At 38.6% G+C, this 48407-nt stretch carries 46 protein-coding genes and 2 pseudogenes; 12 read left to right on the top strand and 36 right to left on the bottom strand.

Features of this window, described 5'->3' with window-relative positions; translation table 11 throughout:
* Positions 1-29 precede the first annotated feature (29 nt).
* Together K1F36_RS17570 and K1F36_RS17565 are read right to left on the bottom strand one after the other, a co-directional pair.
* Positions 30-314 (bottom strand): hypothetical protein, encoded by a 285-nt coding sequence (locus tag K1F36_RS17570; protein WP_128766694.1) that lies wholly within the window; start codon positions 312-314, stop codon positions 30-32.
* Positions 315-316: 2 nt separating this feature from the next.
* Positions 317-604, bottom strand: coding sequence for a hypothetical protein (locus K1F36_RS17565; protein WP_008610937.1), 288 nt, complete (start codon positions 602-604; stop codon positions 317-319).
* Positions 605-793: 189 nt separating this feature from the next.
* On the opposite strand from K1F36_RS17565, the gene K1F36_RS17560 reads away from it, so the two are divergent.
* Positions 794-1435 carry an N-acetylmuramoyl-L-alanine amidase family protein gene (locus K1F36_RS17560; RefSeq protein WP_128766693.1) on the top strand — a complete coding sequence of 214 codons (642 nt, stop codon included), beginning with the start codon at positions 794-796 and terminating at the stop codon, positions 1433-1435.
* Positions 1436-1531: 96 nt separating this feature from the next.
* On the opposite strand, the gene K1F36_RS17555 is transcribed toward K1F36_RS17560, so the two are convergent.
* From K1F36_RS17555 to K1F36_RS20420, 33 genes and pseudogenes are all read right to left on the bottom strand, one after another.
* The gene (locus K1F36_RS17555) at positions 1532-2194 is read right to left on the bottom strand and encodes an ATPase (protein WP_128766692.1); all 663 of its coding nucleotides are present in this window, start codon (positions 2192-2194) and stop codon (positions 1532-1534) included.
* Positions 2178-2930 carry a hypothetical protein gene (locus K1F36_RS17550; protein ID WP_128766691.1) on the bottom strand — a complete coding sequence of 251 codons (753 nt, stop codon included), beginning with the start codon at positions 2928-2930 and terminating at the stop codon, positions 2178-2180. Before K1F36_RS17550 ends, K1F36_RS17555 begins: the two co-directional genes overlap by 17 nt.
* A 3-nt stretch (positions 2931-2933) precedes the next feature.
* On the bottom strand, positions 2934-3218 hold the full coding sequence (locus tag K1F36_RS17545) for a helix-turn-helix domain-containing protein (RefSeq protein WP_128766690.1): 285 nt from the start codon (positions 3216-3218) through the stop codon (positions 2934-2936).
* Positions 3219-3515: 297 nt separating this feature from the next.
* Positions 3516-4355 (bottom strand): RteC domain-containing protein, encoded by an 840-nt coding sequence (locus K1F36_RS17540; protein WP_128766689.1) that lies wholly within the window; start codon positions 4353-4355, stop codon positions 3516-3518.
* Positions 4356-4531: 176 nt separating this feature from the next.
* Complete coding sequence (locus tag K1F36_RS20245) at positions 4532-4864, bottom strand: helix-turn-helix transcriptional regulator (protein ID WP_240674093.1); 333 nt, start codon at positions 4862-4864, stop codon at positions 4532-4534.
* A gap of 593 nt (positions 4865-5457) precedes the next feature.
* The gene (locus K1F36_RS17530; protein ID WP_128766687.1) at positions 5458-5952 is read right to left on the bottom strand and encodes an asparaginase domain-containing protein; all 495 of its coding nucleotides are present in this window, start codon (positions 5950-5952) and stop codon (positions 5458-5460) included.
* 444 nt (positions 5953-6396) lie between these two features.
* Positions 6397-7218, bottom strand: coding sequence for a universal stress protein (locus K1F36_RS17525; protein WP_220114941.1), 822 nt, complete (start codon positions 7216-7218; stop codon positions 6397-6399).
* Between the two features lie 57 nt (positions 7219-7275).
* Complete coding sequence (locus tag K1F36_RS17520) at positions 7276-7632, bottom strand: SpoIIAA family protein (RefSeq protein ID WP_220114940.1); 357 nt, start codon at positions 7630-7632, stop codon at positions 7276-7278.
* Positions 7633-7650: 18 nt separating this feature from the next.
* Complete coding sequence (locus K1F36_RS17515) at positions 7651-7827, bottom strand: hypothetical protein (RefSeq protein ID WP_008615607.1); 177 nt, start codon at positions 7825-7827, stop codon at positions 7651-7653.
* 9 nt (positions 7828-7836) lie between these two features.
* Positions 7837-9153 (bottom strand): APC family permease, encoded by a 1317-nt coding sequence (locus K1F36_RS17510; RefSeq protein WP_220114939.1) that lies wholly within the window; start codon positions 9151-9153, stop codon positions 7837-7839.
* Between the two features lie 18 nt (positions 9154-9171).
* The gene (locus K1F36_RS17505; RefSeq protein ID WP_008615609.1) at positions 9172-9357 is read right to left on the bottom strand and encodes a hypothetical protein; all 186 of its coding nucleotides are present in this window, start codon (positions 9355-9357) and stop codon (positions 9172-9174) included.
* A 3-nt stretch (positions 9358-9360) separates the two neighbouring features.
* Positions 9361-10359 carry a sodium:calcium antiporter gene (locus K1F36_RS17500; protein ID WP_128766685.1) on the bottom strand — a complete coding sequence of 333 codons (999 nt, stop codon included), beginning with the start codon at positions 10357-10359 and terminating at the stop codon, positions 9361-9363.
* Positions 10360-10402: 43 nt separating this feature from the next.
* A complete protein-coding gene (locus K1F36_RS17495; protein WP_417944514.1) occupies positions 10403-11077 on the bottom strand; it encodes a lipoprotein signal peptidase in 675 nt (224 codons plus the stop codon).
* Positions 11078-11086: 9 nt separating this feature from the next.
* The gene (locus tag K1F36_RS17490; RefSeq protein WP_449405355.1) at positions 11087-11878 is read right to left on the bottom strand and encodes a cation efflux transmembrane domain-containing protein; all 792 of its coding nucleotides are present in this window, start codon (positions 11876-11878) and stop codon (positions 11087-11089) included.
* Between the two features lie 10 nt (positions 11879-11888).
* A pseudogene (gene nhaA / locus K1F36_RS17485) lies at positions 11889-13242 on the bottom strand (Na+/H+ antiporter NhaA).
* A 97-nt stretch (positions 13243-13339) separates the two neighbouring features.
* Entirely contained in the window at positions 13340-14743 is a 1404-nt protein-coding gene (gene lpdA / locus K1F36_RS17480) for a dihydrolipoyl dehydrogenase (RefSeq protein ID WP_220114938.1), read from the bottom strand.
* Positions 14744-14833: 90 nt separating this feature from the next.
* Entirely contained in the window at positions 14834-15262 is a 429-nt protein-coding gene (locus tag K1F36_RS17475; protein ID WP_220114937.1) for a Fur family transcriptional regulator, read from the bottom strand.
* A 176-nt stretch (positions 15263-15438) separates the two neighbouring features.
* On the bottom strand, positions 15439-16002 hold the full coding sequence (locus K1F36_RS17470) for a DUF305 domain-containing protein (protein WP_220114936.1): 564 nt from the start codon (positions 16000-16002) through the stop codon (positions 15439-15441).
* 217 nt (positions 16003-16219) lie between these two features.
* On the bottom strand, positions 16220-18766 hold the full coding sequence (locus K1F36_RS17465) for a heavy metal translocating P-type ATPase (RefSeq protein ID WP_220114935.1): 2547 nt from the start codon (positions 18764-18766) through the stop codon (positions 16220-16222).
* Between the two features lie 12 nt (positions 18767-18778).
* A pseudogene (locus K1F36_RS20425) lies at positions 18779-18862 on the bottom strand (SpoIIAA family protein); the annotation flags it as partial.
* Positions 18863-18901: 39 nt separating this feature from the next.
* Entirely contained in the window at positions 18902-19033 is a 132-nt protein-coding gene (locus K1F36_RS20240; protein WP_258539130.1) for a hypothetical protein, read from the bottom strand.
* Between the two features lie 24 nt (positions 19034-19057).
* Positions 19058-19819, bottom strand: coding sequence for an AlbA family DNA-binding domain-containing protein (locus K1F36_RS17460; protein WP_150545108.1), 762 nt, complete (start codon positions 19817-19819; stop codon positions 19058-19060).
* A 58-nt stretch (positions 19820-19877) separates the two neighbouring features.
* Positions 19878-19970: an SHOCT domain-containing protein gene (locus K1F36_RS20235; RefSeq protein WP_011709086.1), complete on the bottom strand. Its 93-nt coding sequence runs from the start codon at positions 19968-19970 to the stop codon at positions 19878-19880.
* Between the two features lie 156 nt (positions 19971-20126).
* Entirely contained in the window at positions 20127-20348 is a 222-nt protein-coding gene (locus K1F36_RS17450) for a SpoIIAA family protein (RefSeq protein WP_013073459.1), read from the bottom strand.
* 210 nt (positions 20349-20558) lie between these two features.
* Positions 20559-21101, bottom strand: coding sequence for a hypothetical protein (locus K1F36_RS17445; RefSeq protein WP_013073460.1), 543 nt, complete (start codon positions 21099-21101; stop codon positions 20559-20561).
* Complete coding sequence (locus tag K1F36_RS17440; RefSeq protein WP_013073461.1) at positions 21101-21352, bottom strand: SHOCT domain-containing protein; 252 nt, start codon at positions 21350-21352, stop codon at positions 21101-21103. The genes K1F36_RS17445 and K1F36_RS17440 overlap by 1 nt, the downstream gene beginning before the upstream one ends.
* Positions 21353-21382: 30 nt before the next feature.
* Complete coding sequence (locus tag K1F36_RS17435; RefSeq protein ID WP_128766681.1) at positions 21383-21742, bottom strand: SpoIIAA family protein; 360 nt, start codon at positions 21740-21742, stop codon at positions 21383-21385.
* A gap of 26 nt (positions 21743-21768) precedes the next feature.
* Complete coding sequence (locus K1F36_RS17430; protein ID WP_128766680.1) at positions 21769-22191, bottom strand: Fur family transcriptional regulator; 423 nt, start codon at positions 22189-22191, stop codon at positions 21769-21771.
* A gap of 15 nt (positions 22192-22206) precedes the next feature.
* Positions 22207-22545 carry a P-II family nitrogen regulator gene (locus K1F36_RS17425; protein WP_009778856.1) on the bottom strand — a complete coding sequence of 113 codons (339 nt, stop codon included), beginning with the start codon at positions 22543-22545 and terminating at the stop codon, positions 22207-22209.
* Positions 22546-22641: 96 nt separating this feature from the next.
* Positions 22642-23892 (bottom strand): efflux RND transporter periplasmic adaptor subunit, encoded by a 1251-nt coding sequence (locus tag K1F36_RS17420; RefSeq protein ID WP_190324899.1) that lies wholly within the window; start codon positions 23890-23892, stop codon positions 22642-22644.
* 22 nt (positions 23893-23914) lie between these two features.
* Entirely contained in the window at positions 23915-28348 is a 4434-nt protein-coding gene (locus tag K1F36_RS17415) for a CusA/CzcA family heavy metal efflux RND transporter (RefSeq protein WP_220114934.1), read from the bottom strand.
* 137 nt (positions 28349-28485) lie between these two features.
* Positions 28486-28806, bottom strand: a complete 321-nt coding sequence (locus K1F36_RS17410; protein ID WP_220114942.1) for a DUF6660 family protein — start codon at positions 28804-28806, stop codon at positions 28486-28488.
* A gap of 178 nt (positions 28807-28984) precedes the next feature.
* Positions 28985-29143, bottom strand: a complete 159-nt coding sequence (locus K1F36_RS20420; RefSeq protein ID WP_220114933.1) for a YkvA family protein — start codon at positions 29141-29143, stop codon at positions 28985-28987.
* 540 nt (positions 29144-29683) lie between these two features.
* Here K1F36_RS20420 and K1F36_RS17400 point away from each other — a divergent pair.
* The gene (locus K1F36_RS17400; protein ID WP_220114932.1) at positions 29684-30934 is read left to right on the top strand and encodes a site-specific integrase; all 1251 of its coding nucleotides are present in this window, start codon (positions 29684-29686) and stop codon (positions 30932-30934) included.
* A 66-nt stretch (positions 30935-31000) separates the two neighbouring features.
* On the opposite strand, the gene K1F36_RS17395 is transcribed toward K1F36_RS17400, so the two are convergent.
* Positions 31001-31384 (bottom strand): helix-turn-helix domain-containing protein, encoded by a 384-nt coding sequence (locus K1F36_RS17395; protein WP_163627812.1) that lies wholly within the window; start codon positions 31382-31384, stop codon positions 31001-31003.
* A gap of 131 nt (positions 31385-31515) precedes the next feature.
* Here K1F36_RS17395 and K1F36_RS17390 point away from each other — a divergent pair, with 131 nt between their 5' ends.
* The 10 genes from K1F36_RS17390 to K1F36_RS17345 all read left to right on the top strand — a co-directional run bounded on the left by K1F36_RS17390 (position 31516) and on the right by K1F36_RS17345 (position 47633).
* Complete coding sequence (locus K1F36_RS17390) at positions 31516-31833, top strand: hypothetical protein (protein ID WP_220114931.1); 318 nt, start codon at positions 31516-31518, stop codon at positions 31831-31833.
* A 29-nt stretch (positions 31834-31862) separates the two neighbouring features.
* On the top strand, positions 31863-32909 hold the full coding sequence (locus tag K1F36_RS17385) for a HEPN domain-containing protein (protein ID WP_220114930.1): 1047 nt from the start codon (positions 31863-31865) through the stop codon (positions 32907-32909).
* Between the two features lie 204 nt (positions 32910-33113).
* Positions 33114-33863 carry a hypothetical protein gene (locus tag K1F36_RS17380; RefSeq protein ID WP_220114929.1) on the top strand — a complete coding sequence of 250 codons (750 nt, stop codon included), beginning with the start codon at positions 33114-33116 and terminating at the stop codon, positions 33861-33863.
* A 635-nt stretch (positions 33864-34498) separates the two neighbouring features.
* Positions 34499-35083 carry a BfmA/BtgA family mobilization protein gene (locus K1F36_RS17375; RefSeq protein ID WP_220114928.1) on the top strand — a complete coding sequence of 195 codons (585 nt, stop codon included), beginning with the start codon at positions 34499-34501 and terminating at the stop codon, positions 35081-35083.
* Positions 35084-35088: 5 nt separating this feature from the next.
* Entirely contained in the window at positions 35089-36111 is a 1023-nt protein-coding gene (gene mobB, locus K1F36_RS17370; RefSeq protein ID WP_220114927.1) for a MobB family relaxase, read from the top strand.
* 285 nt (positions 36112-36396) lie between these two features.
* Positions 36397-36810, top strand: a complete 414-nt coding sequence (locus K1F36_RS17365; protein ID WP_220114926.1) for a hypothetical protein — start codon at positions 36397-36399, stop codon at positions 36808-36810.
* Positions 36811-36816: 6 nt separating this feature from the next.
* A complete protein-coding gene (locus tag K1F36_RS17360) occupies positions 36817-37536 on the top strand; it encodes a nucleoside 2-deoxyribosyltransferase (RefSeq protein WP_220114925.1) in 720 nt (239 codons plus the stop codon).
* A complete protein-coding gene (locus tag K1F36_RS17355) occupies positions 37529-41257 on the top strand; it encodes an nSTAND3 domain-containing NTPase (protein WP_220114924.1) in 3729 nt (1242 codons plus the stop codon). The genes K1F36_RS17360 and K1F36_RS17355 overlap by 8 nt, the downstream gene beginning before the upstream one ends.
* A 454-nt stretch (positions 41258-41711) precedes the next feature.
* Entirely contained in the window at positions 41712-46913 is a 5202-nt protein-coding gene (locus tag K1F36_RS17350; protein ID WP_220114923.1) for an FG-GAP-like repeat-containing protein, read from the top strand.
* 6 nt (positions 46914-46919) lie between these two features.
* On the top strand, positions 46920-47633 hold the full coding sequence (locus K1F36_RS17345) for a hypothetical protein (RefSeq protein ID WP_220114922.1): 714 nt from the start codon (positions 46920-46922) through the stop codon (positions 47631-47633).
* The last annotated feature ends 774 nt before the right edge of the window (positions 47634-48407 follow it).

The following is a 48407-nucleotide window of genomic DNA, read 5'->3' as shown; positions in this document are numbered from 1 at the left end:
TATCTACAATGGGTTGATATGCCGAAAGGTTAATCTTGTTCATAATCGAAGCCAGAAATTCTTTTGTTACTAATGATTTGCGGAAAGGCTTTTGCCATTTGAAATAGCTGTGGATTGTGGGTTATTCTTGTCAAAGCCACATATAGGGAAGCGTTGAATACCAGTACACCAATGATTATCCCAAAGCTGAAAGAGAAGATGATGATTAATAGCGAAGCCAAAATGGAAACCATCATTAGGGCAAACAGGGAAATGGGCAGCCCAAAAATGACTGCCCGTTTTCTAATGTTTCTATAGACCTCGAACTTCTTCATTGTTATACAACAATTCCTATGAGATAAGTAAATATGCCTACGACGGCACCTGCTATGAGTACAAATACAAGTACGCGTGTGATACCTTTTTTCAGGTCTGCATTTTCACCAAAGAAGTGTCCTGCATTAAAAAGGAAGCCAACCAAGAAGATGACACCTAATAAAATTGGAAATATGGTTCTGATGGTATCGCCTACATCGTTAACGGAATCTTCGATGCCACCAATTTGAGCAAAAAGCGAAGTGGATAAGAGCGAAAGAATGGATGCTAAATAGTGTGATTTTTTCATAACGGAACGGATTAAATTTTTGGTTCATTTTCGTTATTGGAAATTTACATATATTTGAATATAAATAACTGAAAATCAAATATTTGTGAATAAAATATTATTTGATATTGTTTGAATTCCGTTGTTATTATTTGGCATCAAATCCTATGGATTTTTGAAGGGAACTTGTTGATAACCTGAAAATTGAAAATGAAAAATCTGCTCAAAAACGTCAGTTTTGTGATTTTACTCTTCAAAATGTGCTTCATTTTTGGACAAGAAACGAGTGCTCAAAAACGAATTGTGATTGACGTTGGACACGGTGGAAAAGATGCTGGTGCAATTGGCATAAATGGCATCCAAGAAAAGGATGTGGTTTTGTCTATTGCAAATGAGATTTTAAGGTTAAATAACGACTTGGAAAAACCACTCGATATTTATTTGACCAGGTATAGTGATACGCTCATTTCACTATCTGATAGAACCAAGCTGGCAAAAGCTTTAGATGCTGATTTATTTGTGTCTTTACATAGTAATCACTCAGACAATCCCAATGCAAGAGGGATAGAGGTCTATGCTTCAAGAAAACAAGAGAAATTCTCTAAAGCATCTGTTTTTATAGGCTATCAAATTGAACGAGTACTTTGCAAAACAATTGGGTATAAAAGTAGAGGCCTGAAGTTTGCTAACTTTCAGGTGCTACAGGAAACAGTTGGTCATTGCCCTTCTGTGCTGTTGGAATTGGGTTTTTTGAGCAATATAGATGAAGGCACCTATATTTCAGATAACAACAATATTGATCGCATAGCACTATCGATATTATTATTCATTCAAGAACCATTAAAATTATGAAAGATATTTTTTTAGAGTTAACAAAGAGCTTGAAGGACATTATAGCGCAATTTATTTCAGAAGTGATTTTGTTATATAAATCTTTCAGAAATTAACCTACTTCCTCTTATCCCCAGCCGCCTTATTAAATGCAATCAAATTAAACAATTCCCGCATCCGGCTACGAACGCGGTTGCCATAGCGTTCTTCCAGTTCTTCCGCATTCAGGTTCGTGGTGGCGTGGGTCTTGATTTTATGCTTGGTTTGGAGGTAAAGTTCATACCGCGATAAAAGGACTTCGCCCATCACATTGAGATCCTTGCCGTAAAACCTTCCGGCAGGTTCCACGCCCAGATCGTCAAAACAGTAAAATTTTGTATTGCCATATTCTTCAACAGTTTTAAAACCTAAATGGTTAAAACTGAAGGTTACATTCCGGCAGGGAATCATTTCGTAAGGACGTTGCAACGGAACCAAATGACGTAACAATTTCATTAGGCTTGTTTTTCCGCAACCCACTGGTCCAGAAAGTAAAATCCCCTTATCAATGTCGATTCCATAGGTTTTGCAATTGTCTTTATCCTTGATGAAATAAGAGCAGAGTTTTCTTAATATATCCCTATCCTCATCATAAATCCGAAACTTTTCGCCGAACAAGAGTTTGCCTTTGGCATTGAGGTAAATCAAGATTTTTGGAAAATCGTAGAGTACGCTTTTCCCATCAAATTTTCCCAGCGAATATTCCACGCCGCCTTCGGTTATTTTAGAGGGGTTGTCCATAATCCTTGGTTTTAGTGGTTCGCAGGTTGTCCCGATTTTGGGACGCTCCCTTTTTGTTTGGTTTGTTTTCTTTGGCAAATAATTCGGTTCTATCCATCCAATTCACGGCTAAAGCCTGCCAATCCCGTATGGCTTTCCCATCGCTAGTCTTCCAATCATTTGCTTCATAATGTGCAAAGAATTTTTTTCCTTCATCAGCAGAAAAACTTTTTTCAATAAAAAAATCTAAAACGACCTGCCTGCCCTTTGGTTGTTTATTAATGTTTACTTGTTTGGTATTGTTTATATTAGATACCAATGCTTGTCCACTCACGGGACGGTGCGGGTACACGGCTTGTCCATTAGTGGGATGGTGCTGGTACACTACCGGTTCACATATGGGATGGTACCGTTCCGCAAGCTGTTCCAATTCGGGATTGTACTGTCCCATATCCGGTTCATCACTTGTCCCGATAATGGCCATCTTGATCTTACTGCCTTTATATGGATTATTGGATGGAAAATAGGATAGATAATCCCACGAATCGAGATCGGTCACGCACCGATGGTATGTAGATTTAGAACCTATTTTGGCCACGCGCATCAGCTCGCGCCGGTTCACAAAAAACTCATCGGCAAAGCGGCTGCTGTTCCATTCCTGGAACAAGGCCATATAAAGACTTATGTGCGTTGGATTGAGGCGGTCGTCGAAGAAGAATCTTTCAAAAGCCGCGTTGAGGAGCTTTATATAATTCATCGCCTAAGAATTTAATCCGTGCTGCACACGATTTGCGGTCATTACATTCTGGATTTCCTCGGCATCGTAGTAAATGATACCGCCCACTTTCGTGTAGGGCAATGTGCCATTGACGCGAAGGTTTTGAAGTGTACCCGGACTGACCTGAAGTAATTCCATCACTTCGGAAGATTTAAGGTATTTTTTGAGCTTTCCTTTAGACTGATTGGAAAGCAATTTTTTAATGTCATCGAGCAATTCCATTTTGAATTCCCGAAGATCTTCTGTGGTAATGATACTTGTTGGCATAATAAAACGGTTTTAAATGAAAAGGGCTAACAAATTGCTTTAAGCTAATTTAATAGCCCCTCGCAGGATTTGACTTTCGTTCTACAAAATTGGGCCAGTTTATTGGATTTTATTCCCCATTAGAACCGTAGTATGGTCAAAATTTAACATTTTGAAATTTGATTGATTATGATAGGTTTTGAGCCTTGTCTTGTGGGAACTACAAGATTAAAATACATCAAATTAAATGGATAATCTTAAAAAGCAGGATTTCGGTAGGTCGACCGTAGTACGGTCTTTTTTTAACAGTTTTTAGAATTATTCTTCACTCTTGTTCATCTCAGAAATTAGGGAGGTACTTAGGGAGTCCAAAAATAATGTTCTGCTGTGTTTTCTATTTTTTATGTCTTGGTAGGTATTGTAGATTTTTCCGGTAGGTTTAAAATCAAAAATCTCTTGAAGCTTATTGGAGAGTTTGATGATACTTAAATCATTTTGATTTGCAATTCCGGCAAAACTTAAAGCATAAACTAGCTCCACCCAATCGGTATTGGTAAATGGCCAGGGGATTTTTTCAGTAGTATTCGATTTAACACTTTTCCCATTTAGCTTATTTTTAAGCTTAAATAATCGTTCATCCAAATAGACAACCAATAAATTGTATGCTTTGAATTTACCTAAGAGCATATCCCTTGGGGTGCAAAACTCGGGATCCTGAAAGTAGAATTTTGAAGTGGTTATATGATAGGTGTCCAAATAATCACGGGTATAATATTCCTTATCAAAATGGGTAGCTTTGGAATTGACATACTGCCCGAAATCAATATTATACAGAAAGAAACGGTTAAGCTTGCCAATTTTCTTTTTAATGAATTTAAATTGGGCTTTTTTATCGGCTTTTGGAAATTGAATTTCTAAAGAATGGATTTCTGAGAAATAAATAAGCTGTACCAACGGGATTTGTTTTATGTTCTTAAAAAAGTCTATTTCTTGTTTTAGGGAAACAAATTCATTTGCAATGATTTCCTTTTTGAACAAACTAAGGAGATTACGGCACACTTCAATTGAACGAAAAGCCCTATTTAAAATATCGTTGTTTTTAAGCTTAATTTCGTTCAGTTTTTCCAGTAGTATTTCTGCTTGTAACTGTAAATCCATCACCAACCATTTTACGGATCATTTTTGAAAAGTTTAATTGAATTCTTTAAAGATAAATTCAAAACAATAAAATACAAGTGAATTACAGCGTATTTGGCTACGCAAAAACCGTATTTTCCTACGGAAATCTATTAAACCCAAGCATTTCTAAGGAAATAATAGGATGCCATCCTAACTTATTTTTTGAATTTTTTACGAAAGCGGGATAAGAATTGTCGCCTATTTTTTACCCCTGTTTTCTTGAAGATGTTAGATGCGTGCTTAGATACAGTGTTTTTGGCGATAAATAAATCTTTGGCAATTTCTTTATAAGTTAAGTTACTTAAAATAGATAAACCGACTTCAATTTCCCGTCTAGTTAAATTTTCATAAATTATTTTGTCCTTAGCCGGGTATTTACTTTGTTTCTCGTTCCAAGCAAAAACTTTATACATTTTGGTTTTATTTTCTAAAAAGTAAAGATGACTATCTATTTTAATAGCGGTTACGGCATAAAAGGCAATGTTCATTGTAGTAAAAGTTAACCATTGATAATCACCAATAACGGTTAAAATTGGCAACAGTGCTATACAACTTATACTTAAGACTGAAAATTTGTTTCTTCTAAGGAAAAAGCGGTTTGGATTTTCGAGGTTTGAGATTCTTTTGTAAAAGAACCACAGAAATATAAAGGCCATTATAGATATGGGAATTGTAAAAAGGACTCTAGCCCAATAGAGGGAACTGGTAAGGAAGTAAGGAATTAGAAATAACATAATAAAGCTGCTACTTGCCAGAATTACCAGATTTTGGATTGAAAAATGCATCCTAACAACAAGAATATCATATTCTTTATACAGGTAGTATATTAAATAAATACAGAGGGTTATGGCCACACCGTAGGTAATAACATATTGAAGGATAAAGGGACCTGGGAAGTTTTCAAAGGGTAGAAATCCGCCAGTAGCGTTATAAGTTATGAAAAGTAATCCAAGCTTTAGAAACCTAGAATGATTGCTTAGGATTTTTTTAGTTGAATGATGGTAAAATATCAATAGAACTATAAACGTATCTACGAGAAGATAAAAAAATGTCGTCCAATGGATTGATGTGCCAAACATATTTATTGTTCATTCTTATACTCAAATTTGCTGACCTCTATATTTTTAGTTACATCATTCCAAGGAAAAATAGTCCCATTCATTGCTACATATACTCCTGGATTCAAAAATTGAGCAGAGCACATTGCAAAACCCAAATTGAAGTGTGCATCCGTATTTTTAGAGTTTCCCATTATAAATGAGCCTACAAGGACAATAGTCTTTTTAATTTCTTCCTTTCCAAGATAAATGGCGGTATCTTCCATCGTAAAAGTCCCGTGAGTTATTAAAATTTTTTCTGCATTGGAAGCTTTTATTTTTTTTAACAAAAAATTCCTGTCTTCATCGGTAATTGATCGGCTATCCTTAGAAAATGCCCTTTCGATAATATAGGGAAACGAGACATTGGCCAGGTCAAGAAATTCTCTAATCGCTATTTCGCTTTGCTCTGTTTTATTTTCTTGGTTTTCATAATCCAAGCCTTCAATGGTTCCTCCTGTTGTAATAATATGTATCATAATTTTATTTTTTATAGAAATTAATGTTTATGGATATTCCCTTTTAACACAAAATAATAAAGCAGAAATGAAGCAATAAACAGAAGAATAAGGACAATAATTGCCTTGACCTTTTCCTTTTTTGTGAATTGTTTTTTAGATGGGTTTTGATTTTTTTTCTTTCTTCTGTTTCTTCTACTTAGAGACATCCTGTTGTACTATTTTTAATTTATTTTCTATAAACGGATTGCTTTGAGAACGGCCAAGAAAGCTACGCCCACATTGGCAAATACGGTTTTAAAAAACCACCTAAGACTTAAAGCCGAATGGCAGAGTTATATTGTACCAAAAGCCACCTAGTTTTTCTGAAAAGATCCACTTTTAGAAATTTGCTAATTTTTCAGAAAATAACGTTCCAGGGTATTAATAAAATCTAGTATATTTCATTAAAAGTTATCTCTACCATTATTTTAAAATAAGTACAGGAACTTCTGATTTGAAAATCATTTTTCTTCTCAGCCCCAGTTCAGTTAGTTTTTCTATAAAGTCATGTTTTCTGTAAAGTAGCGCCAAAATATCTATGGTATTATCTTTCAAAAAACCGGTTATTTTATCTTCGGTTTTCCCTTCGGAAAAAAGGTGAACAGAAATATTCTGCAGATTAAAAAACTCCTCATAATAGTTTTTTATCTCCTGTTCTTTAATAACTTCATCTTTACTTTTAGCAAAATGAAATATAAAAAGGCGTGCGTTAAATGCCTTTAGTAGATCAGCCAGAACCTTTAGTTCCCTATCAGGTTTCAGATTATCTGAATCCAGCGCCAGACAAATTCTTTTTAAACCAAAAGTTTCTAAATCTTCAGGTACAACCAGCACAGGGCAGGGTACATCCTTGCTCACTTTTTCACTGGTAGTTCCTGCAAGGTAACCTTCTACCTCACCTGCACCTTCTGTCCCCATAATTATCAAACTTGCTTTTTCTTCTGTTGCTAATTGATAAATTATATCTGAAGGTCTTCCTGGGGCTACCATACTCTTATATTTTATTGTCGCCAGACGTGGAAAATTTTCGAGAAATTCCAGCATTTTTTCTTTGTACAATTTCTGATAAGAACTAAAGTTGTCGGGAACCGGATAAACTATAGCCCCATATCCGGCATACTGATAACCTTCAGAATAGGCATGAACAAAGATAATTTCTGAATTTAAAGATTCGGCCACCTTTGTGGCATACTCAACTCCAATTTTGGAACTTTGACTAAAATCAATTGGAACTATTATTTTCATGGTTTTTTAATTTTAATTATACATTCAGTTTTTCAATTAATTGTTTAAATAAAAGCTTTACTGTTTAATCCACTTTTTGGCAATTTCCTTTTCCTCTAAGTCAAAATATTTTACTTCAGCATTGGTAAAAGGTTTCATGAATTTTGTAATCCAGTCCTGCCACTCTTTATCACCTACCATGGCGATTTTTTCATAGTCTTTTGCATGGGCAGTATCCATTTTTAGATCTTCCCACAGGCCTGGAAAATCCCAGCCTTCAAAATTTTCCATCTCAAAATACCAGCGTACTTTTAGGTCTTTATCTAAAATAGAATGGATAAGTGGATGTATTTTTTCAATATCCTTTTCTGTCAAATTCCCCGATGCTCTGGTAGCAATAATATTATCTCCTGAAATCTCTATAATTTGTAACATATCTATTTTTATTAATTATTAACCGCCTAAATCGTAAAACCATTCTTCAGCTTTCATAATTCCTTCTTTTATGGCATTTCCCTTAGTATAATTCTTTTCTATAACCAGACTTTTAGCAATTTCTAGGGCTTTTTCCTTCACTGCAGGATGGAGGCCATCCAAACTGGTTTTAAATTCTTCAAAGGTCCATTCCATAGCTTCATTTTAATGGTTGAACAGTTCTTTTTCTTTTTCGGGATCCATCTCATTCTTTGACTTTTTATCCAAAAAATAATCCAGTACGATGCCCACTATAATTGCGCCCACAAAAGCAACATATACCTGCCAGTTAAACTGAACTACCAAAGACAAGCTAATGATTATGGCCAAAATGGGTAGGATAGGTACTTTTCCTATGGAAAGGGGAACTCTAAAGGGTCTTTCTTTGTCAGGTGCTTTAAAACGCAGCACAATCAAGGCAATATTCACGGCTACAAAAACGAGTAACGCCCCTAAAGAAGACATTCCTGCGACAATTTTAATATCCCCCAATAACAAAAATGCCGCTACCGCAGCCATAACCACAAGTGTAGTTACCCAGGGTACTTTTTGTGCATTGGTCTTGGTCATAAATTTTGGAAGCTCGCCCACGCTTGCCATACCGAAAAGCAACCTGCTAATGGAAATAATGCCACTAAAAGCCGCATTGGCCGTAGCAAAAAGTGCCGCAACTGCCAGGGCTACGGGCAACCAGGAATTTAAATTTGAAGCGGCCAGCGACAATGGGGAATCTACCTTTGCTATTTCTGCGGGGTCACTTATATTGAGTACCGTAAAAGATATTAGTAGGTATATAATTGTGGTAAACACCATTGTCAATAAAAATGCCCTCGGAATAGTCTTGCCCGGATTTTTTACCTCGGAACCTAATGCTGCCATATGCTCAAAACCCGTATAAACAAAGAATAAGGTAGCAGTCGCTGCCAGGGTGCCTGAAAAGGACTCCACTTTAAAAAATTCTGCTTTTGGTGCACCTGTTTCTGAAAGTCCAACGGCAATAAGAATAAACAAACCTAATAGTTGAATACTTACCATAACAATATTAGCAGTTGATGATTTTTTGATGCCCGTAATGCTTATCAATGCAAGAACCAGTAGCACGGCATAGCTAACCAGTAAGGAAGGGATGTTAAAAAAAGTGTTGAAATATCCTGAAAAAGCCAATAAAACTGCGGCAATAGTGGCCGAACTGTGAAATGCAATCGTCCAACCTGTTAGAAAGGATGGAATGTCGATTTTTGGAAACGCTTTCCGTACAAAAATGAATTCCGCACCGGCATTAGGATAGGTAGAGGACAACTCTGCATAGGACATTGCCGAGACACTGGCCGCAATGGCTGCAAAAATAAAGCTCAACCAAAGGTCTGTTCCCGCCTGTCCAGCGGCTGCACCAATTACAGTATATATTCCAGCACCAACAATGGTACCTACACCATAAAAAGTAAGGCGAAGAGTACCCAGAGATTTTTTTAATTCTGCCATAGTAATATTAGTGGTTTATTATCCATTTCTATCTAAATTCCTTTTTTCCATCTCTGCCTTTACGATTCCACGCTCAATCGCCTCTTCTTTTGAACAATTTTTGTTCAAATAGAAATCCGTCGCATATTTTAATGCTACTGCTCTAATATTTTCATCCAGCACATTTAGCCTCTCCTGGTAATCCTTAAATAAGTCCTCCTTCATTTTTTAAAATAGTTTTAGTACAAAAAACACCATAGTTAAGAGATATACAATATACGCTGCATCGAAAACGAATATCTGCCATCTGCTGAACCCGTGAAGTTCCTTGCTTTGATGGACAAATACCGAATATAAAAGTGGCATCAGTCCTACAAAAGCCAGGTTGACCCAGAACAACTGAAAATCTTCGATCGGAGTCGTCACCAGTGCCAAGGGGAAAAATGCCACCGTCATGGTAACAGCATTATCGGCAATCACGCTCGTGGTTCCCGCGGTCACTTCGCCACCCTTTACCACACTCCATGTTTTAAATATTTCGGGGGCGGTGGTCATTATTCCGGTAATAAACAGCCCTCCAACAATTTCGGAAATGTTCAACACCGAAACAATATTTTCCGTAGCCTTAACAATAAAAAAAGCACCCACGGCTATAGCCATAGCTCCGGCCACTGATAACCACACTTTCTTCTTATCCCACTCCACACTTTCCCCTTTTTTCCTGCCTTTTATAATGGCATGCGTTAAAAAAGCCGCATAGGCCGCCAGCATAATCCACCCATCAATGGGTTGTAACCCACGCCAGGCTTTTGGAAGGGTTAATATAGCTACCAAAGAAATGATTGCCAGATAGGGGATGGACAATACCGAGACAGAACGCTTGTTCAGGGCCAATAGGTTAGCATCTAAATGTTTTTGATGTTCCTTATTGTTTTTAAATTGCTTTCTGGAAGCGAAATAGGCGATGGTCACCATGAGTGGGATGGAAATTATATTGGAACCCAGCAAATTTCCTAATCCAATATCAGATACTCCCCGGGCGGCGCTGGTGATATTTATCGCCACTTCAGGACTCGCCGTTACAATAGCAAGGAAAGCCGCTCCTGCAGAAGCGGTAAGCCCCCATTGCTTACGCAGCATTTTTAAAGGTGTTAGGAGTTGATCAGCACCCCAATGAGCAGCCCAAGCTGCCAATCCCAATACTACTACCCAGAGCCAAACGTTCATAACTAATCGATTTTTATAATTGTCCTGTTACTTTCAGTATATTTCAACTTTTTCTTATCCGATATTTTCTGGTCTTTTTTTGTTGGCTTTGAAAGATCAGGAGTAAAATCACTCCCGTGCTAATCCAAACATCTGCGGTATTGAATACAGGGTCGAAAAAAGTAAATTCATTGCCTCCCCATAATGGCAGCCATTCCGGAAGCCTTGTATCAATAATAGGGAAGTACCACATATCCACCACATTGCCATTTAAAAATCCCGCATAACCACCGCCTGAGGGGAATATTTCTGCAATGTTGCGAAGTGCGGGATCACTTTTTTCAAAGATCAGTCCGTAAAATGCACCGTCCATCAAATTGCCCAATGCACCTGCGTATATAAATGCGGCACAGATTATAAAGACTTTTGCATATCCTTCACGTATCATTTTTTTGATATAAAAGGTCCCCCAAATAACGGCTACGAAGCGAAATAGTATTAAAACAAATTTGGCCAGATATCCCTCGCCAAATTTAAAGCCCCAGGCCATGCCGGGATTCTCCAAAAAATGTAAGCGAAACCAATCCAGACCAAACACAAAATATTCCTCGCCATAATAAAAATGGGTCTTCACATAAATCTTTATGGCCTGGTCTATTACCAACAACAGTAAAATCAATAATGCTACACTACTTTTATTCATAATTTCCTTATTGTTGCCCACCGTCTTGTGCAACATATATTTGCATTATTTAGATAATTTTAAAATTCTTATGGCACCCCGCATTACAAACGTGAAAACGATGCCGCCAATTACCAAATCGGGCCATTTGCTATCCAGAAAATAGACCAGCACCCCGGCCAGTATCACCCCGCCGTTTACGATGATATCATTCGACGTAAAAATAGCACTGGCCTGCATATGCGCCTCCTTACTTTTGGCCTTATTTATCAACCAAAGCGAAATAAGGTTACCCAGAAGGGCGAAAATGGAAACAATGATCATCAATTGGAAAATTGGTGTTTCACTACTGGTAAAAAACCTTCTTAATACCTCTGCAAAACCAAGTGTTGCCAAGGCCATCTGAAAATATCCGCTGAATTTTGCCACCTTCTTTTTTCTGGAAATGGCACCACCTACTGCAAATAAACTTAGCGCATATACTATCGAATCTGCCAGCATATCCAACGAATCTGCAATAAGGCCCATAGAAGAAGAGATCCACCCCGTGGTCATTTCGATAATGAAAAAGCCGAAATTTATCCCAAAGACCCACCAAAGGATTGTTTTCTGTTTGGATTGGTCTTCTATTACGGGAGGATCGGCTTCTTCGGTCCCTTGGAAGGAATCCCCAAGGTTTAAACCGGCTATTGATATTTGTATATCTTCGATTCCATTCACATGATATACTTCCAATTTCCTGTTGGGAATATCAAAATCCAAATATTTCACTTGTGTATAAGCCTCCAACTTCATCCGGATCATCTGTTCTTCTGAAGGACAGTCCATTTGACTTACTATAAAAGTACTTTTGTTCATTTCTCCCATATCACTTAACTATATTTTTCTTTCCTTTATTGGAAGTTAATAAGAGAATTACCGCACCGCCAATAGCTGCAAGTAATGAAGCTATCAAAATGCTTATTTTCGAAATTTTAATCAATTCCTGATCATTAAATGCGAGATTGGTAATAAAAAGGGACATGGTAAAGCCAATTCCCGCAATCATACCAATTCCAATTATATGTTTCCAGTTTAGTGTAATATGTAATTCGGAAACTCCAAGTTTTTGCCCAATCAATGTAAAAATACCAATCCCTGTTACTTTGCCAATTGCTAATCCCAAAAGGATCCCCAGCCCTAAAGAACCGGAAACAACCTCAATTAAATTTACATCGAGCTTTACTCCCGCATTCGCGACTGCAAAAATTGGAATGATAAAGAAAGCATTGAAATCAACAAGGGAATTTTCCAGTTTGAGCAAAGGAGGCCTTGAATTCTCAGTATCTGTTTTAATGGCTTTTAAAATTATTTGTTGTTTTTTATCCTGAAGAGGATTTAATTTTTCCAGCTCTGTTTTCTCAAGATTAGTAACGTTTGTGGCAGTCCTTTCTTTTAATATTTTACTGTCTAATTTGGGCACTATTGGAATGGTAATGGCAAAAAGTACTCCCGCAATAGTTGGATGGATCCCCGAATTAAGGAAGCAATACCATAAGATGATCCCAATAATAATATACCAAATCAAATTTTTGATCCCAGTCCAATTCATTAATAATAATAACCCAAATGCCCCCATGCCCGATCCAAGGTATATCCAGCTCAACTCGTTGCTATAAAACAATGCTATCACCAATATGGCACCTATATCGTCAGCAATAGCGAGGGCTATTAAAAATGTTTTTAACTGCCTGGGGACATTTTTTCCCAGTAGGCCAATAATCCCTAGTGAATATGCGATATCGGTAGCCATAGGGATGCCCCAACCCTTTATATTTTCAGTGCCTAAATTTAGGCTAATAAAAATGAGGGCCGGAACTGCCATACCACCTAAAGCTGCCAACAAGGGAGGGGGCTGAGGCTTTTTTAATTGAAGATAATTCCCCCACCATAACCTCCCTCTTCAATTCAAGGCCGGCAACCAAAAAGAAAATTGCCATTAGGCCATCATTGATCCATTCTTCAATTGTTAGCCCAAAACTAAGATGCTCGGAAAATTCAAAAAGCAATTCATCGCCAAGAAAATGATGATAGGCACCTGCCCACTGTGAATTAGCTAAAAGAAGGGCAACTATAGTAGCAATTATTAAAAAAATCCCCCCAGCTGTTTCCCTGTCGAGGAACTTTGTTGCCGTTTCCCTGATATACCCAATAGTGGATTGATTTCGAACTGATTGCCCCATTTTATCTTATCTGTTTTTTGAGTTAATTACTTAAACCTTAATATTTCAAAAAGCTTAGTAGCGTCTTAATTTTTAAGAACTTACTGTTAGGTCAACTTTAAATATGCAACGCCCTGTCTTCGGTAGCTGCCAGACAGGCCTCCTTAAAGGTCTCGGAAAATGTGGGGTGACCGTGTGACATTCTTGCAATATCCTCGGCAGCTGCCCTAAATTCCATCGCTACCACCGCTTCGGTATAACTGTCTGCTATGCGTGGGCCTATCATATGAACCCCCAATATCTCATCGGTCTGTTTATCTGCGATTACCTTGATAAAACCGTCAGTGTCCATACTTATCTTTGCCCGTGCGTTTGCCTTAAAAGGGAAAGAGCCTGTTTTTATACTTTTATTGGCCTTTTTCAGTTCTTCTTCCGTCAAGCCTACACCGGCGACCTCAGGCTGGGTGTACACGATATTTGGGATAAGCGAATAATTGATATGGGGCTTTTGGCCAACAATCCGTTCGGCTACAAAAACGCCTTCTTCACTGGCTTTATGGGCAAGCATTGCCCCCCGGATTACATCCCCAATGGCATACACACCCTTGACGTTGGTTTCAAGGTTTTTATCTACCGTTATCTGTCCTTTCTCATTGGTTTCCACTCCTATATTTTCAAGCCCTAAACTGGCGGTATATGGCTTTCGGCCAATGGCCATAAGACAGTAATCGCTTTCTAAGCTCATTTCTTCTTTATCGGAAAGGTTTTCCGCTTTCAATTCTACTTTGCCATCAGTTGCCGTTGCATTGGTTACCTTATGTTCCAAATAAAAATCAATTCCCTGTTTTCTTAGGGAACGGTGCAATTGATGTCCCAGTGCGCCGTCCATAGTGGCGATAAGGCTATCAAAATATTCTACTATAGAAACCTTTGAACCCAGGCGGGCGAATACGGAACCAATTTCAACACCGATAACACCACCGCCAACGACCATTAAATGCTTGGGGATTTCCTGTAGGGCAAGGGCTTCGGTAGAAGAGATGATACGCTTTTTGTCTATTTTAATATTGGGCAATGAAGCGGGTTTGGACCCTGTGGCAATGATGATTTTATCGGTTGCTATGGTTTCCGTTTTATCTTCTCCCTTAATTTCAATCGTGTTTTTGTCCTTGATGGTGCCATGACCTTCATAAACGGTAACCTTGTTCTTTTTCATCAGATAATCAACGCCATTGATGATTTCCTGTACCACATCCTGAACCCTTTGGCTCATTTTCAGGATATCGACATTGGCTTCTTTAACATCAATCCCAAATTTTTCGAATTGATGCTTGAGTTTGTAATAATGCTCAGAGGCTTCCAACCAGGCTTTTGACGGGATACAGCCCACGTTTAGACAGGTGCCGCCCAGGGTGCTGTATCTTTCTACAATGGCTATTTTTAATCCTAATTGGGCGCAACGGATCGCACTTACATACCCGCCCGGGCCAGATCCTATTATAGTTACATCAAATTTTTCCATATTCATATTTTTTTTAAGTTAGTTACGGTGGAAAAAACCTTAAGCTTGACCATTGGGGGCTGGGATTCAGGCTTAAGGCGCTCCCACCTATTATTTTTTACTACAATTTTTACATATCCCTTTTAATACCAGGTTCACATCGTTCACCTCATACTGGTCTGGCAAACTCTCTTCCGATATTTTATTTGGTAAACAGATTGTTTTCTTACAATCGGTACAATGAAAGTGCATATGTAAATCTGTACTGTGTTTACCTTTGGCGTTTTCATCGGAAATCGCATATTTTGCAAAAGCAGTTCCATCGTCAATTTGGTGCACCATGCTTTTTTTCTCAAAGAGCTTTATCGCCCTGTAGAAAGTGGTCTTATTGGCTGTTTTGATATTTTTATTGATGAAGACTTTTTGCATTTCATTTAAACTTACTGCATAAGTTTTCCTTTTGAGGTATTTGTAAATTTTCAACCTCATTTCAGTGGGACGTATCCCTTTGGACAATAATGTTCTTTCCGTCTTTGTCATTGCAATTTTATCTTAAGTATACGAACCGTCTTCCAACATTGTGAGTATAACGGTTGCTTAGGACACGCATTATGGAACTGTCCTATACTTAGTGGACAGACACTATATAACGGTTAGTTACTCCATAAAATATTAAATACAATCGATTATAAATTTTCAAGCCTAGGGGGATCTTGTTATTCAGTCAGGTTTCGTGTTTCTTCTTCTATCTTACCTTCAAATTTGGGCAAGGGTCTGTTTGTCCTTTCCTTTTCTGTCTCTACTACACCATTTTCTCTGATATCGTTGATCAGCCATTGCATTTCCATAATTTCCTTACGTTGCGCCTCAATAATTTCATCAGCGAGTTTCCTTACCCGTACATCCTTAATCTGAGCACGCTCACTCGTTAAAATAGCAATTGAATGGTGAGGGATCATACCTTCCATGTAATCAACACCGGTGACAGTAACCTGACTTCTCACCAATCCTATACCACCGACAATCAATATAATACCCAACCCGATGATCGCTATGTTTGCTCCTCGTTTTTTATACATATATAGCATAAACAGTAGCATTATAATGATCATAGAACCGACCATGATCAGCGTCATAAAAAACCTTGTTTCACTAAACCAGAAGTGATCAATGATCTGGTAAGAGTTGGTGTACATTAAAAAGAACATTGCCACCATTGCGGTAGCAATCATTGCGAAAAATTTACCGTAGTTATTGGCGTTTTTTTGTTTTTTTTTCATCTTTTTGGTTTTATAAATTAATTGCTATATTCTTAAATAGTTTAAGATCAAAAATCTTATATAATTCCTACTCCCCCACACGGTCTGAATATTTATGGATACTAAGGCCTTTAAGAATGATATAATCCTATTTTTCATAATGACCAGTTTCTTAATTATATAAAAGCTGTTAATTCATTTACTCATAGTCAATAAAACTGTGATAACTTTTTTATATCTACTTTTTATAAGCCAAAAGCCTTAACGCATTAAAAACCACCAGAAGCGTCGAACCTTCATGGATTACTACCGCCACTCCAATATTTGCCAAGCCGAATATGGTTGAAGGTATAAGCAGGGCCACAATACCAAGGCTAACCCAAAGGTTTTGCCTGATAATCGCCTTTGCCTTCCTGCTTAAGCCTATGGCAAAGGGCAGGGTTTCCAACTTATCGGCCATTAGCGCAATATCCGCCGTTTCCAGGGCCACATCACTTCCCGCAGCACCCATAGCTATTCCTACAGTGCTGTTTGCCATGGCAGGGGCATCATTAACGCCATCGCCCACCATCGCCACCTTGGATTCCTTTTCTTTTAATTCCTTTATAGCATCCACTTTTTCTTCCGGCAACAGGCTCCCCCAGGCATCGGTCAATCCTATTTCTTCTGCTACTGCGTCTGCTACCTTCTGGTTATCACCAGTAAGCATGATCATTCGTTTAATTCCTATTTCCTTCAATTCAGAAAGGGTCTTTTTTGCTGCCTCCCGAGGGGTATCCATTAATGCAATGATGCCTATATATTCTTCATTTTTTCGTATAAGCATTGTTGTATTTCCACCACCTTCAAGACCACGCACTTTCGTAGCTATTTTTTCGGAAGGTGTACTCTCATCAAGCCCTTCGTACAGGTCGAGGTTACCTATATAGATTTTATCATTGCCAAATGATGCTTTAATCCCTTTACCCAGAACTGCCTCCAAATTAGAGGCATTTGGGATTTCCTCGCCTTCCAGACGCTCTTTTCCATCACGAACTACAGCTTTGGCCAGGGGGTGATCACTAAGACCTTCCACGGCTACTGCTATTTTGAGAAGTTCGTTTTCAGATATATTTCCAAGTGGCACCACTTGGGTAAGTTTTGGCTTTCCTTCCGTTAGAGTTCCGGTTTTATCGAAGGCGAGGGCGGTAATAACCCCCAGGTCCTCCAGAGGGCGCCCTCCTTTAATTAATACCCCGCCACGGGCGGCCCTGGCCACTCCACTCAATACAGCACTTGGGGTCGAGATTGCCAACGCACAGGGACTTGCAGCTACCAATACGGCCATCGCCCTGTAAAAGCTGGCGCTAAAGGGTTCGTCAATAACTAAAAAAGCGAACAAAAGAATCCCGACCAAAATAAGAACGGATGGCACAAAATATTTTTCGAATTTATCGGTGAGCAACTGGGTAGGCGATTTTTGAGTCTGAGCTTCGTTAACCAGTTTCACCAATCGGGAAAGCGTTGAATCTTTGGCTGCTTTGATCACTTTAATTTCCAAAGTATTATTCCCATTGATCGTTCCAGCAAAAACGCGGTTTTCATCCTTGATATCATCTACCTCTGAGTAATCCTTTTCGATATCTTTCACGGGAACTTTATCTACCGGTACACTCTCCCCGGTTATTGGAGCCTGGTTAACGCTACTCTGCCCATCTACCACTACGCCATCTGCAGATATTTTACTATTTGGTTTCACCACAATGATATCACCAATATTGAGTTTTTCGATACCAACTTCTTCCGTCTTACCATCTTTTTTGAGCAAGGCTGTTTTTGGCGCCAGTTCTGCCAATGCGGCTATAGATTTTCGTGCTTTGTTCATTGCATAATGCTCCAGGGCATGTCCCAGGCTAAAAAGAAATAATAACAAGGCACCTTCAGCCCATTCCCCTAAAATAGCCGCTCCAATCGCTGCGACCAACATGAGAAAATCAATTTCAAACCCGCCTTTGGCTACGGTTTCCACAGCTTCTTTAGCAGTATAAAATCCTCCAAAGAAATAGGCTCCAATATAAAGGGAAAGACTAACCCATTGCGGAACTGATTCTACAAAGGATAGTCCAAAACCTATCCCCAACAAAACCCCACAAATAATGGCAAAAATAAGCTCTGTATTTTTCCCAAAAATACCTCCGTGTGCGTGGGAATGTTCTTCGCCGGCGCCGTGGCTATCCGCTTCTTTAGGATTCTGTCCACCCTCATCTTCATGCTGGTGTCGCTGGCCCATCTTATTTTTTTTATTTAATTTATCAGAGGTTTTTTCCGAAGATTTAAAGCCGTTCTCATGGCCAGAGGCACTTTTCTTGACTTGTAGGTTTTCTTTTTCGAGCTTTGCAGTTATCTCATCAAAACTTGTTTCCCGTTTATCATATTCTAAACGGATCATTCCTCCGGCATTGGCGGAAGCTTCCAAAACGCCTTTGATATTCAGCAGACTCTTTTCTAAAGTCCTTGCATGCCGGGTATGCCTAATCCCCTCAACCTCTATAAGCAAATGTCCATATTTCGCGGTAATTTCAGCCCCGGTTCTTTCTGCCAATGATTGAATGCTGTCAATAGAAATTATATCCGGATCGTAATGAAAGCACAATTGTGGCACCGTATCTTCCTGATCGTCTTTTATATGCACTTTATCAAGACCTTCTTTGGCTTCTAATTCTTCAATGAGCCTTTGCACACAAGTGTCTTTTTCATTTGGCACCTGTGGAAGGATTACGGGAATTTTGATTTTTAGTTTTTTCATATCCTTAGTTATTTATATCCAGTTTTTTGCTTGTTCTTTATCCTGAAGGTCAAAATATTTGACTTCTGAACCAGTAAAGAAATCAGTAGCTTTAGCGACCCATTCCTGCTATTTTTTTCGCCTACAAATGCCATTTTACACCTTATGATATTTACCGATGATGTTGTGGATGAGCGGATGGATTTTTTCTATATCCTTCTTTGTGATTTTACCATTGACTTTAGCGGCAATCAAGTTTTCTTTTTCTATGTCCAATACCTGTATCATTTTTTCAATTTTATAGGGTCTATATTAATTTAAGTGTATCTCCAAATACTCCAGAGCCTCAGGCATATCCAACTCACGGGTACCATTCCCGGTTCTGATAAAGAAATGCGAACGGTCACTCAAATTCAAATACACAGGTTTTTGTGATTTATGAACCCTTACATAACAGATATCCTTTTCTTCAAATTGGTGAAAAGACACTTTAACCAAAGTGCAAAAATGGGTACCCAACTTGAGGGACACCAATTGCATTATATATTGCTCAAACCCGTCCTTGCCAGGTTTTTTTAAAGTACCATAATCCTGTTCCAGCCCCAGAATACTACCTTCATCATCAATTCCGATAATTAAATGCCCTCCTTGGGTGTTCATAAACCCGGCAATTGTTTTTGCTATTACGTCTTCCAAAGCCTTATTCGGTTTAAACTGCCTCAAATCCCATCTCAAGGTAGATTTAAATTCTACTTGCTGGTTTTCTCCTGCCGCAATCAGCTCTCTGATCTCCTCCAGCTTATCTCTTCTTCCGGTCAATTGAAATATTCTTTGCCTGACCATAAACATAAGCGACAAGGCAATGCCCAGCAGTCCAAATAGCAATTTGATTATGGCTTGATCCAAATCCCATACTCTAAATTCCTGCTGATATGAAGCAAGCAGGTATTTCCACCATTCGCCATTATCTCCCTGCATGTCATACATGTGGAGTGAAATAGCCAGGGGCTGTATTATAAATAAGCCAAGGGCTAATCCAATGAATATAAAAACAAATACTTTCCGTTTTTTCATTTTTACCTTCTTTTATATGCCATAGGTGCCATCGCCTTCGATACCTGTGGCCTTATAACTACTTCTTCTTATCCTGAAGGACTTTCTTCTTTTGTTCAAATTCCTCATCGCTTATCTCGTCCCGGGCGTATCGATCTCTCAGGGCTTCCATAGCCTTATCCTTCCGTCTGTTTTGTCCCGGGGTGGGATAAGGAATTAAGAATATCCAAAAGATAAGGATTATCCAAAGCCCCCACCATATCCAGTGCATTCCCCCAAAATATCAGTCGTCCATCATAATCTTTCTGTTTAAATTTATTTAACTTTTTTAATGATTTCCTTTCTCCATCCATTCCTTGGCCAAATCTTTTTCTTCAGGGCTAAAGAATTTAATATGTGCCCTTGTAAAGGGAATCAAAACTTCCGTAAACTGTTCCTTCCATTTTGTATTTCCCACCAATGCAACCTTTTTAACGCGTTCTTCGTTCGGAAGTTTCAGTTCAATGCTCTTCCAATACGCACTTGCGGTCCACCCCTCAAAATTTTCCATTATTAGTAATAAGCGAAAAATGATAAGACGGAAATATTTATATATCACATCTATGTCCCTAATTGCGGTACAAATTTTGTACGGCAGGAGGATATTTTATTTACACTTATTACATCTCCCCAGCGCTATTTTAATAAGGCACTACTGGAAGAGGATGGGATTCTATTTATACTTTTTCATCTTTCTATGTTATTTTGAATTAAATGGCATTCACTCTTTCTTTAAAATAAGCTGGGCAAATTTTATTTCTATGGATCCTTCAAGTCCAGGAACCACTTGATTTAAGCTTGGGCTTATAGTTTTCTCTATAAATCCACCGGCACTTAAAAGACAGGAAAATGTAGGACCTTGGGGGATGTGGGTCAATGTCGCTTTAAAGTAGTTTTGCACTTCTTTATTAGGAAGCCTGATCGTTACCAACCAATTAAAATCAATTGGTTCATGTGGGCGCAAAAGGAAATCCTCAACCGGGACCTTCCCGGAAAATCTTATCCATATAGGTGCTTGAGTACTTTTAAGATAGGTGGCTAGCTGTGGATTATTTGTGTCTATAGTTCTCAAATCTATGGAACCCGTAATTTCTTTACTTGTGTAATCAAAAAACATGGAAAGTTGATGGCTTTCCGCCTTAAATGCATTGCCATCTATATTAGCTTTTATAAGGATATGCCCCTCCCGTGTACTGTATATAGTTTGGGTATGCAGGATAGGAGCCAGCATTAAAAAAAATATAGTTAGTTGTCCTTTTCCCATTATTTTTCCTGCCTAATTTTTTTCTGGTCCTTTGGTTCATTTTTATTTTGAAGTATATTTACCCGGTGTTTATATTCTTCCTCGCTTATTTCGCCCCGTGCAAAACGCTCCCTTAGAATTTCCATTGCTCCGTCTTTTTTCCGTTTTTGTCCCGGGGTGGGGTAAGGAATTAAAAATATCCAAAAGATAAGAATTATCCAAAGTCCCCACCATATCCAGTGCATTCCCCCAAAATTCCAGTTGTCCATCATAATCTTTCTGTTTAAATTTACTTAACTTTTTTAATGATTTCCTTTCTCCATCCATTCCTTGGCCAAATGTTTTTCTTCAGGGCTAAAGAATTTAATATGTGCCTTTGTAAAGGGTATCAAAACTTCGGTAAACTGTTCCTGCCATTTTGTAATTCCCACCAATGCAACCTTTTTAACGCGTTCTTCATTCGGAAGTTTCAGTTCAATGCCTTTCCAATACGCACTTGCAGTCCACCCCTCAAAATTTTCCATTTCAATATACCAGTATACTTTATGGTTTGCCTGTATATGGTTTTTTAATTGAGATATCAAATTGTCATAATCGGTAGCATCCAATCTATTTTGAGCTACCATATATACCTTGTTTTCTTTTTTATAAATTTTCATCATTGTTCCAATTTTTTAAATCAAAAAACTTAATCCAAGTCATTGCTACATTTCTCACAGACTCCCTTGGCCACCAGATTGATATCCTCTGCCACATAGCCGTCGGGCAGGTTTATCTGAGGGATTTTGTGCTCTGTAAGGCACACGGTTTCCCCGCAACTATTGCAATGAAAATGTAAGTGAAGGTCGTTTCCCACCTCACATTCACAATTGTCTTCGCACAGGGCATATTTAATGATGCCGGTGCCATCCTCAATTTGATGCACGATTCCTTTTTCTTCAAATGTCTTCATAGTACGGAAAAGCGTACTCCTTTCCGAGCTTTCGAAATCCTTTCCAAGGTCGCCTAAGCTAACGGCCACATTCAGTTGTGCCAGCCGTCTATAGGTCATCAAGCGCATTGCCGTAGGGCGGATGCCTTTGCTTTCCAACTTTTTTACTATTTTTTCCATTTGCTATAAAAGTATTTAGGGGTCGTAACGCTTTATGGATTCCCCGGTTTTTATCTGGAAGGCATCTTCAATATCGGAAAGATAAATTATTCCGTCACCGGGTTCAGTTGTTTTTGCATTCTCAAGGATAATATCTATTGCTGATTGTGCTTCTTCGTTTTGACATACCAGTTCTAACTTTACAACCGGACTGTCTGTTACACGGAAATCTAAAGAAGGTGATGCGCCTTTTGCTTTAAAAGCCCCCGTTCCTTCTCCCTGGGAAAGGGTCATACTTTTAAATCCGCTTTCACTAAGAGCTTCAATTACATTTTGAACTCGTTTCGGTTTTATAAATGCTTTTATTTCTTTCATTGCTGTAATATTAATTTTAGTATTAAGGATGAACCCTCTGGAATTTTAATTAAGACAAACATTTAACAGAGAGTCCATCCATCTAATTTTTTTAATTTAATGACCATGGGAAGTCTGGCTTTTCTGCATTTCAGAAACCAGATAATAGGCATTATTATAGGCAACCAACGTACCTTCAGGCAGAGGCTCCAGCAGTTTAATTTCAACCCAACCATCTTCATTTATTCCCGTTCTAACCTGCACTGGTTTCAATTCCCATTCGGTTTCACCATCTTCCTGGTGTTTTTGGGCCGTAAAGATGTAGGGATTTCCTTCTTCTTCAATTATTGCTTCTTCCGGTAAGGCAGGAACAGCTTCTTCACCGGTCCTGATTTTTCCGTTTATATACATCCCCGGAATTAGAAAATCTTCTTTATTATCGATTTCTGCATGCACATGTACCGCTTTGGGGTTTTGTTCAAATTGTTTCCCCACTGAATAAATTTCCCCGGTTAAATTACTGCCTGGAACCGATTCCAGTGTAAACGCAATCTTTTGGCCTTCTTTCACCTTATAAATATCTTTTTCAAAAACCATTAGATCGGCATGAACATGTTCATTATCAACTACCATAAACATACTGGTCTGAGGGTCTACATATTGTCCTACCTGTACCAGTACTTTTTCAATATAACCTCCAATTGGGCTTACTACCGGAATATATTCATATAATTCACCGTCTCTAACCTGGGAAGCATTTAGGTTTAACTGGCGCAATTGCGATTCGTACCCCCGCACTTCACCTTGTACAGACTGGTAATCTGATTGGGTTTGTTGAAAAGATTTTCCAGATCCTACCTCTGCTTCATATAAACGTTTCTGTCTTTCAAATTCCTTTTCCAAAAATTGCATCCTACTATATGCATTAATATAATCAGACTGCATTCTGGTTAAATTTGGGTGAGAAAGATAAGCCAACACCTGACCTTTATTTACCTTATCCCCCTCAATAACCTTTATAGAAGTTATATTACCGCCTAAAATTGCCGTAACGGTAGCTTCATATTGTGGCGGCACTTCTAACTGGCCATTGGCTTCCACAATACCCGACAAAGCTTTTTTAGGCAAGGTATCTACTTTAATCCCCAGACTATTGAATTTCATTTCTGAAAGATGTACCGAACGCATCCCACCTTCTTCTTCACCGTGTTCTTCATCTCCTTCCTCACCGTGATTTTCACCTTCTTCGGTATTAGTAGTTGCAGTTTCACTGGAAGCATCTTCCCCTGCCGCAGGATTTTCTTTACATCCAAAGAATATGCTGAGCGTTAAGGCAAGCATTAGAATATTTATTGATCTTGTATTCATATCGATTTTCTTATTTTAATTTTTAATTTGAATTCTTAAGGTAATATTCCAGTTGGTAGCGGCTGTCGAGATAATCGTTAAAAGCACTCCAGGCATTTACCTCGATTCTAATGGCATCTCTTATATTTTGGAGAAATGTCACATAATCGATAGCGCCTTCCTTAAAGGCCAGCACTGATCCACCTTGTTGCTCTTTGGCCAGCGGAAGTGCTTCATCCCTATAATAATTCCATGAGTTTCTCCATTTGATGTAGTCTTCACGCATATTTTTATAGGCGGTTTCCAGTTCGATTTTATCCTGATAAAAGTTTTGCTCTGCAATCTGTCTATTTACTTGTGCTTCCTGTGTACGGCCTAATTCCGGCCCAAAAAACAGCGGAATTTGAATTCCTATTTGATATTGGAAGAAACCCGATTGCCCGGCTATTTCCTGCCTACCGTACTGACCCTGAAATTTGGGCAAAAATTCAGATTTTCGTTCTCTGGTAACCGCTTTGGCAACATCTATCCTTTGTTCCGAAACCTGCAGCAACGGATGATTTTCAAGCGACTCTACCAGAAAGTTTAAAGGTTCGTCTAAAGTTTCAACAGGCAAATCTGGTACATCATAGATCGTATCACTAACAAACCATAAATTTAGACGCTGTAATGATTTCAGGTAATCTCTATAAGCTTGTTCTAACTGTATTTTCACCTCATTCCCCTGATTTGAAGTAGCAAGATACTCCAGTTTAGAGGTAGCTTCTGTTTCATACCTGATTCGTGCTGCTCTTTCAATGTCTTCAAAAATTGAATCCATTTTCTTATATACCCGATACCTCTTTTTACTTGTATAAACTGAAGCCCAGGCCCTGCTTACTTCACGTTCCACTTCTAAGGTATTTAGTTCTAAAGCATTTTCAGCAAGGGCCACCCTTTCTTTCTGTAATTTCAAACGGGGAGCTATTCCAAAAACATCTATGCCTTGTTGTTGAACACCAATTTGGGTATAGATCCCATCAGAGCCATTTCCTACCTCTTCTTTTCCTGTAAAGATTTGGGTATTCCCAAAATCATAGGCGGTTTTACGCAATACTTCCTCACTTTCAATTTCAAGTTGGGCAGCTTTTAATTGTGGAAAGTTTTGGATTGCCATTTCTTTAGCCTCTTCCAAACTAATAGTTTGTAAAGAATCCTGTATTGGATTTTCCGATGACATTTCATCAGATTGTGCATTTACGGAAAAGGTTCCGCCTAACATCAAGCCAATTATCAAAATTGTGGCTAAAGATCGTGAATTGGAAGAACCAAGCTTGTTCTGTTCCTTTTTCTCTCGTCTCTTCTCTACAAATGTATAAAGGACAGGAAGAACAACCAGCGTAAGTAAGGTAGCTGTAAGCATGCCACCAATAACAACCGTAGCAAGGGGTCGTTGTACTTCAGCTCCTGCTGACGATGAAAAAGCCATCGGCAGAAATCCAAAAATATCTGTTGTTGCTGTTAACATAATGGGACGTATTCGTTCTTTGGTTCCTGTAAAAATTCTATCTTTTATACTGGTTACCCCTTCTTCTTTTAAGGAATTAAACCTGTTAATAAGCACCAGCCCGTTTAAAACGGCAACCCCAAACAATACAATGAAGCCTACACCAGCTGAAATACTAAACGGCATATCTCTTAACCAAAGAGCAAATATTCCTCCAATAGCCGCCAGTGGAATGGCTATATAGATCATAATTGATTGGGAAAAAGATTGGAGTGCAAAGTACAGAAGCACGAATATCAGAAATAGAGCGATGGGCACTACTATTTGTAAACGCCCTTTTGCTCTTTGAAGGTTTTCAAACTCCCCACCATAAGTAATGTAATATCCTGGAGGTAAATCTAACTCTTCATCCAATTTTTGCTGGATGTCATTTACCACAGATTCCACATCCCTCCCGCGGGCATTAACTCCCACATAGGTTCTTCTAAAGGTGTTATCCCTGGAAATTTGCATAGGGCCCGGTACATAACTAATATCAGCTACTTCCTTAATCGGAACCTGAGTGCCATCCGGCAGATCTATATAGAGGGTACGTAAATCATCAATGCTTTGGCGGTGCGCCTCATCAAAACGTATTACCATATCAAACCGCTTTTCCCCTTCAAAGATCACTCCGGCCGTTCCTCCAGCAAAAGCTGCACTTATATAATCGTTAATCTTTTCAATGTCCAATCCATATTGCGCAATTTTTTTACGATTAAACCGCACCGTCATTTGTGGAAGACCAGATGTTCGTTCAGGGTTCACATCTCCTACGCCCGGTATAGTCTGTATTATTTCAGCCATTTTATCAGCTTTTTCAGCAAGAAGGTCTAAATCTTCACCATATAATTTTACCGCAACATCTTCCCTGACCCCGGTAAGCAGTTCATTAAAACGAAGCTCTACAGGCTGGCTAAAAACCAGGTTGACTCCCGTAAGTTCTTCATTAAGTTTCTCTTTGATCTTTTCTATCAATTCCTCTTTAGAACTTGCCGAAGTCCAATTATCCATATCCTTCTCTAATACAATAAACATATCGGCAATATCCATAGGCATTGGATCAGTAGGGATATCGGCAACCCCAATCCTCGCTACGGCGGTTTCTACTTCCGGGAAATTCTCAAGAAGGATATCTTCTATTTTTGTGGAAACATCAATTGCTTCACTCAAACCACTTCCAGGTCTTATTAAAGCCTGCATGGCGATATCCCCTTCATCAAGTTGAGGGACAAATTCCCCTCCCATTCTGGAAAAGATAAAACCGGCTACTATAAGTAAGACAACCGCAGACCCCAATACTATGAACTTCAATCTTAAAGCTCCTTTTAATAAAGGCATGTATCCTTTTTGAATCCCTCCAATAATTTTATCACTAACTTTTTCCAGCCAGCGTTCAAACTTTCCAAACCAGTTCTTTTTATTCTGAATTGGTTTCATAAATAAAGCAGACATCATAGGGACATAGGTAAGGCATAAGAAAATAGCACCTATCATGGCAAAACCAAAAGTAAATGCCATTGGCCGAAACATTTTCCCTTCTACCCCCGTTAGAAAAAGAATGGGCGCAAATACGATAAGAATGATAATTTGTCCAAAAAAGGCGGAACCCATCATCGTACTTCCGGCATCATAGGCTACTTCATCCATTTTAGCCTTATTAAATTTTATTTTGCCGGAACGCATCCGTTTTTGTATTTCATATACCGTACCCTCAATGATGATCACAGCACCGTCTATAATAATTCCAAAGTCAATAGCTCCCAAACTCATTAGATTGGCCCAGACATTGAATTGCTTCATCAATATAAAAGCAAAAAGAAGTGATAATGGAATGGTAGTAGCAGTTATAAGACCGCCTCTCAGACTACCTAATAATATTACTAAGGCAAAAATCACGATTAAAGCACCTTCCAGAAGATTCTGGGTCACGGTACTCGTAGTTCTTTCAATTAAAACACTTCTGTCAAGGAAGGGTTCTATTGATAAACCTTCAGGCAAAGATTGTTCTACCGTCTCCATACGATCCTGAACATTTGCAATTACTTTATTAGGATTTGCACCTTTCAACATGAGCACCATACCGCCAACAGCTTCACGGCCATCCTGGGTAAAAGCACCATAGCGTACCTGGCTACCAAACTGGACCTCTTCAGCTGCATCTCCAATTGTTACAGGCACTCCATTTTCATTCTTGATAACAATAGATTTTATATCATCTAGTGACCTGATTAAACCCTCACCACGGATAAAATTGGCCATATTATTTTTTTCTATATATGCACCGCCTGTATTAACATTATTTTTTTGCAGGGCATCGAAGACTTGGGAAATAGAAACGTTTAACGCATTCAGTTTTTCGGGATTAATGGCAATTTCATATTGTTTTATAGAGCCCCCAAATGAATTTACCTCTACTACACCTTCGACGAGGGTCATTTGACGCTTTACGATCCAATCCTGGATGGTACGCAATTCCGTAGGGGAATAAACGGTGTCATACTCTTTTTGGGGCTTTATCGTATATTGATAAATCTCACCCAAACCTGTAGTAATGGGTCCCATAGCGGGACTTCCAAATTTTTCAGGTATTTGGTCCCTGACTTCGTTTAGTTTTTCCTGAACCAGTTGACGGGGTTTGTAAATGCCCATATCGTCCTCAAAAACAATTGTAACCACGGAAAGGCCAAATCGGGAAACAGATCGTATTTCCGTAACCCCGGGCAGGTTCCCCATTGAGAGTTCTACAGGATAGGTTACAAATTGTTCAATATCTTCTGTTGCAAGATTAGGTGATTGGGTGATCACCTGAACCTGGTTGTTAGTAATATCCGGTACCGATCCCAGGTTGACGGTAGACATGGACCAAATACCCGTCCCTATCAGCGCTAAGGTAAGTAGTCCAATAATAAATTTATTATTAATGGAAAATGCGATTATCTTATTAATCATATAAATAAAAATTTAATTCAGTTAAAATTCTTGATAATAATTTTGTGCCTAACAAAACCTATCAATAGGACCAAGGATCTAGTATGAGAACCAGGATTTGGTCAAAAAAGGATATAATTATCCTTTAAAAAACTGAATTAAACTTTTGGGGGATCTAAAAAGGAAAGAATAGGTTCTTCCACTGAGCTGTCAAAATGGACAAAGGCTTTTGATGGAATTTCAATAATCAAAGCCTTGAAATTTGAAGAACCGAAATCTACTGTATGCACATGGCAGCAATGACAACTACAAAAAGGAGGGCATAAATCTGCTACTTTATCATGTGAATGGTCGATATCTAAATTCTGCGTAGCAACCACTGTTACTTCTGAATCAGAAATCACTTGTGAAGTATCACTATCATTACAGGCTAATAAGTTAAGCCCGAATATATATAGAGATAATATGACAGCGATCATTTTCACACTACAAAGATAAAAGAAAATCAATGCACAGATTGTGCAAAAATATAATGAGTACGTTGTTAAAGGATATTCATTTATTTCAAATCTTGAAATAATTGCGAAAATCTGTACAACAATGAACAGGCAAAATAGAATAATGATGGCCCCGATCACCCAATTGTTGGTAGTTCTTTTAATTTATCAAACACTTTACATCTTCAGGAATAAACCTTACGATGAAATAAATTCCAATCGGTAGTAAGATTAGGCCGTCAAGATATCCAATTATCGGGATGAAATCAGGATTAACATCAATTGGACTTAACGCATAACCGATAATTATAAAAATCAAAAGTTCGGCTTATCAGGGAGTTCGCTTTTCTTTCGAAATCAAATGGAGCATCACTATTCGCTGCTTTAGGTTATTCCCCCAGGTTTTTAAATTTTTAATAATACATAGGCCTGTTCAAAATACTTAAGAATTGTTGCACAAAGGGGATGCCAAATAGAAATTGATTCTATTTATTGTCTTTTAGTTTAAGATAATCATATATCTTTGCATTTACGAATAAAATCGGTGCAAAGGTTACCTATCCGGTTACCTGATTTTATTGAAACAATGTAAGTGTCTGGTTATTAAAATATTGTCTAGTGGTAATTTAGTTCTGCCACCCCGACGAACCTAGAAATAGGTCAAAACAAAACACTGTTAATCATTTGATTTTCAGTGTTTTTTGTTTTATATGCACTCGTTTGATTTCATTTAAAACCAAATAAAAGGTGTACAATTCGGTGTACAACGATTAATCCGGAATGTACTAACTTGAAAGAACTTTAGAGTACGATTTGGCTTTCGTCTTTACAATTTATTGTTTAACCAAAGTCATGGAAAATGAAATCAAAACACACTTTCACTGTAATTTTCTTCACCAGAAAATCAAGGAGCGTCCCAAACCAATTATCCATCTATGTACGAATCACGGTGGACGGCCAACGGGCCGAGATCAGCCTAAAGAGAAACATTCCCTCCAAGGAGTGGGACAATTCACGGAACCGGGGCAGGGGAGGTTCACAGAGAATCAGAGCATTGAATGCGTATCTGGACAGCGTTTATGGTGAACTATTGGACTGCCATAAAGAACTTTTGGAAGAGAACAGGGTTGTTTCCTCAAATGCCATCAAATGCCGTTATCTTGGCGAGGATGACAACAGCAAGACCTTAAGGGAACTTATCAAGTACCATAATGAGAATATGTCAGTTGTCCTAAAAGAAGGGACAATGAAGAATTATTATACAACGGAAAAGTACCTGTACAGGTTTTTAACCAAGAAAAGAAAGGTCAACGATGTCCGCCTAAAACAGTTGAACTATGCCTTTGTCACGGATTTTGAGCATTTTTTACGCAATTACAGAGATTCTAAGAAAAGGCTCTTATTGGGCAACAATGGGGTAATGAAACATCTGGAAAGGTTCAAGAAGATGCTCAACCTTGCCGTCAAATTGGAATGGATGGACAAGAACCCTTTCAACCAGTTCCAATTGAAATATAACAAATATGATAGGCAGTTTCTGGACGAAGCGGAACTAGAGCAATTGGAATGCGCTGAAATGGGCAACGAACGTTTGGAGAGGATAAGGGACTGTTTTGTGTTCTCATGCTATACAGGCCTTTCCTATGTGGATGTGAAGGAGCTTAACAGTAACAATATAGTAAAGGGGATTGACGGCAACCATTGGATAAGTACCAAGCGTGAAAAAACGGACAAGCCCGTTAAGGTACCCTTGCTCCCAAAGGCACGGGAAATATTGGAAAAGTATATGCAATGTCCAGAAATGGAAAATAAAGAAAGCCTGTTGCCAATCAGTTCCAACCAAAAGACCAACGCCTATTTAAAGGAGATAGCGGATTCCTGTGACATTGACAAAAACCTGACCTTTCATGTTGCAAGACATACCTTTGCCACAACCGTCATGTTGTCAAATGGTGTACCCATTGAAACAGTCTCGAAACTTCTTGGGCATAGCAAACTGTCCACCACACAGATTTATGCCAGAGTCGTGGAATCCAAGATAAGTGAGGATATTGGAAATCTTTTGATCAGGTTCAAGGAAAAAGCAATCAAAAAAAGTGCAGCTACATGAAACTAAGAAGGAGCAATGGTATTTGATCCTTTTTACTATAAAATTCAAGATTTAGAATTGAATTCTTTATTTTTTCAACTGTTGCTCCAAATAAGAGACTTTATCCTTTTCAGCTTGGACGAGACGCTCGTAAAGCTCAATGATCTTTTCCAAGGGATTTATGGTACACAGGTAATTATTGTTATTTGAACTGTTATCTTTAAAAGTGTTGTTTATGATATTGAAAACAGCTTCTTCCGAAAAGTTTTCAATGGCTTCGGGAGTCACTCCCAAGGCCTTGGCAATTTCCTTCAATTTGGTATCCTCGATAGTCTCTGATTGTTCAATGTTTGAAATGGCCTGTTGGCTGATGCCCAACTCCATGGCAAGGGCCTCTTGTTTCATACCCCTTAATTCCCTAATGCGGCCTATCTTCCTTCCTATGTGGTTGTTTTTGGTAGCTGTTTCCATTACGTAAATATAGGATTTTTTAATAATACTGTGCATCCGTAAAATACAACCCTCCCATGGTGCAATACATGACATTCTGTTTTGGTACATGATATTCCATTGCTTCCTTTATCCCATATCATCGGAGAAAAATGGAAACCGAACGGATCAAAGAATTGCTTAATGGACAAGAGCCTATTGCGATTGTAAGATATTTTGAATGGGCAATCTTTTCAAGGAACAGTGTAAATGCCAAATATCTTTTGCTCAGGATGGACAACAAAAAAAATGACATCCACGAAATGGACATTCCTGATGGAATGGTCACCATGTTACGGTCAAGACTGGACGATTTTGAATTGGTGTTGCATGGCAAAAATGGCACCATATGGGAGCGGTCATCCTTTAGGGAAAGGGTCAGGGAGTCAGTCCCTATAACAAAGATAGCTGACTTGATAGACCTGTATTGACCACCCTGCCATGACTAAATAATATACCTATGAAAACAACAGACCAACTCATCATCGACAAAATAACCCAAGAACTGGAAATTGATTGCATCCACCTGAACAGGGGTGGGGATGGGCATGTGTTTAAACATCGGCTGGACATTCTGGCAAGACCGTCCCAAAGAGACTTTCCCGAGCAGGTTCGGCCCGTTATCGATGCCATAATGAAACCTTACCCCGATGTTGGCTACAGTGTCTTTACAACCAATTATGCACGGAAAGAAGCCCAAGAGGGCAACTTGTACTTTTTGAACAACTGCAATAAAGAGAGCATTGTGTACATAAATGAAGGGGGAAACTCCCCAATAATCCTTCCTGACATGGAGCCGACCAAGCTTTACGAAACGGCCAAAAGGGAATTCAAACGGAACATGGCCCGAATGAAATCCTTTAGGAAGGGAGCCAATTATTTTAGGGAATTGGGAAACCTTCCCCAGAGTGCCTTTATGCTGCACCAGACCTTTGAACAGGGCTATAGGATATTGGAACGTTTCATCTGTGGGAGGATAAAGATATGCCATAGCATCAAGAACCATCAAGGCTATGTATTGAAAATGTTGGACAAGCTCGGTGGCACGTTCCAAATGGAATCCGATATTGACAGCAAATTGCTCGACCTATTGGAGGATGCCTATTCATCAGCCCGCTATACCCATAGCTACACAATCACCAAAAATGAACTGGAGCAGCTGTCCCAAAAATTGTCATTGTTCACCAAGGACATCAAGACCCTGTTCCATCGGGAGCTGTCCATATTCAAACGAAATATCGATAATGGCATTTTCAATCATAAGGAAGAACTGGATTTGGAAACGCCCAATGCACATCGTACAACAGCGGAGCCCTATGTGCGCAGGCTTGAATTCGACAACAGCTTTGAGATGCTGTGCAAAGCAAGGTCACTGCTGTTGTTGGGTGTTACCTGTCTACAGGAGGACGTGGAGCCGCCCCTTCATGTAAACGGCTTCGATTACAATATAGTTGAGGTACTGCAATTGGCAATAGAATTGTTACCGTTAAAGGAGACAAGTCCTTAATGTTATACCCAAACTAACTACCACCCAAATTTATGCAAGGGTCTTGAAGAAAAGTCGGAGATGATAAGTGGATATTGGTTGAAAAGATGGGAGACAAGTAAAGCTTTTCAGTAAGAAATAATCAAATTCATCGATTTTATTCCATTTTAGGAGTATATAAATGTATTTTACATCCATATAACCCAATTGGCTTTAATCAAATTAATGAGAATATTTAAAATTATAATCGGATTACTTTTTCTTTCCGGAGCAGGAAAGGAATATATTCAAGCAAGTAGGGAAGCTGGCTCTTGGGCTTCACCAGGAATTTTATTGGGAGTTTTATTGGTCTTATTGCTTTGTACTTGGCTAATAGGTACTGGTCTTGCCAAAGTAAAATATAAATTAACTAGAATTCAATCAATCAAGTATTTTGGTATTTCATTGGCCATTTTCTTTTGTTTCTCATTTTTCCATTTAAGTCGAAAAATTGTTCCATCGAACTTTGTAACAATAAATGGTCTTAAAGTTCCTTTAAATAAATGTATTGATGGAAACGAAAGGTTAATATCTGATGAAAAGCGACGCGAGGAATTTTGCAAATGTTTTGTGGAAAAATTAACCGACAATTCTGAATTAAAAATGCGTTTCAAGAAAAAACTTGAAAGTGGAAGGTTAATTCAGGTCTTTAACGAGATTCAAAATGACTCTCTCTTTTTGAGTCTGGGAATAGATAATTGTTACAGTAAGAACATGGAATGGACCGAAAGACTAGTGGAATTAATGAAAAAGAAATATAAAGAAGAACTTACAGGTACGGAATTTGAAAAATCCAACGATTTGGACAAATATTGTAATTGCTTAATTAATGGATATAGGGAATTTCCATTCGAAGAAGTTATAGGGGATGATTTCTCAAATAGTCCAGAGGCAATTTCAATCGATGAAAAATGCACCGAAATGTCTAAAAAATAACGAATGTCAACAAAGAACCGAGTTAAAAAAAACAAGTCCTTTTAAGTCAATTCCGCTACATAATTCTCATCATAGGGCGTCCCTGATTTCAGAATGGCCAATACCTGTTTCAACAACTTGTTCGAAACCGCTAATAAGGCTAGCTTGATGCTCTTCCCTTGGGTTGTCAAACGGCCTGAATTTCGGTTTGCTGGCTTAATACCATGAAAAGCAAATCGGTTCCTAATAGTATTGGATAACCAAGGAATGAATAATATTGATTATATTCATGAAGTGTTTTGCAACACAAATTGTACGGGTTTTCTTTTTTGATTTGACTTTCCTAAAGTCCGTACAAACCAAAGAATATTTATTGTACAGCTGATTTCCAAATCAGCTTGTATTCATTCGGTCCCGCTTGCGGGACGTAGGGAATAGCAAGAGGGTGATGCGCAAATTGCGCCATCACGGTTGTTTTCGGGTCTTCAACAAGTTGAAAACCAGTTGATTGAACAGATTTTGGAATACTGTACAAAATCAGGGGCTACAGTAGACTTTTCGGAAATCTACAGTAAACCCTTTGGGAAGCCCAATAAACACTGGAAATTTTTAACGAAAAAATTGACGCAATTTCACTAAAAAACAAAATCGCACCTATGGAAAAGCAATCTACAAATGGCAGAACTAAGAAAGGAAGTGGTGGTTATTCCAATATCACAGTAAAGAAAGAAACGGCCATACGCTTTCGCAGCTATTCCAAAAGGTTCGGCAAATCACATAGTGAAGTATTGGATGGAATGATACAATACTTCAAAGAGAACAACCTTGACCCTTTTGGAGAGGGAACAAAGATCATCCTTGACAGTCTCAAAAAATTGGAGCGTCAGATGATGAAGAAATTCGATAGGCTCATCGCCATTATCAAGAACATGGAAAAGACAAGTATCCGACCCACCTATGAAATGGTACTGATTCTTTATGAGGCTTATGTAAAGGATGGGAGGAAACCGAGGCGGGAACCCGTCCAGATACAGGAAGAGCGGATGGATTTTTTGCAGCCCAGGAATACTGTTCCAAAAGTTGAGCACGATAGAATGCTGCAAGAATTCAAAGAATATAAAAAGCGTTGCAATGAAATCCTCAACAATGTGGAGAAGGTGGAGCCAATGATGGGAAAGCCCTATCTAAAGATCAATATGGGCATTGGGGATTTTGAAAGCCTAAAACATCAATTAAGATAACGCTTATGTACCTTACCATCTCAGCACAGAAAATGGGCAGCACCTATAACTCCAGTGTAGGGAACTATGTGGACTATCTGGAAAAGGAAAACGAGGAAAGGTCGCCCGAACAAAGAGAGGAATTCTTTGACCAAGATAACGACAGTGTAAGCCCTCAAACGGTCATCGATGAAATAGATGCCAATACGGCCAAGTTAAGGCAGAAAGACCCGAAATTCTATTCCATAGTGGTCAGTCCCAACAAAAGGGAATTACAGGTAATTGGAAATGATCCAAACATCATAAGGGAATACACTAGGAAACTAATGGAGGACTATGCCAAGAGTTTCCATCGCAACCAAGAGGTCAAGGCCGAGAACTTGAAGTATTTTGCCAAGATAGAGCATGAACGCACCTATCGGGGCTTTGACAAACAGGTTCAGGAAAATGCACCCTACCGAGGCGAAATAGCAAGGCTCAGGAACGAGATACGGAAAGTGGAGCGTGGCGAATCCATCGGGAATGTCAAAGAGCTTGAAAAGCAGATTGCAGAGCAAACAAGATTGGCCCCACACAAACAGAACGGGCAATTGGTGGCCGCAGGAATGCAAAAGGAAGGGCCACAGACCCATATCCATATTATTGTCAGTAGAAGGGACGTAACGAACACCTGTACCCTTTCACCAATGGCAAAACATAAGGCATCCGAAGTGGAACTGAACGGAAAGACCATAAAAAGAGGGTTTGACCGGGACAGCTTTTACCAATCAGCCGAGAAGACCTTTGACAGGACAACAGGATTCAAACGGAACTATGTGGAATCCTATGTTGGAAGAAAGGCCCATGTCAAGGAGCCGGGGAAGTTCTTTGCCAAAGTGATGGGACTGCCCACCAAGGAAAAGGACATGGCCTTTAAATTACTTACAACAATGGGGGTAAAGGCTCCTAGTATCCCGACCAATAAAGTACAAATGGCCGTCAAGATCATCAAGGCACTTGGAAAAGGAATTGATAAGGCTAGGGGGACTGGTGAGGATATGGGGTACTGAAATGCAAAAAGTAGGTTGCGCCCTATCGTATTTTTGCTTTACGCTTATCTACCGGAACGCTACAAAAACCCGATAGGATCCATGCGCAAAAGTCGGGGGTAAGATTTGGGGTTTTTGTTCCTATATTTTCAAACAGTTCGGTTTTGAGGAGAGCTTACAAACAGATTTACGTAATTGATTACTTGTTAATATTTTCTATATTTAAAATTCCCAAAAATAAATTTTCTAATAAAATTGTATCAAGTAGCTATTTTGTAATAGTAAAAAAGAAAACTATTTCAGTATATGGAGCATTTAAATATTATTTTACCAGCAATACTGGTGGCTATTGGCTTTTTATTGAAACTGTTTATTGGCAAGAATTTAGATGTGCCACAAACAATAGAAGCTACATGTGAACTACCGGTAGATATTATTCTTCTTGCTCTTTCATTTAATGTAGCTTATACCATTGCAAGTCTTGAAAATCAAACTTTAGGCTTATTTTATTCATATTTAGGAATTTCAATGACCATTTTGGTTGTTGTTCTATGGAGAATTTCTATCAATCTTTATTTAAAGAAAAACAGATTTTGGTTGCTAATATTAGTATTGAATTTAGCTATTTCCGGATTTGCAATCAAAACTTCTGTGGCATTGGTTGTACACAACGAAATGTCTGCCAATTCTACTGAAAATATTGATATTAATAAAAAATAGGCTTTAATGATCTCAGAATATTCATCAGAAATTTTAATAGTACTAGTTAGCATTTTAATTGGTTTAGTTCTTTATGTTCTCAACCGCATAAATAAAAAAGGAAAATACAATGAAGAAATTAGAAGAGCGGAAATTGAAAGTATCAGAAGCTCATTAGAGACAAAGATGTATGGTATAAATGATCGGCTCGTTATGAACGAAGAAAGATGGAGAGACGTTAATCATTTATTATTGCGAGACGAATATTTGGTAAATGAATCACCTCTTTATAAAAGGTCAAAAATAAACTTGTCTGAGTTTTTAAGGTCCAATGGGATTCGAGAAAATGATTTAATGATTGACCAAAAACTGATATTTATACTAACGCCATTTCATGAGAGATATGAAAAGGAGTATTCAGTAATTAAAGAAGTATGTACTACCATAGGTTTCAAAGCATATCGAGGGGATGAAAACTATATTAAGAGTGATATTTTTCCCGAGATGTTGAAACTCATTGTTAAAGCTAATCTGATAATTGCAAATATTAATGGCAGGAACCCTAATGTTTTATATGAATTAGGAATAGCACAGGCACTTGATAAACCTGTAATTTTGATATCAAGTGAACCAAAGGATTTACCGATTGACATTAAATCAAAAAGATTTCTGATTTATAAGAGTAGTGATGAACTTCGTAGCTTGTTAAGAAAGGAACTCTTTAATGTTATTGAGAAAAATGAGTAGACTACAAAACGTTGAGAATGCTCTGGCTACTATTAATGGAGCGGTATTTCAAGAATTATGCGATAGTTTCCTTATTCTCCAAAATAATAATTATATGGCCTTTTCAAGGTCAGGAAGCCAATTAGGCAATCAAAAAACAATAAAGGGAACTCCAGACACTTTTCTATTATTACCGAATGGTAAATATATTTTCGTTGAATATTCGACGAACAAAACTAGCGGATTGTCAAAGCTTATAAAGGATGTAGAAAAATGTTTAGATTCAGATACCACCGGCATCGAAGTCTCATTAATTTCTGAGATAATTTTATGTTTAAACTTTAAACTGAAACCATTTGAAATAGAATCGTTGAAAAGCAAGCTGGTTAATACTAGAGTAGCTTTAAACATCTATACTTTGGATAGATTAGCTCTAGAAATAAGTCTTCAGCATCGAGATTTGGCTCATAAATATTTACAAATTCCTTTAGATACGGGTCAAATAGTATCAATAGAACAATTTATTGACGAATATGGAAGAGCGGCTAATGGGATTGCAACCCCAATCAACAATACTTTTCTACATAGAAAAGATGAAGTTGATAGGTTGAAAAAATTTCTCGCCCTTTCTAACTTTATAATCTTAACAGGTGCCCCTGGTGTTGGTAAAACTAAGTTAGCCATAGAAGGAATTAAAGAATTTATAAACGAAAATGAGTCTTTTAAAGCCTACTGTATTTCATATAAAAATCACACTTTATTAGATGATTTATATCAATATTTTGATACTGAAAAGAATTATATATTATTTGTTGATGATGCAAACAGAATAGATGCGTTTAATCAAATTCTGGGATTTTTTAAGTCGCGTAGAAATGGTCACTTCAAAATTGTTGTAACTGTAAGAGATTATGCATTCAATCAAATTGATAGACTAAGTCAAGAATTCAATCCCATAAGAATAGATATTAATAAATTCACGGATGAACAAATCACGGATATAATAGAGGCAGAACCATACGGCATTTTAAACCCAGATTACCAAAAAGAAATTTTAAGGATAGCAGAGGGAAACCCGAGAATAGCCATTATGTCCGCTCTACTTGCTAAAGACAAACAAAATATTACCGTTTTATCTGATGTCTCTGACCTATTTGAAAAATACTTTTCAACGTTTATTAAAGATGATGGTCAATTCTCAAATAATTTAAATCTGCGATGTCTTGGTATAATATCATTCTTTCATACTTTACCTTTTAAAGACAAAGAAATAACCTCTAATATTTTAAGCAATTTTGAAATTGGATATAACGATTTCATAGAAGTAATTGATGAATTGGATAAGCTTGAAATAGTTGAGATTCAATATGAACATATTAAAATTCCGGAACAAAATTTAGCTACATACTTCTTTTACAGAAGTTTTATTAAAGATGATTTATTATCATTTGATGTTCTCTTGAAACATTATTTTTTCTCTAACCCATATAGATTTAGGGATACAGTGATCCCGGCAAACAATACATTTGGACCCGATAGGGTTATGGATAAGCTAAAGCCGCATCTCCAAACATTTTGGAATATCGAAGATTTAAAGAACAGTAATTCCAACGCAATAAAATTTCTGAATACTTTTTGGTTTTATTTGAGGGATGAAACTTTTGAATATGTTTTAAACTCAGTTAAACTAATTGAATACCCTGTCGTTGAAAAGTATGTTGTTACTTATTCAAATAATGAATTTTCACATAGTAAAAATGAAATAATAGAACTCGTCGGAAACTTTTTCAACTATACGACAAACTTAAAAGAGGCTATTGAATTAGCTTTTTACTATACGAGAAAAAAACCTGAGCATTTATCTGAATTGATACATAAAATAGTTGGGACATTAACTTTTGATAGAAATGATTATCAAACCAGATATTTCAGGCAGACAACTTTATTCGACATCATTTATGATGGCTTTTTAACAGATGCCTATTACTATTCAAGTATATTCTTTGAACTGTGCAAGACATTTTTAGCGTATTCGTTCCATCACTTCAAAAGTGATAGAAATCATTCCTTTTACATGTATGACTACCCTCTTGAGAATAGTATAGAAATCCGGTCATTTAGGGCTAAAATTTGGACAACTCTAAAAGATCAATTTGAAAATTATCCTAAACTTGCTTTTGACACTTTAAAGAGTCTCAAGAATTCTCCCAGAGATATTGATAAGGACTTAAAAACCTTTGATTTAGATTACCTCATATCGATAATTGAAGAAAAATTGAGAGCTGACTCATTCGAACATGCAAAATATGTTCAAAATGAGATTATATGGTTGAAAAAAAGTGGAATATCTCATCCAAAATTCGCTGAACTTAAGGCAAGTTTTACAAATGAAATTTATAGAACATATTTAAAAATTGATTGGGATAGATACAGAGATAAGGAATTATACGAATTTGCTGACTTTAGAGAGTATGAAAGATTGAAAGAAAGGGAAATTAGAGAATCTTTCGTTTTTGAGGATTTCAATGAAGTAAATTCTTTTTATAAGATATACTGTTTAATAAGAAGAACTGTCCAAAATGATTGGAATTATTCTAGAGTTTTAGATTTAATAATTGATGAAAACTTTAAGCATGATTTTGAAATAGGAAAGTATATGCTTGGGACTATAATTAGTGAAGATCAAATCAACTATATTCCTAATTTGCCATTCAGAAATCAGTTAAATAGTACGAGTAAAGCTGATATCTTGTGGGATTTAATACAACAACAAAACTTTAATAATAAGACTTTTTGGGCTTTATCCTTTTTCGATGGATTGGATGATGGTATTATATCTAGAAAACATCTAAACCTGTATTTAGAAACCCTCAATAATACCAAAAATGCATACCTCACTCACTTTGAAAAAATAGCTAGATTTCAAAAAATCGAACCAAACATATTTGAAATTATATTAATCCATGTTGTTGAACAAAATGATAGTGGTGGAGATTTAAAAATTTGGAGAGATTTTTTTGATGAGCACTTTGAAAAATTGGGGAGCAATATTGAATTGATTAAAAAGGCCTATATACAGCAAGATTTTTTACAACATCATTTTGATTATGAAGGGAAAGGGTTTCTCAAAATTCTTAAAAGTGACGTTAATTTTCTTTTGGAATATGTAAAAGAAGTTGCATCTAAAGGGAGACTAAGCTTTTCAAGAGAGAATAGGCAATTTGGTTTCATTTGGCAAATCAATGAGATTGAAGAGGTGCTGTCTGGTGTTTTTGATTTTTGTGTTGAAGCAGAGCATTACTATGGAATATTGAATCATTATTGTAATGCTTTTTTTGACGGGTTATTAGATAAACATAAAGATACAGCTGAGAAATTTCTATTAAATTATGCTCGAGAAAATAATGGTGATGCCAAAAGAGTTAATGTTGTGGTAGATATCGCAAGAAGTTCAATGAAAGGAATCTTCAATGACATACTTATCCAACACATTAAATTAAATCCTGAAGTAAATGTTTTTTCTAATGTATGGTGGAGAGGTAATGGAGGTACTTATTCTGGAGATGTTATTATTGGTGATATAGAGGCTACTGATTGGAGAAATATTTTGGAAATAATAGAAAAAAGTGACCTAGGTTTTGAATCAATACCAATAAAGAATCAGGTAAAACGGAATATTGAGTATGCTCTGAAAAGTGCTGATAGGGAAAGGAAAAGAAGGTTTTTAGAGCGTAATTATTAGTTTTAAAATATTTGTCTTTTGAATTCGAGCCTAGTGGAAACGCCGGACATAGTATACCACACTCGCCGGATAATATTGAGCAACCTCTAACATAATACAAAAATCTGAATTTCAAATCACTACAGGCAAATATTGGATGGCTGATTTTTTCCGTTTTTAGTGGTCTCATTCATCCGGCCTGTCCAGTAAAGAGTCCATTGTTTTTCTTCAAAAGAAGTATTCCATTGCTGATTTGAAACCTAGGTTTTCCAAGATTATGGATACTTAAGAACCCCGATTGAACCTGTCATCTTTTCCTTACGGAATTTCTTTGATTGTTCTTATCCAATAATCCTGCATTTGAACGAAATGAGCCCTTTAAATTGCCCCAAATCATAATAATGGCTTAAAATTGTTCGTTGGAGTACTGCCATCAATTTGCTATTAACCGGCCAAACCATAGATCCCAAATCCTATGAAGAAACGATTACTATTCATCTTTAATTGTTTTACAATCCTCCTTGCAACTGCCCAAAATGAATTTATTCCAAAAACCATTGAGAACTTCAACACGGATTTTGCAAGAGGTAGTTTTCCCATTGACTTTGATAACGACGGTGATTTGGATTTACTTGGCGCAGTAAGTAATTCAGGGACGTTTTTGTTGTTTGAGAATGATGGTTCGGGGGCATTTATAACACATATTGTAGATGATTCAGAAATGTTTTCCAGGGGGGCTTATGATGTCGCTTCGGCAGATTTGGATGGAGATGGTGATTTGGATGTGGCGGGCATCATGACTGACGGAGGTTATCGGGAAGCAAAAGTCGTATGGTTCGAAAATACGGGCAGTTTTAATTTCACGGCCCATTTGGTAAGGACCTTGCCCTATAATTCCTCATATGCGTATAGTGCCGTTTCTGTTGTGGATTTGAATGGGGATGGAGATATTGACCTCCTTACGGCAAGTGCCATTGAAAACAGTTTTAATTATTACGAGAACGACGGAAACGGGTCTTTCACAAATTTTGTGATAAGTAATGATCCAGACTACGCCAACCGTGCCAGCCATATCGATTACGTTGATATGGATGGGGATGGGGACATTGATGTAATCGGTACTTTGTTTAGATCGCCCAAATATCTGTGGTTCGAAAATGATGGAAATGAAAACTTTGCACCCCACGTTATCGAGGACACTTATCTATTGGTTGATGGTGCGTCATCAATAGATGCAGGGGATGTCGACAATGATGGCGATATCGATCTGGTAGGGGCATCTGGGGAGTCACAAAGAATATTATGGTTTGAAAATGATGGATCCCAAAACTTTACCACTTTCGTCCTTGAATCAGACAATCAATATACCGCCGATGTCAATACCGTTGAATTTTCCGATATGGACCATGACGGGGACATCGACGTTTTGGCCAGTGCAAGCAATTCATTTTCATCGGGCCTATACTGGTTTGAAAACGATGGTAATGAAAACCCGACAAATAGATTTAGGGACAGTTTTGATAATTCTTCCGCTACCATAATAGCAAACTCTGGCGTTTCCGGTATTGCCAATAGAGGAGTTGGTGCCGCAGACTTTGATGGCGATGGAAGTATTGATGTCTATGCTTCTTCCAATAAAACCTTCCATTGGTTTAAAAATGATGGCAGTTCTTTGAACTTCTCGGAGAATTTCATTAATACCACGTATTTGGCGGAGGGAATGACCAGTATGGATGGAGGTGATTTGGACGGTGACGGTGACATTGATTTTGCAAGTTCATCCAGTCATATTTTTGCATGGCACGAGAATGTTGGTAATGATGTCTTCAAAACCCATATCATCGATAATTCCGTCATATATACGGACGGGGCCAGATCGGTGCAGATAATCGATCTGGACAAAGATGGGGATTTGGATGTCCTGGGAGCGGCCAATGCAGCCAGATTTCCCGGAAACACATATAATGGGGCATATGTGTGGTATAAAAATGATGGTAACGGGAATTTTGAATTTAATCTGATCGACAATTCCTATACCTATTCACGATCTGCAAACGCGATTACCGTTGAGGATTTTGATGGTGACGGTGATACCGATGTAGTCGCAGCTTCGGAAACCCCGGACAATATGTTTGTGCTGTTTCGCAATAATGGAAGTCAAGTTTTCACACCAGAGGAGATTTTAAATCCATCGGATGATATTGGAAATGCCTACTATGTTAAAAAAATTGATTTGGATCAAGACGGGGATTTTGATGTTCTGGCGAGTTCAAGGGCTGATGATACCTTTTTGTGGCTTGAAAATGACGGTACAGGTAATTTCACGACAAGAACCATTGATAACTCCTCTGAGAACTCGAACGGGGCAGAAATTATTGATGGGGCCGATTTGGATGGGGATGGCGACATCGATATTGTGGTGTCTGCCATATTATCAAAAAAAATCGGATGGTATGAGAACGACGGGAACCAAAACTTCAATTACAAGAATATTGAAATTCCCGATGAATACCCTAAGTTCATAAGAATAGGTGACTTGGACAATGTGAATGGCCCAGATCTGGTCATGGCCAGCGACTCCGGTTTTTGGCAATTTATAAATGATGGCACAGGTTTTTTTAGAAGATACGGCATTGATGGGAACTCGAATTACTTTATTTCCAATCACCTCTCCTTGGTCGATTATGATACTGATGGTCTTATCGACATACTTGGTGCATCCGATCAATGTTGCTCCCCAGAGGAGACTGCCGTGAAGGTTTATCAAAATGAAGGGACCAAGAATGAAATACACGGTAAAATACGTTTGGACATTGATTCCAACGGTTGTGATATTACCGATATGGCACTTAAGGATGTGATGGTGACCATGGACAACGGAACGGAGAGAAAGACGGTTTTTACGGACAGTAGTGGCCAATTCAGTGCTTTGGTCGATACAGGTTCCTATACCATCACATCCTTCCCCTCACTTCCAGATTATTTTGTGGCCGGCCCAGATGTCCATTCAGCAAATTTTGGCACGCTTGGGAATGCGGAAGAGGCAAATTTTTGCATAAGCCCTACCGCTTCCGCAAGTGACCTTACTGTAATCTTGATCCCCAGAAATGCTCCAAGACCTGGTTTTGGGGTACATTATGAAATTGTCTTTCAGAATATGGGGTCTGCAAGTGCAAATGGAAGTATAGAATTGGACTATGATCCGCGGTTGAGCTTTTACGGCGCGAGTGATACTTACACGCATTCAGGTGGTGGTTTACAATTCAATTTTACCGATCTGGATATTTTCGAAAAAAGGTCGATATATACCACTTTTACCGTACCGCTCTTGGGAGAAATAGAGTTGGGGGACGTTGTTGAAAATGTGGTAAAAGCCAATCCACTGCTAGGGGATACCGCTGAGGGGGACAACACCTACCTTTTGGAGCAAACTGTTATTGGCTCGTACGACCCCAACGATATCACTGTTCTTGAGGGTGATACAGTAGATATTGAGGATAGTGGGGAATACCTGAACTATGTCATCCGATTCCAAAATACGGGTACAGCCTCGGCCACCAATGTACGAATCGAACACGAACTGGATGCCGATCTGGACTGGGAAACCTTCACCCCGATTTCATCCAGCCACGTCAATACGACGACCATGGCCAATGGCAAGGATGTCGAATTCCTTTTTGAAAATATCAATCTGCCCGACAGTACGGCCAATGAACCCGAAAGCCATGGTTACGTTGCTTTCAAAATAAAGCCAAAGTCCAATATCACCGTAGGGGATAATATTGCAGGGGATGCCAGTATTTATTTTGATTTTAATCCGGCCATCATCACCAATACCGTCAACACTGAATTCGTGGATGGCAGTGAACCGCTATTTTCCACGGCCTTGGTCGTAAGTCCCATTAGCTGTCCGGATGCCGATGATGGCATTGTCCGAGTTGAGGCCAAGGGAGGTTCGCAACCCTATCTTTATGAACTGTTGGATGCCAATTACAATACGCTGGTCGGGGCACAAACAAGCAATGTTTTCGCGAATTTAGGTCCGAGCAATTATATCACTAAAGTTATCGACAACAGTGCTGAGGAATCAATTTTCTTCATTTCCATTGAAGATCCGGAACCACTGGAAATCATAGGTAATGTAGAAGATGTCACCTGCAATGGAGCCAACGACGGCCATATTGAGATCATGGCAACAGGAGGGACCGCTCCATATAACTACAGCATCAACGGGGAAGCTTTCCAAGAATCGAACCTTTTTGAGAACCTCGCTCCCGGTCAGTATTCCATTGAAGTTTCCGATGCCAATGGATGCACCATGGTCTCACAGCCGATAGTTGTAGTGGAACCAGTAGAATTGACCATGGAGATGATCAAAACCAACGTAAGTTGTAACGGAAATCCGGAAGGTGGAATAGAAATCAGGGCAAATGGCGGGAAAGCTCCCTACCAATACCGGTTGAACGGAAGAGACCTCCAGGCGTCCCCCATATTCACCGATCTGATGGCCGGTCAGTATACGGTTGAAGTTTCTGATGTAAACAACTGTACAGCTACATCAATCATTGAAATAACGGAACCTGGAGCTTTGACGGCCACCGCAACCACAACTGGAATTAGCTGTAAAGGATTGAATGACGGGGGCATAACGATCCTGGCTTCTGGCGGGACACCACCGTTTGCCTATAGTCTGGATGGGGCCACTTTTCAACAGGACAATAAGTTTTTTGATCTGTCACCAGGGCCTTATACGGTAATGATAAAGGACGGGAATGATTGTCTCATTTCGATGGAAGTAGCGATGGTGGAGCCGGCCAGTCCCGATTTTGACAATGACGGAATAGGTGATGCCTGTGATGACGATATGGATGGCGACGGAATAGCCAACAATCTGGATGAATGCCCTGAGACCCCGATAGGCACACAGGCCGATGCGACCGGCTGTGCAGGCTTCAGTTTGCCCAGTACCAATTTCACCGTTCAGACCACAGGTGAGACATGTGCCACAAGCAATAACGGCAGTATTTTGATCACGGCCGTGGAGAACCTCGATTATCAAGTGACACTGAAGTACGGGGAAAGTACTGACAACAAATTCTTTAGGACATTTGCCTCTTTTCAGGATTTGGAGGCAGGTACATACGAAGTCTGCATAGAGGTAGTTGGAGAACCCGACTTTGAACGGTGTTTTTCCGTGCAGATCACCGAGCCGGAACCCTTGAACGTGGATTCCAACATAGACCCTTCCGGGAAATCGATCACGTTGAAGATGAGTGGAGGTTCCAACTACACCATTACGTTGAACGGCCAAGAATACACTACCGCTGAAAGTGAAATTACCTTGCCACTCCCGCAGAAGGAAAACAGGGTCATGGTCAGTACCGACAAAGATTGTCAAGGTGTATACGAAAACCTGATAATGGTGGACACTTCGAATATTTATGTATATCCCAATCCTGTAGATAATGGAAGCGTATCGATAATGGTACCGGGAGCGGTTGGTGAAAATGTTCGATTATCACTTTATGCCAATGATGGGAAAATGGTTTTACAAAAGTACACGACGAACACGGGGAACCCTATCGAGCTCAATGTAAATGGGCTTACTTCCGGAATTTATTCGCTCAGATTGGAAGTGGGTAATGAAGTGGATGCCCGACGGATCATTATAAAATAGCATGGTATGAACCTTATATGGCGCACAACGGGGATATTGGTTTTGTTATTGGCATTGGCCTGCAGCAGTTCGGGGGATTCGCCACCTGAAGAGGAACGGCAGAAAATTGAAAAGCCATTGGCGACCACACTCATATTCCCCGAAAACAATACGGAATGTGAGGAGGGGACCATCGTAAGTGATACCCAAAGCAGGATATTGTTCCAGTGGGATATATCGGAACATACCGACGGTTATGAGGTTCATGTTGAGAAACTGGAAGATGGGACACGGACAACACACTTGAGCGTTACCAATGAATTGGAGATTGTGCTTGAGAGGGGAAAGGCCTATGGCTGGTCTGTTGTGTCAACATCGGATTCAACGGATGAAACCGCGGAGAGTGAGGTATGGAAGTTTTACAATGCGGGTGCGGGAATGGTCAATTATGCACCTTTCCCAGCCGACCTGTTGCGTCCAGAAAACAATGAAGTGGTCTCGCTGGGCGTTTCAGAAAGTGTTCTGCTTGATTGGGAGGCATCCGATATCGATGGGGATATCGTCTCCTATCAAGTCTATCTGGACAAGGAAAATCCTCCAATTGCAAGTGTGGGAACAACTTCGGATACCGAAATCACTGTTGGTGTCATTGCCAATGAAACTTATTATTGGTATGTACAGGTCACAGATGGTGCCAACAATACCTCCAGGTCCGATGTGTTCGGTTTCACAACACAATAGCGTTTTTACTTTTTGATTGGACATCTTTGAAAGCGGTTCAGAGTGGAAACGCCGGACATGGTATACCACCTTCGCCGGATAGAATTGAGCCCCCTCAAGACTAATACAAAAGCCTGATTTTAGAATCACTAAATCGAAAAAATAGGTGGCTCTCATTTTTCGTTTTTTTGGTGGTCTCAACCATCCGGCCCATCCGCATATAGCATTTTATCTTGCGCAAATGGTTAAATACAAGACTTAAGTTCTTGCTTGTGTTCTTAATATAAAATTTACCACTTGAATTGTCTCTCTTCAACTCTTTTATTAGCATAAGATGGTTGTCCATTGTTTCATTGGCATAGAAGCTGACGATGATAACATTTTCTCCGTTTCGTTTCCTTGAATCAGTTTTACAGTTTTCATCCAATTTTTTGGATTATTGAGGGTATGCTGCGCCAATTACTGGAAAAAGAATACTTCAAATTACGAAATCAATACATATTAATAAGTCTTATCTTGTGAAGGATAAATGTTTTTTTAAGCTTCAAGCATCCTTAAGGCCATTACGGAAAGCACAGACCAATGTGGGTATATTATCAAATAATCTCTCCAATTTTTTGTATCTTAATGGAACTAAAAGAGAGCAAATTATATCTCCGAAGTACTTTTATTGGTTTTGTTGTGCAATCAGGTGTGCAAAATTTAGGAAAATCAAATAAAATTCTGAATAACAGTATGTTGTGGGTGTTCAGCTAAGTCTGCCACCCCGACAGAAATGGTTTTTTTAGCAACAAA

This window comes from Flagellimonas abyssi, assembly GCF_019457905.1.
GTDB lineage: Bacteria > Bacteroidota > Bacteroidia > Flavobacteriales > Flavobacteriaceae > Flagellimonas > Flagellimonas abyssi.
This window is presented reverse-complemented; position numbering and strand designations above follow the sequence as displayed.

Coding starts and splice junctions, on each gene's coding strand:
- K1F36_RS17570 (WP_128766694.1), bottom strand. CDS start 314: ATGAAGAAGTTCGAGGTCTATAGAAACATTAGAAAACGGGCAGTCATT.
- K1F36_RS17565 (WP_008610937.1), bottom strand. CDS start 604: ATGAAAAAATCACACTATTTAGCATCCATTCTTTCGCTCTTATCCACT.
- K1F36_RS17560 (WP_128766693.1), top strand. CDS start 794: ATGAAAAATCTGCTCAAAAACGTCAGTTTTGTGATTTTACTCTTCAAA.
- K1F36_RS17555 (WP_128766692.1), bottom strand. CDS start 2,194: ATGGACAACCCCTCTAAAATAACCGAAGGCGGCGTGGAATATTCGCTG.
- K1F36_RS17550 (WP_128766691.1), bottom strand. CDS start 2,930: ATGAATTATATAAAGCTCCTCAACGCGGCTTTTGAAAGATTCTTCTTC.
- K1F36_RS17545 (WP_128766690.1), bottom strand. CDS start 3,218: ATGCCAACAAGTATCATTACCACAGAAGATCTTCGGGAATTCAAAATG.
- K1F36_RS17540 (WP_128766689.1), bottom strand. CDS start 4,355: ATGGATTTACAGTTACAAGCAGAAATACTACTGGAAAAACTGAACGAA.
- K1F36_RS20245 (WP_240674093.1), bottom strand. CDS start 4,864: ATGAACATTGCCTTTTATGCCGTAACCGCTATTAAAATAGATAGTCAT.
- K1F36_RS17530 (WP_128766687.1), bottom strand. CDS start 5,952: ATGATACATATTATTACAACAGGAGGAACCATTGAAGGCTTGGATTAT.
- K1F36_RS17525 (WP_220114941.1), bottom strand. CDS start 7,218: ATGAAAATAATAGTTCCAATTGATTTTAGTCAAAGTTCCAAAATTGGA.
- K1F36_RS17520 (WP_220114940.1), bottom strand. CDS start 7,632: ATGTTACAAATTATAGAGATTTCAGGAGATAATATTATTGCTACCAGA.
- K1F36_RS17515 (WP_008615607.1), bottom strand. CDS start 7,827: ATGGAATGGACCTTTGAAGAATTTAAAACCAGTTTGGATGGCCTCCAT.
- K1F36_RS17510 (WP_220114939.1), bottom strand. CDS start 9,153: ATGGCAGAATTAAAAAAATCTCTGGGTACTCTTCGCCTTACTTTTTAT.
- K1F36_RS17505 (WP_008615609.1), bottom strand. CDS start 9,357: ATGAAGGAGGACTTATTTAAGGATTACCAGGAGAGGCTAAATGTGCTG.
- K1F36_RS17500 (WP_128766685.1), bottom strand. CDS start 10,359: ATGAACGTTTGGCTCTGGGTAGTAGTATTGGGATTGGCAGCTTGGGCT.
- K1F36_RS17495 (WP_417944514.1), bottom strand. CDS start 11,077: ATGTTGCACAAGACGGTGGGCAACAATAAGGAAATTATGAATAAAAGT.
- K1F36_RS17490 (WP_449405355.1), bottom strand. CDS start 11,878: ATGAACAAAAGTACTTTTATAGTAAGTCAAATGGACTGTCCTTCAGAA.
- lpdA (WP_220114938.1), bottom strand. CDS start 14,743: ATGGAAAAATTTGATGTAACTATAATAGGATCTGGCCCGGGCGGGTAT.
- K1F36_RS17475 (WP_220114937.1), bottom strand. CDS start 15,262: ATGACAAAGACGGAAAGAACATTATTGTCCAAAGGGATACGTCCCACT.
- K1F36_RS17470 (WP_220114936.1), bottom strand. CDS start 16,002: ATGAAAAAAAAACAAAAAAACGCCAATAACTACGGTAAATTTTTCGCA.
- K1F36_RS17465 (WP_220114935.1), bottom strand. CDS start 18,766: ATGAAAAAACTAAAAATCAAAATTCCCGTAATCCTTCCACAGGTGCCA.
- K1F36_RS20240 (WP_258539130.1), bottom strand. CDS start 19,033: ATGATACAGGTATTGGACATAGAAAAAGAAAACTTGATTGCCGCTAAA.
- K1F36_RS17460 (WP_150545108.1), bottom strand. CDS start 19,819: ATGAAAAAACGGAAAGTATTTGTTTTTATATTCATTGGATTAGCCCTT.
- K1F36_RS20235 (WP_011709086.1), bottom strand. CDS start 19,970: ATGGAAGCCCTGAGAGATCGATACGCCCGGGACGAGATAAGCGATGAG.
- K1F36_RS17450 (WP_013073459.1), bottom strand. CDS start 20,348: ATGGAAAATTTTGAGGGGTGGACCGCAAGTGCGTATTGGAAGAGCATT.
- K1F36_RS17445 (WP_013073460.1), bottom strand. CDS start 21,101: ATGGGAAAAGGACAACTAACTATATTTTTTTTAATGCTGGCTCCTATC.
- K1F36_RS17440 (WP_013073461.1), bottom strand. CDS start 21,352: ATGATGGACAACTGGAATTTTGGGGGAATGCACTGGATATGGTGGGGA.
- K1F36_RS17435 (WP_128766681.1), bottom strand. CDS start 21,742: ATGATGAAAATTTATAAAAAAGAAAACAAGGTATATATGGTAGCTCAA.
- K1F36_RS17430 (WP_128766680.1), bottom strand. CDS start 22,191: ATGGAAAAAATAGTAAAAAAGTTGGAAAGCAAAGGCATCCGCCCTACG.
- K1F36_RS17425 (WP_009778856.1), bottom strand. CDS start 22,545: ATGAAAGAAATAAAAGCATTTATAAAACCGAAACGAGTTCAAAATGTA.
- K1F36_RS17420 (WP_190324899.1), bottom strand. CDS start 23,892: ATGAATACAAGATCAATAAATATTCTAATGCTTGCCTTAACGCTCAGC.
- K1F36_RS17415 (WP_220114934.1), bottom strand. CDS start 28,348: ATGATTAATAAGATAATCGCATTTTCCATTAATAATAAATTTATTATT.
- K1F36_RS17410 (WP_220114942.1), bottom strand. CDS start 28,806: ATGATCGCTGTCATATTATCTCTATATATATTCGGGCTTAACTTATTA.
- K1F36_RS17400 (WP_220114932.1), top strand. CDS start 29,684: ATGAAATCAAAACACACTTTCACTGTAATTTTCTTCACCAGAAAATCA.
- K1F36_RS17395 (WP_163627812.1), bottom strand. CDS start 31,384: ATGGAAACAGCTACCAAAAACAACCACATAGGAAGGAAGATAGGCCGC.
- K1F36_RS17390 (WP_220114931.1), top strand. CDS start 31,516: ATGGAAACCGAACGGATCAAAGAATTGCTTAATGGACAAGAGCCTATT.
- K1F36_RS17385 (WP_220114930.1), top strand. CDS start 31,863: ATGAAAACAACAGACCAACTCATCATCGACAAAATAACCCAAGAACTG.
- K1F36_RS17380 (WP_220114929.1), top strand. CDS start 33,114: ATGAGAATATTTAAAATTATAATCGGATTACTTTTTCTTTCCGGAGCA.
- K1F36_RS17375 (WP_220114928.1), top strand. CDS start 34,499: ATGGAAAAGCAATCTACAAATGGCAGAACTAAGAAAGGAAGTGGTGGT.
- mobB (WP_220114927.1), top strand. CDS start 35,089: ATGTACCTTACCATCTCAGCACAGAAAATGGGCAGCACCTATAACTCC.
- K1F36_RS17365 (WP_220114926.1), top strand. CDS start 36,397: ATGGAGCATTTAAATATTATTTTACCAGCAATACTGGTGGCTATTGGC.
- K1F36_RS17360 (WP_220114925.1), top strand. CDS start 36,817: ATGATCTCAGAATATTCATCAGAAATTTTAATAGTACTAGTTAGCATT.
- K1F36_RS17355 (WP_220114924.1), top strand. CDS start 37,529: ATGAGTAGACTACAAAACGTTGAGAATGCTCTGGCTACTATTAATGGA.
- K1F36_RS17350 (WP_220114923.1), top strand. CDS start 41,712: ATGAAGAAACGATTACTATTCATCTTTAATTGTTTTACAATCCTCCTT.
- K1F36_RS17345 (WP_220114922.1), top strand. CDS start 46,920: ATGAACCTTATATGGCGCACAACGGGGATATTGGTTTTGTTATTGGCA.